At 65.8% G+C, this 44,304-nt stretch carries 40 protein-coding genes; 27 read left to right on the top strand and 13 right to left on the bottom strand.

What is annotated here, in order from left to right; translation table 11 throughout:
• From ybgF to BRAO375_RS14750, 4 genes are all read left to right on the top strand, one after another.
• Positions 1–416, top strand: a 416-nt coding sequence (gene ybgF / locus BRAO375_RS14765) for a tol-pal system protein YbgF (protein WP_035640361.1), incomplete at its 5' end; no start/stop codon positions are given.
• A 74-nt stretch (positions 417–490) separates the two neighbouring features.
• The gene (tilS, locus tag BRAO375_RS14760) at positions 491–1,582 is read left to right on the top strand and encodes a tRNA lysidine(34) synthetase TilS (RefSeq protein ID WP_009028272.1); all 1,092 of its coding nucleotides are present in this window, start codon (positions 491–493) and stop codon (positions 1,580–1,582) included.
• A gap of 235 nt (positions 1,583–1,817) precedes the next feature.
• Positions 1,818–3,740 (top strand): ATP-dependent zinc metalloprotease FtsH, encoded by a 1,923-nt coding sequence (ftsH, locus tag BRAO375_RS14755; RefSeq protein ID WP_009028271.1) that lies wholly within the window; start codon positions 1,818–1,820, stop codon positions 3,738–3,740.
• 139 nt (positions 3,741–3,879) lie between these two features.
• Positions 3,880–6,408 carry an autotransporter outer membrane beta-barrel domain-containing protein gene (locus tag BRAO375_RS14750; protein ID WP_009028270.1) on the top strand — a complete coding sequence of 843 codons (2,529 nt, stop codon included), beginning with the start codon at positions 3,880–3,882 and terminating at the stop codon, positions 6,406–6,408.
• 30 nt (positions 6,409–6,438) lie between these two features.
• Here the strand turns inward: BRAO375_RS14750 and BRAO375_RS14745 are convergent, their stop codons facing one another.
• On the bottom strand, positions 6,439–7,638 hold the full coding sequence (locus BRAO375_RS14745) for an acetylxylan esterase (RefSeq protein WP_009028269.1): 1,200 nt from the start codon (positions 7,636–7,638) through the stop codon (positions 6,439–6,441).
• A gap of 176 nt (positions 7,639–7,814) precedes the next feature.
• Between BRAO375_RS14745 and BRAO375_RS14740 the strand changes: the two genes are divergently transcribed.
• From BRAO375_RS14740 to BRAO375_RS14730, 3 genes are all read left to right on the top strand, one after another.
• Complete coding sequence (locus BRAO375_RS14740; protein ID WP_009028268.1) at positions 7,815–9,065, top strand: glycosyltransferase family 87 protein; 1,251 nt, start codon at positions 7,815–7,817, stop codon at positions 9,063–9,065.
• A gap of 155 nt (positions 9,066–9,220) precedes the next feature.
• Positions 9,221–9,895 carry a TetR/AcrR family transcriptional regulator gene (locus tag BRAO375_RS14735; RefSeq protein WP_009028267.1) on the top strand — a complete coding sequence of 225 codons (675 nt, stop codon included), beginning with the start codon at positions 9,221–9,223 and terminating at the stop codon, positions 9,893–9,895.
• 112 nt (positions 9,896–10,007) lie between these two features.
• Complete coding sequence (locus BRAO375_RS14730) at positions 10,008–11,624, top strand: glycosyltransferase family 87 protein (RefSeq protein WP_052536092.1); 1,617 nt, start codon at positions 10,008–10,010, stop codon at positions 11,622–11,624.
• Between the two features lie 5 nt (positions 11,625–11,629).
• Here the strand turns inward: BRAO375_RS14730 and pyk are convergent, their stop codons facing one another.
• Positions 11,630–13,066: a pyruvate kinase gene (pyk, locus tag BRAO375_RS14725; RefSeq protein WP_009028265.1), complete on the bottom strand. Its 1,437-nt coding sequence runs from the start codon at positions 13,064–13,066 to the stop codon at positions 11,630–11,632.
• Entirely contained in the window at positions 13,063–13,653 is a 591-nt protein-coding gene (locus tag BRAO375_RS14720; protein ID WP_035640358.1) for a DUF1036 domain-containing protein, read from the bottom strand. Before BRAO375_RS14720 ends, pyk begins: the two co-directional genes overlap by 4 nt.
• 195 nt (positions 13,654–13,848) lie before the next feature.
• On the opposite strand from BRAO375_RS14720, the gene BRAO375_RS14715 reads away from it, so the two are divergent.
• Both BRAO375_RS14715 and BRAO375_RS14710 read left to right on the top strand, forming a co-directional pair.
• Positions 13,849–14,151 (top strand): DUF1244 domain-containing protein, encoded by a 303-nt coding sequence (locus tag BRAO375_RS14715; protein WP_035640355.1) that lies wholly within the window; start codon positions 13,849–13,851, stop codon positions 14,149–14,151.
• A 245-nt stretch (positions 14,152–14,396) separates the two neighbouring features.
• The gene (locus BRAO375_RS14710) at positions 14,397–14,672 is read left to right on the top strand and encodes a DUF2312 domain-containing protein (protein ID WP_008961835.1); all 276 of its coding nucleotides are present in this window, start codon (positions 14,397–14,399) and stop codon (positions 14,670–14,672) included.
• Between the two features lie 102 nt (positions 14,673–14,774).
• On the opposite strand, the gene BRAO375_RS14705 is transcribed toward BRAO375_RS14710, so the two are convergent.
• The 3 genes from BRAO375_RS14705 to BRAO375_RS14695 form a co-directional block, all read right to left on the bottom strand.
• Positions 14,775–16,391, bottom strand: a complete 1,617-nt coding sequence (locus BRAO375_RS14705) for a peptidoglycan L,D-endopeptidase MepK (protein ID WP_035640369.1) — start codon at positions 16,389–16,391, stop codon at positions 14,775–14,777.
• Between the two features lie 271 nt (positions 16,392–16,662).
• Positions 16,663–18,801 (bottom strand): L,D-transpeptidase scaffold domain-containing protein, encoded by a 2,139-nt coding sequence (locus BRAO375_RS14700; protein ID WP_035640352.1) that lies wholly within the window; start codon positions 18,799–18,801, stop codon positions 16,663–16,665.
• A 352-nt stretch (positions 18,802–19,153) separates the two neighbouring features.
• Positions 19,154–20,650, bottom strand: a complete 1,497-nt coding sequence (locus tag BRAO375_RS14695) for a sigma-54-dependent transcriptional regulator (RefSeq protein WP_009028260.1) — start codon at positions 20,648–20,650, stop codon at positions 19,154–19,156.
• 120 nt (positions 20,651–20,770) lie between these two features.
• On the opposite strand from BRAO375_RS14695, the gene BRAO375_RS14690 reads away from it, so the two are divergent.
• The 12 genes from BRAO375_RS14690 to BRAO375_RS14635 all read left to right on the top strand — a co-directional run bounded on the left by BRAO375_RS14690 (position 20,771) and on the right by BRAO375_RS14635 (position 31,698).
• Positions 20,771–22,759, top strand: a complete 1,989-nt coding sequence (locus BRAO375_RS14690) for a M3 family oligoendopeptidase (RefSeq protein WP_009028259.1) — start codon at positions 20,771–20,773, stop codon at positions 22,757–22,759.
• A 69-nt stretch (positions 22,760–22,828) separates the two neighbouring features.
• Positions 22,829–23,092: an AbrB/MazE/SpoVT family DNA-binding domain-containing protein gene (locus BRAO375_RS14685; RefSeq protein ID WP_009028258.1), complete on the top strand. Its 264-nt coding sequence runs from the start codon at positions 22,829–22,831 to the stop codon at positions 23,090–23,092.
• A complete protein-coding gene (locus BRAO375_RS14680) occupies positions 23,089–23,475 on the top strand; it encodes a type II toxin-antitoxin system death-on-curing family toxin (protein WP_064742412.1) in 387 nt (128 codons plus the stop codon). Before BRAO375_RS14685 ends, BRAO375_RS14680 begins: the two co-directional genes overlap by 4 nt.
• A gap of 106 nt (positions 23,476–23,581) precedes the next feature.
• A complete protein-coding gene (locus tag BRAO375_RS14675; protein WP_009028256.1) occupies positions 23,582–23,734 on the top strand; it encodes an aa3-type cytochrome c oxidase subunit IV in 153 nt (50 codons plus the stop codon).
• Between the two features lie 138 nt (positions 23,735–23,872).
• Positions 23,873–25,000, top strand: a complete 1,128-nt coding sequence (locus tag BRAO375_RS14670) for a Re/Si-specific NAD(P)(+) transhydrogenase subunit alpha (protein ID WP_009028255.1) — start codon at positions 23,873–23,875, stop codon at positions 24,998–25,000.
• A 24-nt stretch (positions 25,001–25,024) separates the two neighbouring features.
• Positions 25,025–25,342 carry a proton-translocating transhydrogenase family protein gene (locus BRAO375_RS14665; RefSeq protein WP_006612207.1) on the top strand — a complete coding sequence of 106 codons (318 nt, stop codon included), beginning with the start codon at positions 25,025–25,027 and terminating at the stop codon, positions 25,340–25,342.
• A 58-nt stretch (positions 25,343–25,400) separates the two neighbouring features.
• Positions 25,401–26,798, top strand: a complete 1,398-nt coding sequence (locus tag BRAO375_RS14660; RefSeq protein WP_009028254.1) for an NAD(P)(+) transhydrogenase (Re/Si-specific) subunit beta — start codon at positions 25,401–25,403, stop codon at positions 26,796–26,798.
• A gap of 32 nt (positions 26,799–26,830) precedes the next feature.
• The gene (locus BRAO375_RS14655) at positions 26,831–27,631 is read left to right on the top strand and encodes an alpha/beta hydrolase (protein ID WP_009028253.1); all 801 of its coding nucleotides are present in this window, start codon (positions 26,831–26,833) and stop codon (positions 27,629–27,631) included.
• A 94-nt stretch (positions 27,632–27,725) separates the two neighbouring features.
• Positions 27,726–29,063 carry a sodium:proton antiporter gene (locus BRAO375_RS14650; RefSeq protein ID WP_035640364.1) on the top strand — a complete coding sequence of 446 codons (1,338 nt, stop codon included), beginning with the start codon at positions 27,726–27,728 and terminating at the stop codon, positions 29,061–29,063.
• A 115-nt stretch (positions 29,064–29,178) separates the two neighbouring features.
• Entirely contained in the window at positions 29,179–30,276 is a 1,098-nt protein-coding gene (locus BRAO375_RS14645; RefSeq protein WP_009028251.1) for a calcium:cation antiporter, read from the top strand.
• Between the two features lie 15 nt (positions 30,277–30,291).
• Entirely contained in the window at positions 30,292–30,576 is a 285-nt protein-coding gene (locus BRAO375_RS14640; protein ID WP_009028250.1) for a cupin domain-containing protein, read from the top strand.
• Positions 30,577–30,816: 240 nt separating this feature from the next.
• Positions 30,817–31,698, top strand: coding sequence for a hypothetical protein (locus BRAO375_RS14635; RefSeq protein WP_009028249.1), 882 nt, complete (start codon positions 30,817–30,819; stop codon positions 31,696–31,698).
• A gap of 211 nt (positions 31,699–31,909) precedes the next feature.
• On the opposite strand, the gene rpsU is transcribed toward BRAO375_RS14635, so the two are convergent.
• The 3 genes from rpsU to purE form a co-directional block, all read right to left on the bottom strand.
• Complete coding sequence (gene rpsU / locus BRAO375_RS14630; RefSeq protein ID WP_009028248.1) at positions 31,910–32,212, bottom strand: 30S ribosomal protein S21; 303 nt, start codon at positions 32,210–32,212, stop codon at positions 31,910–31,912.
• A gap of 167 nt (positions 32,213–32,379) precedes the next feature.
• Positions 32,380–33,489 (bottom strand): 5-(carboxyamino)imidazole ribonucleotide synthase, encoded by a 1,110-nt coding sequence (locus BRAO375_RS14625; protein ID WP_009028247.1) that lies wholly within the window; start codon positions 33,487–33,489, stop codon positions 32,380–32,382.
• Positions 33,486–33,974, bottom strand: a complete 489-nt coding sequence (gene purE / locus BRAO375_RS14620; protein WP_009028246.1) for a 5-(carboxyamino)imidazole ribonucleotide mutase — start codon at positions 33,972–33,974, stop codon at positions 33,486–33,488. The genes BRAO375_RS14625 and purE overlap by 4 nt, the downstream gene beginning before the upstream one ends.
• Before the next feature lie 148 nt (positions 33,975–34,122).
• Between purE and BRAO375_RS14615 the strand changes: the two genes are divergently transcribed.
• The gene (locus BRAO375_RS14615; protein ID WP_052536091.1) at positions 34,123–34,794 is read left to right on the top strand and encodes a GGDEF domain-containing protein; all 672 of its coding nucleotides are present in this window, start codon (positions 34,123–34,125) and stop codon (positions 34,792–34,794) included.
• An 81-nt stretch (positions 34,795–34,875) separates the two neighbouring features.
• Here the strand turns inward: BRAO375_RS14615 and BRAO375_RS14610 are convergent, their stop codons facing one another.
• The 3 genes from BRAO375_RS14610 to BRAO375_RS14600 form a co-directional block, all read right to left on the bottom strand.
• A complete protein-coding gene (locus BRAO375_RS14610; protein WP_009028244.1) occupies positions 34,876–35,127 on the bottom strand; it encodes a hypothetical protein in 252 nt (83 codons plus the stop codon).
• 80 nt (positions 35,128–35,207) lie between these two features.
• Positions 35,208–35,420 (bottom strand): hypothetical protein, encoded by a 213-nt coding sequence (locus BRAO375_RS14605; RefSeq protein WP_009028243.1) that lies wholly within the window; start codon positions 35,418–35,420, stop codon positions 35,208–35,210.
• 140 nt (positions 35,421–35,560) lie between these two features.
• Complete coding sequence (locus tag BRAO375_RS14600; protein ID WP_009028242.1) at positions 35,561–35,767, bottom strand: YdcH family protein; 207 nt, start codon at positions 35,765–35,767, stop codon at positions 35,561–35,563.
• A 292-nt stretch (positions 35,768–36,059) separates the two neighbouring features.
• On the opposite strand from BRAO375_RS14600, the gene BRAO375_RS14595 reads away from it, so the two are divergent.
• Positions 36,060–36,245 carry a YdcH family protein gene (locus tag BRAO375_RS14595; RefSeq protein ID WP_035640344.1) on the top strand — a complete coding sequence of 62 codons (186 nt, stop codon included), beginning with the start codon at positions 36,060–36,062 and terminating at the stop codon, positions 36,243–36,245.
• Between the two features lie 181 nt (positions 36,246–36,426).
• On the opposite strand, the gene BRAO375_RS14590 is transcribed toward BRAO375_RS14595, so the two are convergent.
• Positions 36,427–37,530, bottom strand: coding sequence for an NAD(P)/FAD-dependent oxidoreductase (locus tag BRAO375_RS14590; RefSeq protein ID WP_009028240.1), 1,104 nt, complete (start codon positions 37,528–37,530; stop codon positions 36,427–36,429).
• Between the two features lie 212 nt (positions 37,531–37,742).
• Here BRAO375_RS14590 and BRAO375_RS14585 point away from each other — a divergent pair, with 212 nt between their 5' ends.
• From BRAO375_RS14585 to BRAO375_RS14570, 4 genes are all read left to right on the top strand, one after another.
• Positions 37,743–40,448: a sensor domain-containing protein gene (locus BRAO375_RS14585; RefSeq protein ID WP_009028239.1), complete on the top strand. Its 2,706-nt coding sequence runs from the start codon at positions 37,743–37,745 to the stop codon at positions 40,446–40,448.
• A gap of 132 nt (positions 40,449–40,580) precedes the next feature.
• The gene (locus tag BRAO375_RS14580) at positions 40,581–42,131 is read left to right on the top strand and encodes a glycerol-3-phosphate dehydrogenase (RefSeq protein WP_009028238.1); all 1,551 of its coding nucleotides are present in this window, start codon (positions 40,581–40,583) and stop codon (positions 42,129–42,131) included.
• A gap of 48 nt (positions 42,132–42,179) precedes the next feature.
• Entirely contained in the window at positions 42,180–43,352 is a 1,173-nt protein-coding gene (locus tag BRAO375_RS14575; RefSeq protein WP_009028237.1) for an ABC transporter ATP-binding protein, read from the top strand.
• Positions 43,349–44,263, top strand: coding sequence for an ABC transporter permease (locus tag BRAO375_RS14570; RefSeq protein ID WP_009028236.1), 915 nt, complete (start codon positions 43,349–43,351; stop codon positions 44,261–44,263). Before BRAO375_RS14575 ends, BRAO375_RS14570 begins: the two co-directional genes overlap by 4 nt.
• The last annotated feature ends 41 nt before the right edge of the window (positions 44,264–44,304 follow it).

The raw sequence follows: 44,304 nt of genomic DNA, 5'->3' as shown, positions 1-44,304 counted from the left end.
GCGCCGGCGGACTCGACACCGCGCCGCCGCGGCAGACGCCGCGCGACGAATACGATCTCGGCATCGGCTACATGCAGCGCCGCGACTATGCGCTGGCCGAGCAGACGATGCGCAACTTCACCCAGAAATATCCGAACGACCCGATGATCGGCGACGCGCGATACTGGCTCGGAGAGAGCCTGTATCAGCGGCAGCAATATCGCGACGCCGCCGAGATCTTCCTGACGGTCACGACCAAGCACGACAAATCGTCGAAGGCGGCTGACGCGCTGCTGCGCCTCGGCCAGTCGCTGGCTGCCTTGAAGGAGAAGGAGGCGGCGTGCGCCGCGTTCGGTGAGGTGACGCGCAAATATCCGCGCGCCTCGGCCGGCGTGAAGGCCACCGTCGACAAGGAGCAGAAGCGCGTGAAGTGCTGATGCGGGGCGACGTCGGCCGCGGGCGAAAGGCTCGCGTTTGGTGTTGCGGCGTCTGACGATTAATCTGCGCCGTCATGGCAGCCAACAAGACCGCGCAGGATAACGCACCAGACGACGGCCGTCCGATCACCGCCGTCGAAGCGGAACAGCTGTTCGCGCCGTTCGCCGCGGCGCCCGCGCTGGTGCTTGCCGTGTCCGGCGGCCCCGATTCGATGGCGCTGCTCTGGCTGGCGGCACGCTGGCGCCGCGGGCGGTCGAATGGGCCGCGGCTCGTTGCGATCACGCTCGATCATGGGCTGCGATCCGAGGCCCGCCGCGAAGCGCAGATGGTCAAGCACATCGCGCGCCAGCTCGATGTCCCGCACCGGACTGTGCGCTGGACCGATGCGAAGCCGGCAACCGGGATTCCCGAAGCGGCGCGTCTGGCCAGATACCGCCTGCTGGCGCGTGCCGCGCGGCAGGCCGGCGCCAGCCACGTTCTCACCGCTCACACCCGCGACGACCAGGCCGAGACCGTGCTGATGCGGCTGCTGCGCGGCAGCGGCATCGTCGGGCTGGCGGCGATGGCTCCGGTCAGCGCGCGCGAAGGGCTGCTGCTGGCGCGCCCGCTGCTCGAGCTATCAAAGGCCCGCCTCGTCGCCACGCTGCGTTCTGCCGACATTCCCTTTGCCGACGATCCCACCAATCGCGATCCGGCATATACGCGGCCGCGGCTGCGCGCGCTGATGCCGGCACTGGCCGCCGAAGGCGGCGATGCGCGGACGCTGGCGATGCTCGCCCGCCGCCTGGCGCGGGCCAATGCGGCCATCGAGCTGATGGCGGATGGCGCCGAAAACTATCTCGCGCTGTGCGCCGGCGGGGAAGGCCCGGCGCGGTCGGATCACGAGGTGACCTTCAAGGCGCGCGCCTTTGTCGCACTCCCCGGGGAAATCAGGCTCCGGCTGTTGATGCGCGCCATCAACCAGGTCGGAACCGAAGGACCGGTGGAACTCGGCAAGGCCGAAGCGCTGCTCGATCGCCTGGACCGGACTCTTGCGGGGATCGTAGATGGTGGTACGTCTGCTCCCGGCAGGCTAAAACAAACCCTGGCTGGTGCGCTGGTAAGCATGACGCGCGAGGCCATCCGCATCACCCCGGCGCCGCCACGGCGGCCGCGTCGGAGTTGAGGCGGAGGCATCCTTCGCGGACCCTTAACCACCTGCGTCGGCGGCGCTTTTCCCGCGCCTTTTTTTAAGCGGGAATCGGGCTAGGATGCGTTAAATAGTCCTGTCTGGTTCCCTTGGCATTGCGGCGAGTGGTACCTAGATTACGAGACGGTCGACCGGGGGATTCCCTCGTGGCTACCCAGGGATGAGTCCGAGGACAGACGGCCGCGATCCGCGCGACCACGAAGGAAAATCGATGAACGCCAATCTGCGCAATTTCGCCCTTTGGGTCATTATTGTCCTATTGCTGTTGGCACTGTTCACGCTCTTCCAAAATCCCGGGCAACGCGCGTCGTCCCAAGACATCACGTTCTCGCAGCTGCTGACCGAGGTCGATCAGGGCAATGTCCGCGACGTCGTGATCCAGGGCCCCGAGATCCACGGCACATTCAAGAACGGCTCCTCCTTCCAGACCTACGCGCCGAGCGATCCGAACCTCGTGAAGCGCCTGTACGACGCCAAGGTCTCGATCACGGCCAAGCCGCCCGGCGACAACGTGCCGTGGTTCGTGTCGCTGCTCGTCTCCTGGCTGCCCTTCATCGCGCTGATCGGCGTGTGGATCTTCCTGTCGCGGCAGATGCAGGGCGGCGCCGGCAAGGCGATGGGCTTCGGCAAGTCGCGCGCCAAGATGCTGACCGAGGCGCATGGCCGCGTCACCTTCGAGGACGTTGCCGGCGTCGACGAGGCCAAGCAGGACCTGCAGGAGATCGTCGAATTCCTGCGCGACCCCGGCAAATTCCAGCGCCTCGGCGGCCGCATTCCGCGCGGCGTGCTGCTGGTCGGCCCTCCCGGCACCGGCAAGACGCTGATCGCGCGTGCCGTCGCCGGCGAAGCCAACGTGCCGTTCTTCACGATCTCGGGTTCTGACTTCGTCGAGATGTTCGTCGGCGTCGGCGCCAGCCGTGTCCGTGACATGTTCGAGCAGGCCAAGAAGAACGCGCCCTGCATCATCTTCATCGACGAAATCGACGCCGTCGGTCGCCATCGTGGCGCCGGTCTCGGCGGCGGCAATGACGAGCGCGAGCAGACCCTCAACCAGCTGCTGGTCGAGATGGACGGCTTCGAGGCCAATGAGGGCGTGATCCTGATCGCCGCCACCAACCGTCCCGACGTGCTCGATCCGGCCCTGATGCGTCCCGGCCGCTTCGACCGCCAGGTCGTTGTGTCCAACCCCGACATCATTGGCCGCGAGCAGATCCTGAAGGTTCACGTCCGCAAGGTGCCGCTGGCGCCGGACGTCAACCTCAAGACCATCGCCCGCGGCACCCCCGGATTTTCCGGCGCCGACCTGATGAACCTGGTCAACGAGGCCGCCCTGACCGCTGCCCGCCGCAACAAGCGGATGGTCACCCAGGCCGAGTTCGAGGAGGCCAAGGACAAGGTGCTGATGGGCGCCGAGCGCCGCTCGATGGTCATGACCGAGGAAGAGAAGATGCTGACCGCCTATCACGAGGCGGGCCATGCGATCGTCGGCCTCAACGTCCCGAGCCACGACCCGATCCATAAGGCGACGATCATTCCGCGCGGCCGCGCGCTCGGCATGGTGCAGTCGCTTCCCGAAGCCGACCGTCACTCGCACACCCGCGAATGGTGCGTCTCCAAGCTGGCGATGATGTTCGGCGGCCGCGAGGCCGAGGTGCAGAAGTTCGGTGCCGAGAAGGTCACCAACGGCGCCACCGGCGACATCCAGCAGGCCACCAACCTCGCCCGTGCGATGGTGATGGAATGGGGCATGTCCGACAAGCTCGGCCGCGTCCGCTACCAGAGCAATGAGCAGGAGGTGTTCCTGGGTCATTCGGTGGCGCGCTCGACCAACATCTCGGACGACACCGCCCGCCTGATCGACTCGGAAATCCGCGGCCTCATCGAGGCCGGCGAGCAGGAGGCGCGCCGCATCATCACCGAGAAGCGCGAGGACTGGGAAACCATCGCCCAGGCACTGCTCGAATACGAGACGCTGACCGGCGAGGAGATCCTCGACCTGCTCAAGGGCAAGAAGCCGAACCGGGAGTCGGCGATCGAGCCGTCGACGCCGCGCGCCTCGGCCGTGCCGCCGGCCGGCAAGCCGCGGCCGCGGCCCGATCCGGATCCCGGCCTGGAGCCGCAGCCGCAGGCGTGATGAGCGCCTGAGGTCGGGACAGCGGGTCCCGACATGGAACATCAAGAGATTGAGACGACAGGCCCGGTTCGCAGCCGGGCTTTTCGTTGTCTGCAACCCATTGTCGTTGTTAACGAATGCTCAAGGGTTGGGTATTCGGATGATGATGATTTTGCGTGGCGCGCGCTCGTATGGGGGCGTGTTTTCTGGTGTGTCGCTCGTTGTTTTGACCGCGTTTGGCGCTGGTGAGGCGGCGGCGCAGGGTGTGTTCGATACGGCCGCGCCAGGGCCATTCACCTCGAGCTATTTCGGCGAGGCAACCTATTCGACTGGCGGCAGCGCCTGTGGTGGCCGTTACGTCCATGGCGCTGCCATGAGCGGGACGGGCCTCGGCGTCGGCAGCGCCGGCAAGATTTGCGAGACGCCCTACATCACAGTCAACGCGGTCGAGGTGCCGATCGTGTGGGCTCCCAACACCACCGTTGGCGGGCTCGACTCCGGTGGAGTGACCGAGCTCGCTTTGCCGACCGCGCGGCTCAGCAATTTCGTCAGCGGCGCAGCGACATCGGTGGATGCCGCCGGCAAGACCGTCGTCGGCGTCGTGCTTGGCGCCGACGCCACCCAGCCCTATTACGACATCTACCCCTACATCTGGCAGGCCACGACGGCCGGCGCCTTCGCCGGCGTCACGCCGACGCAGTTGCCGCTGCACGGCGCCGACACCGATGGCGCGGCCTATGGCATCAGTCCGAATGCCGGCTACGCCACGGGCTGGAGCGGCACATTGCAATTCGCTACGGCCTGGCCGCATCGCATCGTGACCGGCACGAGCACGATGCAGGCGGCGATCTGGAATCTCACGAGCAATTCGGTGCAACTGCTCGGCGCCACCCCGGATCCGGTCAACTCGCCCGCAAGCTCGGGCAAGGCGGTGGCCGACAACGGCACCGTCGTCGGCTGGTACGGCCTGTTCCCGCCCGATGCCTTCACCAATGACGTCAACCTCGCGCGCGGCTCGGGCCTGCTGCTGTCGGACACCAGCGCCTTCGGCGACTACGCTACGATCTGGCAGCCGAAGCCGTTCGTCTGGACGCTCGCCTCCGGCAGCATGACCCAGCTCGGCATGACGCCGCTGAACAACAGTTCGACCACCTACGCTTATGGCGAGGCGCGGGCGCTGAACGCGGGGACAAGCGGCGTCGCCACTGCGAGCGTCGCGGTGGGCTGGCTCGGCAATTCCGCGTCGAGTTTCGAGGCGGCGCGCTGGAGCTCGACCGACAATTGGGCCACGCATTCCACCCTGCAGCTCGCGACCGTGGTGCCGACGGATCCAGACAATCTCGGCCGCATCGGCGCGGTCGCCAATGCCGTCGATGAGTCCGGCAACAATGTGGTCGGCCGCGTCGAATATGCCTGCACGGCGAGCAGCAGCGGCTCGTGCTCGCAGGCCGTCTACTGGTCCGTCTCCGCCGACGGCCAGTCGTCCTCGGGCGCGACGCTGGCTTCGATCCTGGCGAGCCTCGGCGTTGCGACCAGCAACGTCACGCTGACCGATGCGACCGGCATCGCGGTCTCCACGACCAGCTCGTCGTCGCACGTCCTGATCCTAGGCACCGGCACGCGCAACGATCCCGGCAGCACGCAGGACCTGTTCCTGATCAAGCTCGACCGGGTCGCCTCGACCGCGGCGCCGACCTCCGGCAGCATCACCAGCGTGCTGGAGCAGCAGGGCTCGCTCGGGAGCCTGGGCATCATCGCCAACCAGGGCGTGACCGCCACGGACGGCGCGATGGGCGCGCTCGCGATGGCTGCGGACTACTATCGCTGTGCCAGGACGGGGGGCGGCGAGGTGTCGCAATGGTGCGGCTTCGCCTATGGGCTCGTCGCCGGCAACTCCAGCTACGGCACCAGCGGCACCGAGCTGTCGGGCACGTTCGGCCTCGCCCGCACGCTTGCGCCAGCGACGTCGATCGGCTTCAGCGTGGGCGTCTCCGGGCTGCGCAATGGCCTCGCCTATGGCGGCCGCTTCGACGCGCCGGGCGCGACGTTCGGCGCCTATGTCGCGCATCGCCCGGACACCGGCTTGCAGTTCCTGGCGATGGCGGTGGCGTCGCTCTATCCCGAGCTGACGCTGACCCGCGGCTATCTCAACGGGACGACCTTGATCGGCTCGCAAGGCGCCACCCATGCCAGCTCAGCCGGCGCGATGGCGCGGATCGGCTGGGCTTTTGCGGTCCCCGCCGTCAAGGCCACGGTCACGCCGTACGCGCAACTGTCCTACGCCAATGCCCGCGTCGGCGGCTTCGTCGAGAGCGGCGGCCCGTTCCCGGCCTCCATCTCCGCGTTCAACGCCGCGGCGACCACCTTGCGCGTCGGCACCCAGTTGCGCGGCGCGATGACCGAGCGGATCACGGCGTTCGGCAGCCTCGCCTGGGCCAGCAACCTGCGCAGCGATACGCCTGTCGTGCGGGGTTCGCTGCTGGCGGCCGACTGCAACGGCGCGTCGCCGCTCACGGCGTTCTGCGGAATGTCCGGGCTCGGCCCGCGCCTCAGCCGGAGCTGGGTCGAGGGCAGCGCCGGTCTGCGCTACGAGCTCGCGCCGGGATCGGCGGCGATGATCAGCGCCAATGCCGCAAGCCAGAACAAACTGACCTACGGCCTTCAGGTCGGCTACAGCCGCGCCTTCTGAGCGCGGCTGTCTCGCCGATAGGGCAGCGCCTCACGGCTTGTCGAACCACGTCTTCCACTGCGGGACGGCGGTGGCGAAGGTGCCGCGATGGCTGGTCGGCCCGGTCGAGACCGCCTTGACCTTGGTGTTGCCGGCGCCGATCGCCTGCTGATAGGTCATCGCCAATCGGCCGAGCCCCGTCGAGATCGCCTCGTCGCTCTCGCCGTAATAGTTGCGCACCGGGCTCTTGATGATCCAGCGATACGCCTGCGTCTGCGCGACCAGGCGGCCGTAGATCGATGTCGCGAAAAACTGCGCGTCGAAATAATCCGGCTTGAGCAGCTTGTGCAGGTCGGTCGGAACGTCGGCGACGTTGAACGGCTCGCGCGTATAGGCCTTGCGCGCGACCTCATAATAGCTGTCGCTGATGACCGAGCGGGCGAGGCCCGGCACGCCGTAATAGTTCTCGAAGGCGAACGCCGAGAGGATGAACAGCGAATTGACCCAGGCGGCGTCGTTCTTGCGCGGGAAGCTCAGGAAGCCATTGAGCGCCACGAACACGTCGACGGGCGCGCTGGCCGTCGCAGCCGCCGCGACCGTCTCGCCGGCGCTTTCGAGCTTCTCGAGAAACGCCATGGTGACGAAGCCGCCCTGCGACCAGCCGGCGATCGACAGTCTGGTCGCGGTGAGATGCATGTCGTTGAGCACGGCGCGGCTCGCGAGCAGCATGTCGTAGGTCGCCTGCTGATGGCTGGCCTTGACCATGTAGCCTTCCGGCTCGGTCGAGAGACCCATGCCGAAATAGTCGGCGCCGATCAGCAGCTGGCCCTGTCCGGCGAACTGCGCGATCATCAGCTGCGTCTCCGGCGACTGCTCCGGGAATGACGGCACCTCCTGTTTTCCGTACACGGTGCCATGCTGATAGGACACCAGCGGCAGGCTGGTCTCGCCGATTTCGGGCACCGCGAGCAGGCCGGTGGCGCGGATCGGCTTGTTGCCGCGCTCGGGGACCACGGACGCGTAGCTGACGCGATACAGCCGCACGGCGTTGACGGCCGGCGAATAGGTGACTGTGACGCCGGCGAATTTCGGCGTGTCGACGGTCAGGATCTTGTTCAGCCGCTCGACGTCCCAGCGCGCCAGATACTCATAGGAGACGTCGGAGGTGACGCGCACGACGCCCTTGTCCTGCGCGCCGCTCGCTGCGGGCAGAATCAGAAGGAGAGCGAGAAGAATGAGACGAAGAGGCATGAGGACTCCTGCGGACCGGTCGCCAGTTGCATCGAAGCCCAGTGCTACAGATTGCGTGTAAACATTCGGTGCGGTTCGCCGCGCGCGGCCAGCACGGTTGCGCTTAAGCCTTCTTCAAGTCTCCCGGCCTATGCCTTCACTGGAGTTGCGCCCGTGCCGGCGCGGGCGAGGTTCAGATGGCCGACAATCCTGTTGCCGCCGCGATCCCATCGCAGCGCCTTTCGCATCGCCTCTTGGAGCGCCCTGGCGTTCCGGCGAGCCTGTTCGCGGTGTGCTTCGCGCTCGCCTGCATCAACGCGGCGTTCTTTCCCGCAGGGTTGTTGTCGGGCATCTGGATCTGGGGCGCCGACGGCCTCGGCATTCCCACCGACTTCGTCAATGTCTGGGCCGCGGGCAAGCTCGCGCTGCAGGGCCATCCGGCGCTGGCCTGGGACTGGGACGTGCAGCGGCAGGTCGAGCTCGAGCTGCTGAAGCAGGACTTCCCGGGCTATTTCGCCTGGCACTATCCGCCGCCTTTCCTGTTCGTCGCGGCGTTCCTCGCCCAGTTCCCCTATATGGCCGCCTTCGCCGGCTGGGCCTATGCGAGCTTCATCCCGTTCGCGCTGGCGATGCGCGCGATCGTCGGCCGCGGCTTCGGCCTGGTGCTCGCCGCCGGCTTCCCGGCGCTGTTCTCGAATACGCTGGTCGGGCAGAACGGCTGTCTGACGGCCGCGCTCGTCGGCGGTACGCTGTACTGGCTGCCGGTGCGGCCCGTGCTGGCCGGCATCTGCCTGGGGTTTCTGACCTACAAGCCGCAATATGGGCTGCTGTTTCCGATCCTCCTGATCGCCACCCAGCGCTGGACGGCATTCGCTGCGGCCAGCATCACCGCGGTCGTGCTGGCGCTCGCGTCGTGGATCGCCTTCGGCCTGGAAAGCTGGCAGGCCTTCCTGCATTGGCTGCCGATGTTCTCGCAGGCCTTCCTCACCGAGGGCAAGGCGACCTGGTGGAAGCTCCAGAGCCTGTTCTCGCTGGTCCGTTATTTCGGTGGCTCCGAGGCGCTCGGCTGGACCTTCCAATGGGTGCTCACTGCGGCGGTCGCGGTGGTCCTCGTGACGCTGTGGCGCAGTCCGGTGCGCTATTCCCTGAAGGCGGCGGCGCTCGCGGTCGGGCTGCTGCTGACCACGCCCTATCTTTTCATGTACGACATGATGGTGCAGGCGATTGCGGTGGCCTGGCTCGTCCGGCTCGGCCTCCATGATGGGTTCCGCCGCTACGAGCTGCCTGCGCTCGGCCTGGCCGCAGCGCTTCAGATCACCTTCATGCTGACGGGCATTCCCCTCGGCCTCGCGGCCAATCTGACGGTTGGCGGATTGGTGCTGGCCCGTGCTGGATCGTGGTGGCGGCGGCAGCCGGTGCGCCTGGAGACGGGGCTCGCCACAGCCTGACGCGCCAAGTGCCAGCCAAGCCACATGATTGCGCTTGTCTTTTTTCCTGAACAGGTGTTCAGTTCTTTCAGCTATTTGCGAGGTTGATCCTCCAAAAACACTGAACTAGCGTTCGCCGGGCTTCCTGGACGGGCGCGTCCGGGACGAGAAGCGCCATGGTCTATCGGCGAACCCATCAGGTCGTGAAACGGCTGGCGGCCCGCCGCAGCGCGATTCTGGCTGCCGCGCGCGAAGCCGCCGCGGAAGGCGGCATGTCAGCCGTCCAGATCGCTCCGGTCGCGGTCCGGGCCAAAGTCGCCGCCGGAACTGTTTACCGCTATTTTCCCTCCAAGGCCGACCTGATCTCCGAGCTGATCGCCGAGGTGTCGCGCGATGAGCTGGCCGCGGTTCGCCGCGCCGCCGATGCGGCGCCCGGTCCGTCCTCGGCGCTCGCCGCCGCCGTCTCGACGGTCGCCGTCCACGTCCTGTCCCAGCGCAAGCTCGCCTGGGGTATCCTGGCCGAGCCCGTCGACGTCGATGTGACCGCCTCGCGCATCGCCAGCCGCCGCGAGATCGTCGGCGAGATCGCCTCCCGGATCGACGCCGCCGTGCGGGCCGGCCATCTGCCGGCGCAGGACACCCAGCTCGCCGCGACCGCGCTGCTCGGCGCGCTGCACGAGGCTCTGGTCGGGCCGCTGGCGACCGACACGCTCGATGATCCCGCCAAGCTGCGCGACACGGTTCAGGCCGTCACCCTGCTGGCACTGCGCGCGGTCGGCGTGATGGATGCCCGCGCGCGCGGCCTGGTCGTGCAGGCGGTGCTGCCGGTGAAGAGCCTGGTCGGGGCCTAGGCCGGGCCGGCGCGAGCTTCCGCTTAAGCAAGGATTCATGCCTCGCCGCCATGGTCGGGCGTGGCGCCGGGACGGCCGCCGCGGTTCTCAGATCCAGGCCTTTGCGCATCTGATGTCCAGTGCACGCCCACATCCGGCGACGCCGCTCGTGATCGCCGGATCGGCCATCGCGGGCGCTGTCTACGCCTATGTCGCTGGCGAGGACATCAACTGGGATTGGCAGAACTATCACGACTATGCCGGCTTCGCGCTGGTGCATGGCCGCTTCGATGTCGACGTCGCGCCGGGCGGCTTTCAGAGCTTCCTCAATCCGCTGATCTATCTGCTGCCCTATGCGGTCCGGCACGGGTTAGGCGCGCCGTGGTGGGGCATGGCGCTCGGCGCGCTGCATGGGCTGAACCTCGCCGTGGTGTTCTGGCTGACGCGCGTGCTGCTCGGGCGCGCGGCCGATGCGGCCGCGCTGATAGCAGCGCTGCTCATCGCCGCTCTCAGTCCGATGGCGTTGTCCGAGGTCGGCACCAGCTTCGCGGACATTCTCACGACGCTGCCGATCCTCGCCGGCCTCGCGCTGCTGTTCAGCAGCGAGGACAACGACGCTCGGCCGACGCATCTGCTGACCGCGGGCCTGATGTTCGGGGCCGCGACCGGATTGAAGCTGACCAACGCCACCTTCCTGATCGCCGCCGCCGTGTCGCTGCTGCTGATGGCGAGACCATTGCGCGCCGTGTTCACGTTCGGCGCCGCCAGTGCCGTCGGCGGCATCGTGACGGCCGGGCCGTGGGCGCTGAAGATGCTGCGCGACTTCGGCAGCCCGCTCTATCCGTTCTACAACACGATCTTCCGCTCGCCGGAGGCGCCGCTGGTGTCGATCGTCGACACCCGCTTCATGCCGCACAGCCTCGCCGACGCGCTCGCTTATCCGTTCTATTGGGTGGTCGGCAAACATCCGTCGTCGGAATGGCCGTTCCGCGATCCGCGCTTTGCTGTCGTCATCGTGCTGCTGATCGCGTTGATCCTCACCGGCCTGTGGCAGCGCCGCGAGGTGCTGCCGCTGCGGGACCGGCGCCTGATCATGTTCTTCTGGATCAGCTATATCATGTGGATGCTGGCGTTCTCGATCCAGCGCTACCTGATGCCGCTCGAGCTGTTAGCGGCACCGCTGATCGTGCTGCTGCTCCTGCGTCTGATCGGCGCCTGGCGCGAGCCTACGGCGATGCAGAGTTCTTTGCGCAGCAAGCCGGCGGTGATCGTTGGTGTCGCGCTCGCGATTGCGCTTGCCTCTCAGCCCACCGACTGGATGCGGCGTCCGTGGTCGGATCCGTACCGGCCGCAGCTCGCCGAAGCCTTGCGGCAGCCGGCGACGTTCCTGCTGCTGCAGAAGCCGCTCGGCTATGTCACATCGTTCCTGCCGCAAGGCTCGCGCGTCTATCAGCTGTCAGAGCTGGTCGTCCCGCTGGTGCCGGGCGGCGTGCTCGATCGCCGGGTGCGGAGCGGTCTCGCATCTCCGCTGCCGGGCGGCGTGTGGGCGCTGTATTATGCGGAGAGCCCGGCCGACAACCCGCCGCGCCTGGACGTGCTCGCCGACTACGACCTGAAGATCGACGGCTCGCGGCGCTGCGCGCGCATTCCGGGCGCCGACGGCACCGACATCATGGCCTGTCCGGTCATCTCGGCCGTGCCGCCCGCGGCTTCGACGGCAGGCCTGAAGCCGGCGAGCAGCGCCGACTGATCAGCTCAGAGATGGGCCTCGTTGGACGGCCCGACATAGGCGATGCGCACCATGTTCGTCGTGCCGGGGGTGCCGAGCGGGACGCCGGCGACGACGATGACGCGCTGGCCGGCGCGGACGAAGCCGTCGCGGAACGCAATCGAGCCGGCGCGCTCGACCATGTCGTCCTGGTCGCGGGCGTCCTCGGCCACCACGCAATGCACGCCCCACACCACAGCCAGGCGGCGGCCGGTCGCGAGGTTCGGCGTGATCGCAACCACCGGCGGCTTCGGCCGCTCGCGCGCGACGCGGACCGCGGTCGAGCCGGATGAGGTCCAGCAGATGATCGCCGGCAGATCGAGATTCTCGGCGATGCGGCGGGCGGCTTCGGCGATGGCGTCGCCGGCGGTCGATTCCGGCTCGGGCCGCTGGGCCGCGATCACCGAGCGATAGACGATGTCGCGCTCGACCTCCTCGCCGATGCGGTTCATGGTCGACACCGCCTCGACCGGAAACTTGCCGGCCGCCGATTCCGCCGACAGCATGATCGCGTCCGCGCCCTCATAGACCGCGGTGGCGACGTCGGAGACCTCGGCGCGCGTCGGCACCGGCGACTGGATCATCGATTCCAGCATCTGGGTAGCGACCACCACCGGCTTGCCGGCGCGACGCGCCAGCCGCGTCATCTGCTTCTGCAGGCCCGGCACGCGCTCCAGCGGCAGCTCGACGCCGAGATCGCCGCGCGCCACCATCAGCGCGTCGGAGACGTCGACAATGTCGTTGAGACGGTCGATCGCCTGCGGCTTCTCGATCTTGGACATGACAGCGGCGCGGCCGCGGATAATCTTCTTGGCCTCCAGCACGTCGTCGGCGCGCTGCACGAAGGACAGCGCGATCCAGTCGACGCCGGTGTTCAGCGCCGCCTCGAGATCGGAACGGTCCTTCGGCGTCATCGCCGAGACCGGCAGGTCGGTGTCGGGCAGGCTGACGCCCTTGCGGTCGGACATCTTGCCGCCGATCACCACCCGGGTCACGGCGCGCGTCGGCGAGGTTTCCTCGGCGATCAGCCGCACCTTGCCGTCGTCCAGCAGCAGCGCGTGGCCGGGCTGCAGCGCCGCCAGGATCTCCGGATGCGGCAGGTACACGCGGGTTGCGTCCCCAGGTGTCTTGTCCGAATCGAGCACGAAGCTCTGGCCGTTGTTGAGCTGGACCGGGCCGTCGGCAAAGGTGCCGAGCCGCAGCTTCGGTCCCTGCAGGTCGACGAGGATGCCGATCGGCCGGCCATAGCTGGCTTCGACGCTGCGGATCGTCGCCACCATCTCCCGCAGCTTGTCGTGCGGGGTGTGGCTCATGTTGATCCGGAAGATGTCGGCGCCGGCCTCGAACAGCTTGCGAATCATCGCGCTGTCCGAGGAGGCGGGACCGAGCGTGGCGAGGATCTTGATGCGGCGCAGCCGTCTCATGGCTTGGGTGCTTGCCCGGACGGCAGGCCTGACCCCGCAGGCGGCGCCGCCTGAGGGCCATTGGGCAGACCAGGCACATTGCCGGGCCCAAGGGTGCCGGGAATGCCGGGTACGCGCTGCTGCGCCGGCTGCTCGTTGGCCTCGGTCAGTTGCACCGTCCAGGCGCGCTGGTCGCCGGTGTCGACCTCGAAGAAGCCGGTGCGATCGAAGCCGCGGGCCAGGCAGTTGTCCGTGCCCTTGATGGTGAACTCCTTGTCGCGGGAGCACATGAAGGCCTGTCCGGACCATTCGCCGCCGCGGTCGTAGTCGAGCGCGTAGATGTAGTAATAGCGCGCGACCAGCGTGCCCTTGAGCAGGGTTTCGCAGCTGCGAGATGAGACGTTCCACCAGCCCTCGGTGGTCCAGCCCTCCGCGTCCTTGTAGCCGAGGGCGATCCCGACTCGGCTTGACGTGTTGTTGCAGAGGCGGAAGTCGGCGGCCGCCGGGCTGGAGGAGAGACAGAGCGCGGCCAGCCCCAGGAGCGAAAGCAGTCCGAAACCGGGGCGGCGGGGAATGCGATGCATGATGCAGGAGGTTTTGGGGATCATTGCGCGACGCTATATCAATCGATGCACGATGTCGCGCGACTTGGCTGCGGCTGTCAACGGCAGGGCGAATTCGTGGCGAAGCGGAATGCGATCGCGCGTCTTGCCGCGTGACGGTGTTGCGATATGGCCAAACCTGCGACGAAGGCGCATTCTATAGCAGACATCCGCGACCGCGCGGAACAGGGAACGAAAGCGATGACGATGGACAGCACCACCCGGACCGAGCTCGAAGCGGCTGCATTTCGCAGACTTGTCGAGCATCTGCGCACGCGAACCGACGTTCAGAACATCGATCTGATGAATCTCGCGGGGTTCTGCCGCAACTGCCTCTCCAACTGGCTCAAGGACGCCGCCGACGCCAAGGGAGCGCCGCTGACCAGGGACGAGAGCCGCGAGGCGGTCTACGGCATGCCCTATGAGGAGTGGAAGGCGAAGTACCAGCGCGAGGCCAGCGCCGAGCAGATCGAGGCCATGAAGAAGGTTCATCCGGGCCATTGAGCCCGGCCGGCCGCGAGCTCGCGTGATGCGCGAATCGCGGGGCTGTCCGGAGGGCGCGCAAAACGCAAGCGGTGTGGCCGATGTTGTTGCCCGGCGGCCGTCGGGCCCAACAAGATGTGGGCGCCTCTGTGGATGAGGGCGATGTCGCCTTGACGCAGGGCACGCCAGATTTGAGGGTCGCGGCGAACACGCGGCGCCCTGACGGCGCCTTCCTTGGACACACGAGTTCCATTCAGGAGTAACAGATGGCCACCTCCGCCGCCGCGAAGGACGACGACTCGCCCGCGACCCGCTTCGCCGTAGATCAGCTCAAGTCGATCATCGAGCGCATCGAGCGGCTGGAGGAGGAGAAGAAGGCGATCTCCGAGGACATCAAGGACGTCTATGCCGAGAGCAAGGGCAATGGCTTCGACGTCAAGGCGCTGCGCACCATCATCCGGCTCCGCAAGCAGGACCCGAACGAGCGCCAGGAAGAAGAGAGCATCCTCGAGACCTATATGCAGGCGCTCGGCATGATCTGAGCGCGCCGCGCGCCACGATTCTCAAACATCAGCCAACGTCGTTCGATGTCCCCGCGAGCCGATCGCCGGGCATTGACGTTTCGGCAGCCAAGCGTGGTGTCGTCAGCGCAGGGCTGCGGCGCGCATCGTGAAGGATTTGGTCTCGAGCTTGATGATCGCGGGCCCGCTGAACTGGTCATAGCTCAGCCCCGGCGTTGGATCGGCCGCGAAGGTCATCGCCAGGGTGATCTGCGGCTTGACGAAATAGCTGCGCATGACCGTCAGATCGGGGTCGCCCAGCTTGGTGACGGACATCGAGGACGACGCGCTCGGCGTCAAAATGATCGCCCGCATCCAGGTCGAGTCGGGGCCCTTGGCGGCCGACATCCGCGTCGCGATGGTGATCAGGCCGTCCTGGCTCTGATTGCCCTTGCTGGCCTCCGCTGGTGTCGTGACGGAGCGCGTCGCCGCCGAACGCGAGTTGCGGACCGGGATCGCCGTGGTGGCGGCAGTGGCGCGATCGGGCGACGGTGCCGGCGCGAAGGCCATGGCCTGCATCAGGCTCGCATTCTGCGGCTGATCGATCGCCGACAGCGCCCGGCGCGCCGTGATCGCGGCGACCTGCTCGGGCGTGGCCTGCTTCGGCGTCGCGGGATTGTCACCCCAGAAGCCGCGCGAATTGATGATGTCTGCCACGCTCTGCGGTGCGCCATCCCGAGAGGCGCCGCTGATGGCGCTGGTGGTCTCGGGCTTAGCCTCCGGCTTCGCCGCCGGCTGCGCGGCCTGCGCGTCGGCCGAGGCGAGCTGCAGGGCATTAGCGATCTTGCCACGGGCGGTCGACGGCTTGTTGTCGGCGGAGCGATCCTTGTCGGACGATTTGTCGGCCATCTTGGCGGTGAGCGCGGCGGCCTGGACCGGCTTGGCATCGGCCTTGACCTCGCTCTCGCCCGACTCCTCATCATCCTCGCTGGGACGGCCACGGAACAGGCGTGCCAACAGATTTGGCTTGCCCGAGGAGGCGTCGTCGCCGGAGCCGCGCTTCTCGATCTCGGCCTTGGCGAGCTCGTAGCCCTTGAGCGGAACGCCGTTGGTCGGAACGTGGACGGTCTTGCCGTCCGGGAAGACGCGCGCGAGCTGGTCGGCCGTCATGCGCGGCCAGTGACGGATGTTACCCGTGTCAAGGTGCACGAAGGGCGACCCGGAGGTCGGGTAGAAGCCGACGCCGCCGCGCTGCAGGCGCAGGCCGGCGTAGCGGATCTGCTCCAGCGGCACGCCAGGGATGTAGAAATCCATCGCATGGCCGAGCATGTGCTGGCTGTGGCGGGCCACGCCCGAATGTGCCGAGCGGCGGCGCAGCATCGAGTTGGTGGCGGGAGAGCGGTACGACGAGATGATCTGGATCGGCTGCTTGCCGTCGACGTCGCGATAGACTTCCCAGAGGATGTCGAACAGGCGGCGGTCCATGACCGTCTCGTCCTGGGTGCGCCAGTCGCGCAGGAAGTGGTTCAGCTTCTTCAGCGCGTCCTCGTCATAGCGGCCTTCGCGCTTGAAGGTGACCGTCAGGTCCTCGCCGGAATGCGTGTGGTGGAAGGTCAGCGTACGGGTGTCGTTAAGGGCTTCGGCGTCACGGACCGTCCCAGCTCCCATCACCAGGAGCAGCGATGCAAGGCCGGTGCGGCAGACGGCGTTCCAAGCCTTTTTGGGCAGCGAACGCGATTGGCGCGCGAAAACAGACAGCAAGATGCAGCCCACCCCGTCGACGAGCGTTTACTCGAATACCCTCTTGCGGCCCGTCCGGCGGAAGAGAGAGGAAACGCTTACCTAAGGCGGGATGGTTAAGGGATACTGACCGACCCGCCCCCCAATTACCCTTAACATATACTCTTGAGTGTGGCGAAAAAGAGCCATCGAATCGTGGTTGATCGTTGTGGTTAACCTAAAGCAAAGGCCCCGCCGAACGGCGAGGCCTTTGATCTCAAATCTGAATTTTGTGCGGCCGACGTGGGGTCGATCAGCGCGTGAACACCCGGCGCGGCGGGCGGCCGACCGGAGCCGGCGGGGTCGGCTGACCGCCACCGAACAGACGTTCGAAGAAGTTCGGACCCGAGGAGCCCGACGAGAAGCTGTTGTCGCTGACATTCACCGAGTTCGGCAGCGGTCCCTTTGGACGCGAATAGTTCGGCTGCGCGTGGGCGACAATGTTCTCCAGATCCTTGCCGCGGCTGTTCTTGAGGATCGAGATCATGGTCGCGTCGCGGCCATAGACGTCCTTGCGGAATTGCAGCTTGCCGGCATCGTCGACGAAGGCGGTCTGGTAGGTGATGTTGACCGGAATCGGCGTCGGGAATTTCAGATCGATCTCGCTCGAGCCGTACATGCTGCGGATGCGCTCAGGGGTATAGCGCTCGCCCGGCATGGCGATGTTGAGCAGCACCGACGCGTACTGATCGGGATACTGCACGCGCATGCAGCCGTGGCTGAAGGCGCGCTCCTCGCGTGCGAACAGGTTCTTGTCCGGCGTGTCGTGCTGATAGACCAGGAACTTGTTCGGGAAGTTGAAGCGGATGCGGCCGAGCGCGTTGGCTTCGCCCGGGGGCTGCGAGATGTGGATCGAGCCGTCGCGGGCGCGCTCCAGCCGCAGGCCCATGCGGTCGAGCACGGTCGGGTCCTGCTGCAGCGCCGGCAGATATTCATTGTAGATGATCGACGGCGGCACGTTCCAGGTCGGATTGACCGTGATGAACTTCATCGTCTCGCTGAGCAGCGGGGTCGCATGCTGGCCGGGCTTGCCGGTCACGACGCGGGTGGTCCACACCTGCGCGCCATGCTGCATCACCTTGAGCGTATAGTCAGGAATGTTCAGGATCACATAGGCGTTGCCGATCGCCGGGGCGCCGAGCTCGCGCGGCAGCCAGCGCCAGCGCTCCATGTTGACGATGATGGTGTCGATCTGCTTGTCGCGCTTCGGCGTGTTGAGCGCCTTGACGGTGCGCTCGTCGAGCACGCCGGTCGGCTTGAGGTCGACGCTCTCCTGGAATTTGCGCACGGCGGCCGCGACCTTGGCGTCGTAGCGGATGTCGTCGGCATTCTCGGTGAGGCCGAGCTTGGCGCGCAGCTTCGGCACGCGCGGGTCCGACATCTGCGCTTCGGCCTCGGGAGCGTTCTTGCCGCGGGCCGGGGTGTATTTCAGCGGCTCGCCGTCCTCGATGATGATGGGTGCGCCATCATGGCCGCCGCGCAGCTCTGCGAGCTTGGCCTTCAGCAGCTTGTACAGCTTGTGCGGCGGGTTGTAGCCCTCCAGCGCCGCGGAGGCATCCTTGGCGCCGGTGACGTTCGCCAGCACCTCGTTCGGATCGACCGGATGCTCGGGATACTGGATGTCGGCCGACACCTGCGACCAGTGCATGCGGCCGCTCTGCGCCTGCCGGGCATAGTCGAGCATGCTCTCGGTGAGCTTGAGATCGGCCTCGGCAAGTGCGTCCGGCGCGGAGCCCGCGGCGGCGAAGTCAGGCACCGGATAATCGGCGGGGTTGAGACCGTCGGCTGCTGCGTCCCTGAGGCGCGCGATCACGCCCTTGGCGGCGGCGGTGAGGCTGCCGCTCTGGGTCCAGATCGGCGCATAGTCGCGGCCGGTGTAGAACTTTTCGACGGCGGCGCGCTCGGCCTTGCGGTCAAAATACTTGGTCGCCTTGGTGGCCATCAGGTCGCGCAAACGATCGGCGACCGGCTGGTCGGCGGCGGGAACGCTGCTCGCGGCCTTGACCGGCTCGCTCGCCGGCACGGGAGCCGTCGCCGTGGCGGGGGCCGTCGTCGTTGCGGGGGCCGCTGCCGGTGGCGGAGTTGCGGCAGTCTTGGCGGGATCAACTGCGGGCGCTGTGGCGGTCTCGGCCGGCTTCACCGGCTCGGGCGCCTTGGCCTGGCTGGGCGGAACGGTGGCCGTCGTGTCGAGCTTGAAGTCGCTGGCGGTCGGCGGCGGCACGTTGGCCGGCTCCGGGAACGGGATCGCGGCGTCGATCGCAAGCTCTGCAGCGCTGTTGCGGGGCGGATCGTTCTGGGCGAGAGCGGAGGTCGTGGACACCGCGAGGAAGGTCGCCGCGACAGCCATCAGCACGCGGTCATATCCGCCACGGGTCGTCACACAATCTCGCATCGTCAATCCCTCGGATGATCTGTCCCGTCAGAGACAGGGTCGGTAACAAGGTCGATCTCTGCCCGCCGGTTCCGGCTCGAGCACCGCTGGTGAGAATGGGGCACGCCTGCACGCCATGGATATGCACGCCATAAATCTGCACGCCATGAATCACGCCCAAACGATACTCACGCCCCACTTCTGCGGCCAGCGCCACACGGGACAACTCACGACAAACTGACTCTTGGGAAACCCCGGCCAAACCGATCGTGCGTTTGTGCCACGCGTTTTTTCCTTTGTCTGTCACCGCAAGGCAACGGTTCAGATGTTCCGTTGTTGCGCAGGGTTGCGGCGATTTTCGGACATGGACGGATCATCCGAGCGGCGGGGATTCCGTCGACGGCGTCTCGCCATTGGCCTCGTCGAGCTTGCGGTAAAGCGTCGAGCGTCCGATTTTGAGACGCCGCGCCACCTCCGACATCTGGCCGCGATAATGGGCGATCGCGAAGCGGATGATCTCGTGCTCCATCTCCTCCAGCGGTCGCACCTCGCCGCCGGCAGTCAGCATGGCCAGGCTGCCATGCGAGGGCAGGGGTGCGATGGGTACTTCACTACCCGGCACCATCGCCGGCAGCGCGGTGTGGGCGGGGCGCTCCACCATCAAGGGCGGCGCCGGCTCGACCGGCGGCGCATGCGTTGGGATCAGCGGGAAGTCGTTGACGCCGAGCTGGTCGGTCTCGCTCATAACGACGGCGCGATACACCGCGTTTTCAAGCTGGCGGATGTTGCCGGGCCAATCGAGCTTGGTGAGATAGGCGACCGCGTCGCCGCCGATGCTCGAGACCGGGCGATTCTCCTCGGCGGCGAAGCGCGCGAGGAAATGCCGCAGCAGATGCGGGATGTCCTCCCGGCGGGAGCGCAAGGGAGGGATCGTCAGCGGCAGCACGTGCAGCCGATAGAACAGGTCCTCGCGGAAATGGCCTTCCTTGACGCGGTCGAGCAGGCGGCGATTGGTCGCCGAGATGATGCGAACGTCGACCTTGACCGGCTTGCGGCCGCCGACCGCCTCGACGGCGCCTTCCTGCAGCGCGCGCAGGAGCTTCACCTGTGCGGTGAGCGGCAGCTCGGAGACCTCGTCGAGGAACAGCGTGCCGCCATGGGCTTCGACGAACTTGCCGGTGTGACGGTCGGTCGCGCCGGTGAATGCGCCCTTCTCGTGGCCAAACAGGATCGACTCCACGAGATTATCCGGGATTGCGCCGCAATTGACGGCGACGAACGGCTTGGTCTTGCGCTCGCTGGTGCCGTGGATGGCGCGGGCGAACAGCTCCTTGCCGACGCCTGATTCGCCTTCGATCAGCACGGGAATGGACGACGCCGCGGCCTTCTCGGCGATACGCAGGATCGGCGCCATCGCTTCGGCGCGGGTGATGATGTCGGTGAAGGTCAGCCGGCCCTCGCGGCTGTGCCGGATGCGCTGCAATTCGCCCTTCAGCGCCGAGGTATTGAGCGCATTGCGCAGCGACACCTGCAGCCGCTCGATGCCGACCGGCTTGACGACGAAATCCTGCGCGCCGGCGCGCATGGCGGAGACGACGTTGTCGATGCCGCCGTGTGCGGTCTGCACGATCACGGGAATCGAGATTCCCGCCTCGCGCATCTTGGAGAGCACGCCCATGCCGTCGAGGCCGGGCATCACCAAATCGAGCACGATGGCGTCGACCGGGCTGGCGTCGGGATTGGTCAGCTTCTCGATCACGGCGTCGCCGGTTTCGACCACGACCGCCTCGTAGCCGCATTTCTGCACCATGTTCTCCACCAGCCGGCGCTGGACCGGATCATCATCGGCAATCAAAATGCTGGCAGCCATGGCTTTCCTTGCACGCTACGACTATCTGTCTCGAATCGGGGCACTCTCGCCGACGCCGATTAACGCAACCTTAAACCTCGCTGATCGGGATAAACGTTCGAACAACAGGTTACCCATCCGATGACCTCGCGCGCCTCTTCCGCCCTTCGCAAGCCGACCAAAGCTGCTCCTCCCTCCAAAGCCGTCAAGGCCAAGCCAGCCAAGAAGGCGACGGCCAAGACGTCGAAGCCCGCCGCCGCCAAGTCGATGCGTGGCGCTGCGGCCAAATCGTCTGACAAGCCGGCGAAGAAGTCTGACAAGCCGGCGAAGAAGACAGTCGCGGCCAAGACGGCAATCGGGGCGCTGCCCGAATGGAATCTCGGCGATCTCTATATGGGCATCAACGCGCCGGAGATCGCTCACGATCTCGCGAAGATGGATGCCGAATGCGTCGCGTTTGAGACCGACTACAAGGGCAAGATCGCCGAGCATGTGGCGCGCGAAGATGGCGGCGAATGGCTCGCAGAAGCGGTGCGCCGTTACGAGGCGATCGACGATCTCGCCGGCCGGCTCGGCTCGTTCGCCGGGCTCGCGCACGCCGGCGACAGCGTCGATCCGGCGATCTCCAAATTCTACGGCGACATCTCCGAGCGGCTGACGGCCGCCTCAACGCATCTCCTGTTCTTTCCGCTCGAGCTCAACCGCATCGACGATGCGGTGATCGAGCGTGCGATGGAAACGCCGGCGCTCGGCCATTACCGGCCGTGGATCGAGGATCTGCGCAAGGACAAGCCGTATCAGCTCGAGGATCGGGTCGAGCAGCTGTTCCACGAGAAGTCGCAGACCGGCTATTCCGCCTGGAACCGGCTGTTCGACCAGACCATCGCAGGCCTGCGCTTCCAGGTGGGGGCTAAGGAGCTCGCGATCGAGCCGACCTTGAACTTCCTGCAGGACCGCGACGGCGCCAAGCGCAAGGCCGCGGCCGAGGCGCTGGCCAAGACTTTCAAAGCCAATGAGCGCACCTTCGCGCTGATCACCAACACGCTCGCCAAGGACAAGGACATTTCAGACCGCTGGCGCGGCTTCCAGGACGTCGCGGACTCGCGCCACCTCAACAACCGCGTCGAGCGCGAGGTCGTCGATGCGCTGGTCGCTTCGGTGCGAGCGGCCTATCCCAAATTGTCGCATCGCTACTACCAGCTCAAGGCGCGCTGGTTCAAAAAGAAGAAGCTCGCGCATTGGGACCGCAACGCGCCGCTGCCGTTTGCCGCCAACGCCACCATCGCCTGGCCGGAGGCCAAGAGCATGGTCTTGACGGCCTATCGCGGCTTCTCGCCCGAGATGGCCGACATCGCCCAGCGCTTCTTCGACCAGAGCTGGATCGATGCACCGGTGCGACCTGGCAAGGCGCCGGGCGCGTTCTCGCATCCGACCACGCCGTCGGCGCATCCCTATGTGCTGATGAACTATCAGGGCAAGCCGCGCGACGTGATGACGCTTGCCCATGAGCTCGGCCATGGCGTGCACCAGGTGCTGGCGGCCAAGAACGGCGCGCTGATGGCGCCGACGCCGCTGACGCTCGCCGAGACCGCGAGCGTGTTCGGCGAGATGCTCACCTTCAAGCGGCTGTTGTCTGAGACCCGCGATGCCAAGCAGCGCCAGGCGCTGCTCGCCGGCAAGGTCGAGGACATGATCAACACCGTGGTCCGGCAGATCGCGTTCTATTCCTTCGAGCGCGCGGTTCATACCGAGCGCAAGAACGGCGAGCTGACGGCCGAGCGCCTCGGCCAGCTCTGGCTGTCGGTGCAGACGGAAAGCCTCGGCGAGGCGATCGAGATCAAGCCGGGCTACGAGAACTTCTGGATGTACATCCCGCACTTCATCCATTCGCCGTTCTACGTCTACGCTTATGCCTTCGGCGACTGTCTGGTGAACTCGCTCTATGCCGTCTACGAGCACGCCGCCGACGGCTTCGCCGAGCGTTATCTCGCGATGCTCGCGGCCGGCGGCACCAAGCATTATTCCGAGCTCCTCAAGCCGTTCGGCCTGGATGCCAAGGATCCCAAGTTCTGGGACGGCGGCTTGTCGGTCATCGCTGGCATGATCGACGAGCTGGAGGCGATGGGGTAGGGGTGTAAAACATTTGTTGAACGGAACTGGTTCCTCTGTTATACTTTCTGTATAACGTAGGATACGGTCATGAACGAGAACCCGAAGGACATGAAGGCCGATGCCAGTGTCGTGCTGCAGGTTCGCAAGATCGGCAATTCCATCGGGCTGATTCTGCCGAAGGAGATCGTCGCTCGTTTGAATCTCAAAGAGGGCGACAAACTCTTCCCCGTTGAGCAGCCCGGGGGCGGTCTGATGCTGACGCCTCACGATCCGAATTTCGAAAAAGCGATGACGGTCGCCCGGCGCGGCATGAAGCGGTACCATAACGCGCTCGCCGAGCTGGCGAAGTGAGCGAGCCGTTCTGGCTCACCCGTCAGATGATCGTCGCGATCCATGATGAGCAGCTTGCAATTCATGGCGGAGCAAGTGGCCTGCGCGACGAAGGAATGCTTGAGTCCGCGCTGGACAGGCCGAGAAACAAATGGGCTTACGAAGGTGCGGAGCTTCCGGAGCTTGCAGCCGCCTACGCGTATGAAATCGCGCGTAATCATCCGTTCGTGGATGGCAACAAGCGCACCTCGCTGCTGGCGCTCTACACGTTTCTTGGCGTCAACGGTTTCGACTTCGATGTTCCGGAAGCGGAAGCTGCGGCAATGATCCTCGCCCTCGCCGCCGGCGAGGTCAGCGAGGCCAGCCTGACGCGCTGGATCCGCGATTATTGGCCGAGCCAATAAGGCGATCGGAAAAACCGATAAAACCGCCTTGCATGCCAGCCGTTGCCCTTGCATTGGCTTTGAGGTATGCGACCTTAACAAAGCATACTTACTCTGGGGGACCCCGATGGCAAACCATGGCGAGATCGCCTACTCGACGGCGGCCGGCAACGACTATCCGGCGCATGAGGCCACCTACGAAGGCTTCATCAAGCTGGTGAAGTACGGCACGATCGGCGTCGCGCTGATCGTCATCTTGATGGCTATTTTCCTCGTTTAATGTCGCACCGGGCCCGCCGGCATCCCGCCGGCGGGCCTTCAGCTGACTGCCGCAGCCGACCGCTGGACCGGCGTCATGCTGGAGCCCATGGACGTCCCGCCCTTTTAAGCTCGCGCGCGCATCCGCGCCGGAGGCCTCATGAAGATTGCCGTCGCCAAGGAAATCGACCCGTTGGAGCCGCGGGTCGCCGCCTCTCCCGACACGGTGAAGAAGTTCAAGGCGTTGGGTGCCGAGATCGCGGTCGAGCCCGGCGCCGGCATCAAGTCTGGCCTGCCGGATTCGGAGTTCACGGCGGCGGGCGCGACCGTGAGCGCCGACGCGCTCAAGGACGCCGACATCATCATCAAGGTGAAGCGGCCGGAGGCCTCGGAGCTCGCCAATTACCGTCGCGGCGCGCTGGTGTTCGCGATCATGGACCCCTATGGCAACGACGCCGCGCTGAAGGCGATGGCCGATGCCGGCATCGCGTCCTTTGCGATGGAGCTGATGCCGCGCATCACGCGCGCCCAGGTCATGGACGTGCTGTCGAGCCAAGCCAACCTCGCCGGCTACCGCGCCGTCATCGAGGGCGCCGAGGCGTTCGGCCGCGCCTTCCCGATGATGATGACCGCAGCCGGCACCGTGCCGGCGACCAAGGTCTTCGTGATGGGCGTCGGCGTCGCCGGCCTGCAGGCGATCGCGACCGCGCGCCGCCTCGGCGCCATCGTCTCGGCAACCGACGTGCGTCCCGCCACCAAGGAGCAGGTGGAAAGTCTCGGCGCCAAGTTCCTGGCCGTCGAGGACGAGGAGTTCAAGAACGCCCAGACTGCCGGCGGCTACGCCAAGGAAATGTCCAAGGAGTATCAGGCGAAGCAGGCGGCGCTCACCGCGGAACACATCAAGAAGCAGGACGTCATCATCACGACGGCGCTGATCCCCGGCCGTCCGGCGCCGCGTCTCGTCACCATGGAGATGGTGAAGTCGATGCGCCCCGGCTCGGTGCTGGTCGACCTCGCGGTCGAGCGCGGCGGCAATGTCGAAGGCGTCAAGCTGGGCGAGACCGTCGAGATCGACGGCGTCAAGATCATCGGTTTCCCGAATCTCGCCGGCCGCGTCGCCGCGTCGGCGTCGGGACTGTACGCCCGCAACCTGTTCTCCTTCATCGAGACGATGATCGATAAGAAGGAGAAGAAGCTCGCGGTGAACTGGGACGACGAGCTGGTCAAGGCCACGGCTTTGACAAAGGACGGCGCCATCGTCCACCCGAACTTTCAGCCGAAGGCCTAGTCGGAAGACACAAGGAGCAAAGCCATGGAACACGTCGTCCAAGCCGTCGACCCGTTCGTCTTCCGGCTCTCGATCTTCGTCCTCGCCGTCTTCGTCGGCTATTTCGTCGTGTGGTCGGTGACTCCCGCGCTGCATACGCCGCTGATGTCGGTGACCAACGCGATCTCCTCGGTGATCGTGGTCGGCGCGCTGCTCGCGGTCGGCGTGTCCATGGTGTCGAGCGGCAGCGGTCTGGCGCGGGCCTTCGGCTTCATCGCGCTGATCTTCGCCTGCGTGAACATCTTCGGCGGCTTCCTCGTCACCCAGCGCATGCTGGCGATGTACAAGAAGAAGTCCAAGTAACAACGCCGCATAACAACGCCGCGCGACGCGGGATGACAGGCACAACGGGGCATCTGCAATGAACGCCAATCTGTCGGCACTCCTTTATCTCGTGGCAGGTGTGCTGTTCATCCTGTCGCTCCGCGGGCTGTCGAGCCCCGCCACCAGCCGCCAGGGTAATTTCCTCGGCATGGCCGGCATGGCCATCGCGGTCCTGACGACGCTCGCCAGCCATCCGCCGGCGGATGCGGTCGCCTGGATCCTGGTGATCCTCGGCGTCGCGATCGGCGGCGGCATCGGCGCGGTCATCGCGCGCCGGGTGCCGATGACGGCGATGCCCGAACTCGTCGCCGCTTTCCACTCGCTGGTCGGCATGGCCGCGGTGCTGGTCGCCGCCGGCGCGTTCTTCGCGCCGGAAGCCTTCGACATCGGCACGCCCGGCAACATCCATCCGCAGAGCCTGGTCGAAATGTCGCTCGGCGTCGCCATCGGCGCGCTGACCTTCACCGGCTCGGTGATCGCCTTCCTCAAGCTGTCCGCGCGCATGAGCGGCGCGCCGATCATCCTGCCGGCGCGCCACCTCATCAACATCGGCCTCGCGGTCGCGCTGGTGTTCTTCGTCGTGCGCCTGGTGCTGACCGGCGGCGGCTTCGACTTCCTGATGGTCACGTTGCTGGCGCTCGCGCTCGGCGTGCTCATGATCATCCCGATCGGCGGCGCCGACATGCCGGTCGTGATCTCGATGCTGAACTCCTATTCGGGCTGGGCGGCGGCGGGCATCGGCTTCACGCTCGGCAACTCGGCGCTGATCATCACCGGCGCGCTGGTCGGCTCGTCAGGCGCGATCCTGTCCTACATCATGTGCCACGCGATGAACCGGTCCTTCATCTCGGTCATCCTCGGCGGCTTCGGCGGCGAGACCGCTGCTGCCGGCGGTGGCACGGGCGAGCAGAAGCCGGCCAAGCTCGGCTCGGCCGATGACGCCGCCTTCATCATGAAGAACGCCTCCAAGGTCATCATCGTCCCCGGCTACGGCATGGCGGTGGCCCAGGCCCAGCATGCGCTGCGCGAGTTGGCCGACACGTTGAAGAAGGAAGGCGTCGAGGTGAAGTACGCCATTCATCCGGTCGCCGGCCGCATGCCCGGCCACATGAACGTGCTGCTCGCCGAGGCCAACGTGCCCTATGACGAGGTGTTCGAGCTCGAGGACATCAACTCCGAGTTCGCGCAGACCGACGTCGCCTTCGTCATCGGTGCCAACGACGTCACCAACCCGGCGGCCGAAGAGGACAAGTCCTCGCCGATCTACGGCATGCCGGTGCTGCAGGTCTGGAAGGCCGGCACCGTGATGTTCATCAAGCGCTCGCTCGCCTCGGGCTATGCCGGCATCGACAATCCGCTGTTCTACCGCGACAACACGATGATGCTGCTCGGCGACGCCAAGAAGATGACCGAGAACATCGTCAAGGGCATGTAGCTGAGATCATCAGGAGCCATGGTGATCGGCACATGGCGGTCCTGAAATGGCTCCTGATCGTCCTGGTGGCAGTCTATGCCACCGTTCTTGCGGTTCTGTTCGTGCGGCAGCGCGCGATGCTGTTTCCGATCCCGCCGGTCGGCCGCACGGCGCCCGCTGCCGCCGGTTTTCCGCAAGCTGAAGAGCATGTGCTGACGTCGGCCGATGGCGAGAAGGTCATCGTCTGGCACGTGCCGGCGCAGCCCGGCCGCAAGGTGGTGCTGTATTTCCCTGGAAATGGCGATTTTCTTGCCGGCGTCGTCTCGCGCTTCGAGGCGTTGACGGCTGACGGCACGGGCCTCGTCGCTCTGTCCTACCGCGGCTATGCGGGCTCCACCGGCAGTCCGAGCGAGCAGGGTCTGCTTCAGGATGCCGCAGCCGCTTACGCATTCACGCGACAACGCTATGATGCAGAGCGCATCGTGGCGTGGGGCTTTTCACTGGGCAGCGGCGTGGCAACCGCGATTGCGGCGGAGCATCCGCTGGCGAAGCTGATCCTGGAAGCGCCGTACACGTCGACGGTCGACGTCGCTTCCGACATGCTCAAGGTGGTTCCTGCAAGTCTTCTGATGCTCGATCGCTTTCATTCCGATCAGCGTATTGCAAGAGTGCACGTGCCGCTCCTGATCATGCATGGCGCCAGGGATCCTGGGATTCCGATCCGCTTTGGGGAACGATTGTTCGCGCTTGCGCATGACCCTAAGCGCTTCGTGCGGTTTCCCGACGGCGGACATAATGACCTGGATCTTTTTGGTGCGACTGAGACAGCCAAGGAATTTATCGACGGCCGCTAGCGTCCGTGCGGCGCGATGGCCGGCGATGTGCGCCGCTCTGCTTGCTGCGTGTCTGCCGATGCAGGCGAATGCTGCCGAGCTCAATGGGGCGGCGCTGACTTGGCCCTTTGCGCTGCCATTCGCCGGACTGCTCCTGTCGATCGCCCTCGGGCCGCTGCTGTTCGCCAGCTTCTGGCATCATCACTACGGCAAGATCGCTGCAGGATGGACGCTGGTCACGCTGGCGGCGTTGACCTGGCAGGCCGGCCTCGGCACCGCGTTCGCTGCCGTCATCCACGCGCTGCTCGCCGAATATCTCAGCTTCATCGTGCTGCTGTTCGCGCTCTATACGGTGGCCGGCGGCATCCTGGTGACCGGTTCAATCAGAGGCACACCCGCGACCAACACCGCCATTCTGGCCCTCGGCACGATCATCGCGAGCGTCGTCGGAACCACCGGAGCGGCGATGATTCTCGTGCGGCCGCTCATCCGCGCCAATCTCGGCCGGCCGCACAATGTGCACGTGCTCGTCTTCTTCATAATCCTCGCCGCCAACGTCGGTGGTGCGCTGAGCCCGCTGGGCGATCCACCGCTGTTCGTTGGTTTTCTGCGCGGCGTCGACTTCTTCTGGACCACGCGCAATATCTGGCTGCAGACCGCGCTCGTCGCCGGATTGCTGCTCGTGCTGTTCGCCGCCATCGACTGGTGGCGCTTCCATCAGGAAAAGCCGGCGCCGCAGACGTCCGGAACGACCGAGCCGGTGCGGGTTCGTGGCCTGATCAATGTCGTGCTGATCACGGCGATCGTCACCAACACGCTGATCTCGGCAAACTGGAAGCCGGGCATGTCCTTCGACGTCGCGGGCACGCATCTCGAACTGCAGAACCTGGTCCGCGACGCGGTGCTGCTCGTCATCGCGGGCTTGTCGCTGTGGCTCACCCCGGACGAGCACCGCGAAGCCAACGGCTTCAATTGGGAGCCGATCCGCGAGGTCGCCAAACTGTTCGCCGCGATCTTCACGGCGATCGTCCCGGTCATCGCCATGTTGAATGCGGGTCATGACGGCTCGTTCGCCTGGCTCCTGAATGCCGTGACGGCGCCGTCGGGTGCGCCGCGCGAGGTGGCCTATTTCTGGTTCACCGGCCTGATGTCCGCCTTCCTCGACAATGCGCCGACCTATCTGCTGTTCTTCGAGCTCGCTGGCGGCGACCCAAAGGTGTTGATGAGCGAGCTCTCGGGCACGCTGGCCGCCATCTCGATGGGCGCGGTCTACATGGGCGCACTGACCTATATCGGCAACGCGCCGAACTTCATGGTCGCGGCGATCGCCAACGAGCGCGGCATCCAGATGCCGAGCTTCTTCGGCTACATGCTGCGGGCAGCCGCCGTCCTGATCCCGCTCTTCCTGCTGCTGACGGTGCTGCCGATCCACCCGCTGCTCAGCGCGCATTGATCCGGTCGAGGGCACGATTGTTGGTGGCGCCGGTTGAGAGCCGTCACGTCCGGACTGCGTGACGCGCGCTTTGCCATCGCGCATAGTCGGTTGGAATGGGTCAGGATCGCGAATCATGAGCGTCAAGGGCGCTACACCAGCATCGTCGGTGATTTTTCCCGGCCTTGCCGTCGCGCTGGTGGTTGGCGTCACGGCGTTGAATTACGATTTCACGCCGTCGGCCGGTGGACTGATCTTTGCCGCAGTGCTGCTGGTGGTTCTGTTCGGCACGGTGTTCGCGGCCGTTCATCACGCCGAGGTGATCGCGCATGAAATCGGCGAGCCGTTCGGCACGCTGCTCCTCACCCTGGCAGTGACGGTCATCGAGGTGGCGCTGATCGCCACCATCATGCTCGGCGACACTGCGGCGCCAGCTCTGGCCCGGGATACCGTGTTTGCGGTCGTGATGATCGTCTGCAACGGCCTGGTCGGCGTCTGCGTGTTCATCGGCAGCCTGCGCTACCGCGAGCAGGACGTTCTGGTCTCCGGCGCCAACCTGTATCTCAGCGTGCTGTTCACGATGGCGACGATTACGCTGGTGCTGCCGAACTATACGCTGACCGCGCCTGGACCGGTCTTTTCGGCGGCACAGCTGGCCTTCGTCAGCGTGGTCACGATCCTGCTTTATGCCATGTTTCTCTACGCCCAGACCACGCGGCACCGGGACTATTTCGTCGGCAGTGCGACAGGGTTCAGCGATGACGATGCCCGGCTGCCGCGCGCGAAGCTCGTTCTCAGCGTGGGGCTGCTGCTGGTGGCGCTGCTCGCGGTCGTGCTCCTTGCCAAGAAGTTCTCGCTGGTGGTCGATGCCGGCGTTGCGGCCACCGGTTCGCCTCCTGCCGTCGCCGGCGTGCTCGTGGCGCTGCTGATCCTTCTGCCGGAGAGCGTTGCCGCCATTTCGGCCGCCCGGGCCAACGATTTGCAGAAGAGCATCAACCTGGCGCTTGGCTCCTCACTCGCCACCATCGGGCTGACGATCCCTGCCGTGGCGGTCGCCGCCTATGCGCTCGACAAGCAGCTCGTGCTCGGGCTGGACGTCCAAGGCATGGTGCTGCTGGTCCTGACCTTCGTTCTGAGCATGCTGACCTTCGGCACCGGCAGGACGAACATCCTGTTCGGGCTGGTGCACATCGTCGTATTCGCGATATTCCTCTTCCTGCTCTTCGTGCCCTGATTGAGAGAGATCCGCATGCTCAACGCCCAGTCCGACGTCCAGGTCGATACGCCCGAGGTTCGCGTCACCGAATGGCGGCTGGCGCCGGGCAGCTCGACGGGGCGGCACGTCCACGGGATGGATTATGTGATCGTGCCCGTGACCGCCGGGGAGATGACGATCGTGGCGCCGTCGGGCGAGCGCTCCAAGGCGCAGCTCGCGGTCGGCAAATCCTATTTCCGGAAGGCCGGGGTCGAACACGATGTGCTGAACGAGACCGGTTCCGAGATCGTTTTCCTGGAAGTTGAGCTCAAGCCCTAACCATTTGTTTACCGGCATGCCGCTGATTGTGGTATCTTGAGCCGGTGATCCGGAAAGCTGCGGCGGCCTCCGAGCGGTCTCGGATTGCAGCACGGCTCCGGTTTCAAAGGCTTTCAGGAAAACAACTATTCGCCGCTCGCCTTGCGCGCATTTTGCACGGGATAAGAGCTGCGGAGAGTGGGGAATGGTCCCTTAATTGTGCCTCAAAGTTCCCGCAAATACCGCGCGGGAGTGGTCAGCATGCTGAAATATCTCACGAAGTTTGCTCTGGAGATCATCCCCTCGGTGCTCGCCACCATCATCGGGGCTTACATCGTCAACCACTACATCAATACCAAGCCAGACTCGCCCCCTTCGACGGTGGCGGCGGTGGCATCGGCTGCCTATGCCAAGCTGACTGGCGCCAAATCCGACCCCAAGGCTGAGACTCCCAAGGCCCTCGACAACGGCGGTAAGGCAGACGCCAAGGCTGAGGCGAAGCCGGCTGAGACGTCTGCCGAAATCACGAACATGCCCGCCCCCGGGATCAAGGCGAAGGGCGTTTCAGAGAAGTCGCTCTCCGAAAAGGCTGCCGAGAAGGCGGTCGAGGTGAAGCCAGCCGAGACGGCGAGCCTCCCGGCCGAGACTCCGCGCCATCCGGTGTCACCGCGAGAGAAGCTGATCGCGCGCGGCTCGCCTGCCGAGGCGCCGGAGGAGCGCCGTGACGCGGCCGATCTCGCCCGCGCTGCGATCGAGCGCCTGCGCGCGAGCGAGAGCAAGAGCGCCAGTGAGAGGACGACGGCCGAGAAGCCTGCCGACGTTGCGCGCGAAACGCCGCGCATCGTGACAGCGCCGCCGCAGGTGTCACCTGTGCGGCCGTTGCCGCCGCCGATCACGGTGTCGACGCCGGCTGACCCGAGCGTCGCTGCGGCTGGCGCACCCGGTGCCGCTCCATCCTACACCGGATCGCTGCAGCCCGATGGCCGCCCCACGCCGCCGGCTGAGATTCCGGCGCGTCAGTTGCGCCCGCTCGATCTGCGCGCCGAGAAGTCCGATTCGTCGATCAAGGACCAGATGTCCAGCGTGGCGCAGGATATGGTGTCGGCGGCCAAGTCGATGTTCCACTCGGTACTGCCGAAGTAGCCCGTTCCATCCCAAGTGATCACAATCGTTCAAGCGGCGGCCTCGGGCCGCCGCTTTTCTTTGCTGTTCGGGATCGGATCTGGGAGGAGTCCGGCTTGGGGCGGGCGGCGATCTCGGCGGCAGCTGGATGTGTCCAGAGCGGTCCTTCAAACGCCAAAAAGCGCGAGCCATTGGCCCGCGCCTTCAAATGTCTTCAGTGAATCGGATCAGATCAGCGCGGCGCGCCAGGGCGGGGGCCTGCGCCCGGACCACGGCCTGCGCCACGGTCACCACCGGCACCAGCGCCGAACACCGGCTTCGGCTTCATCGGCAGCAGACCTTCACGCTGCAGCTTCTTGCGGGCCAGCTTGCGCGCGCGGCGCACCGCTTCGGCCTTCTCGCGGGCTTTCTTCTCGGAGGGCTTCTCGTAATGGCCGCGGAGCTTCATCTCGCGGAAAATACCCTCGCGCTGCATCTTCTTCTTGAGCGCCTTGAGGGCTTGATCGACATTGTTATCGCGAACGAGAACCTGCACGCGGCATCCTCTTTCTCAGTCTATCGGTTTGAAATCGGCTGAAAGTCAGGGCCGGCAAATGGCCTCGCCCTTAACCTTGAGGGCGCCCGTGTATCAGACAAGCGCAACCCTGTCCACCCGCTGATGGGCTCTTGGCGGCAAGTTTAACGTCTTGGACGTGGTATATTTCAACGCATCCGGGGCGGGAGCGGCGACACCTGCGTTACGTGTCCCATCTTGCGGCCGGGGCGCGGCGCGCCCTTGCCGTAGAGATGCACGGTCGCTCCGGGAACCGTCAGCCACTCCTCGTAGCTGTTGATCTCGTCGCCGATCAGGTTGGTCATCGTGACGTGCCCGTGGCGCAGCGGCTTGCCGAGCGGCCAGCCGGCGATCGCCCGAATGTGCTGCTCGAATTGCGAGATCGACGCGCCGTCGAGGGTCCAATGGCCAGAATTGTGCACCCGGGGCGCAATCTCGTTGACCAGCACGCCGGGGTTGGGGCCAGCGGTGACGACGAACATCTCCACCGCGAGCACCCCGACATAGTCGAGTGCCGTCGCAATCCGGCTCGCAATATCGCGGGCCTCGTCAGCGAGCGCGTCCGGAATGGCCGCGGGCGCCCGCGACACCTTCAGAATGTGATCGCGATGCTCGTTCTCGGTGACGTCGAAGCACTCGACCTGGCCGTCGGCGGCACGGGCCGCAACCACCGAGATCTCGCGCTCGAACGGGACGAATGCCTCGAGGATCGCCGATTTGGTGCCGAGCTCGGCCCAGATCCGTTCGAGGTCGTCGCCTGGGCGGATCTTCACCTGGCCCTTGCCGTCATAGCCGAAGCGGCGGGTTTTCAGCACGGCCGGCAGGCCGATGCGCAGGATGGCCTCCCGCAGCGTTCCGACCGACGAGACGTCGGCGTAGTTGGCGGTGCGGATGCCGAGCGAGGTGACGAAGTCCTTCTCGGTCAGCCGATCCTGGGTGGTCTCCAGCGCCGAGCGGCTCGGCAACACCGGACGCCGCGCAGCCAGCACCATGGCCGCGGCCGATGGGACGTTCTCGAACTCGTAGGTGACGACATCAACGTCGTTGGCGAACAGCTCCAGGGCCTCGACGTCGGCGTATTCGGCGCAGGTGGCGTTCAGGACCACGTCGAAGGCCGGCGAGTCGGGATCGGGCGAGAACACCTGGCAGCGCAGTCCGAGGCGCGCCGCTGCGAGCGCCAGCATGCGGCCGAGCTGGCCACCGCCCAGAATGCCGATGGTGTCGCCGGGCTTGAGCTTCACCCGATGGGAGCCGGTCACGCCGCGCCCTCCGGACGTTCGGCAATCGCGTTGGTCTGCGACTGCCGCCACGCCGAGAGGCGCTCGGCCAGCGCCGGGTCCGACAGCGCCAGGACGCTTGCCGCCAGCAGCGCCGCATTGATGGCGCCGGATTTGCCGATTGCGAGCGTGCCGACGGGAATACCGGCCGGCATCTGAACGATCGAATACAGCGAGTCGATCCCTGACAAGGCCTTGGACTCGACGGGCACGCCGAACACGGGCAGCTCGGTCAGAGACGCCGTCATGCCCGGAAGATGGGCTGCGCCGCCCGCGCCAGCGATCACGACCCTGAAGCCGGCGGCCTTGGCGCCCTTGGCGAAGGCATACAGCCGATCCGGGGTGCGGTGGGCCGAGACGATGCGAGCGTCATAGCTGACGCCGAGCGCAGTGAGTGTCTCGGCGGCGTGACGCATGGTATCCCAGTCCGACTGGCTTCCCATGATGATGGCGATCGGGGCGGTCATGACCTCAATTCTTCTCGGGAATCCATCAGCATGGGCCGGAGTATAGGATCGGTCCCGACAGCGGCAAGCCATGGCATGGAGGTCCGAATGGACTATCCTGTCTTGGTTAAACCCGGCAAGTCCAAACCTCTGCGCGGCAGGAAATCGGATGAAAAAGAGGCGGATGAAGACGGCGGGACCAGCGGCGAAACGCGGAACCCGCTACCGTCCGAGGGCGCTCCGCGCTGGAAGGGCCCCGCGGCCGGGTTCCGCGCCGGCCGGTGCCCGGCAGACGATCCGGCGCCTCAAGGCCGAGCTGGCGGCAGCCCAGTTGCGCATCGAGGAGCTGACGGCCACGGCCGAGCGCGATTTCCTGCTCGACATCTTCAACCGGCGCGGTTTCGCGCGCGAACTGCACCGCTCGATCGCGTTCATCAAACGCTACGATGCCACCGGCGCCCTGGTCGTGCTCGACGTGGACCGGCTGAAGCCGATCAACGACACGTTCGGCCATGCCGCCGGCGATGAGGTCCTCAAGGCCGTCGCGCGCGTCCTCAGCGAGGAGGTTCGCTCCTCCGATGTCATCGGGCGGCTCGGCGGCGACGAGTTCGGCGTGTTGCTGTGGCACCTCAGCGAGACCGATGCACGCGTCAAGGCGGCCGCGCTGGAGGAGGCCATCGACAGGCTGAGCTTCACCTTCGGCGATCAGACCGTGCGCGCAGGCGCATCCGCGGGAGTTGCGCTGCTGGACAAGCGCGTCAATCCGGTGCGTGCGCTCGAGGAGGCCGATCGTGCGATGTACATCCGAAAGGCGCAGCGCCGTCACGAGAGCCGTCATTGATGGACGACGGCTCGCCGTAACCATTCAGGGGGGCAGCGACCAGTCTCTTCTCCGCCCATCACGTCTCGCAGCCGAGGCAGATCACAATTCGCCGAGATCGTCGGGCAACGCTCCGAATTTGTGGAGGAGCTGCGCGTCGCTGAACTCGCCGACGAGCGGATCGCCGCTGCGGCTGAAGGCGATGGCGCCGATATTGTCCGGCAGGCGCGACATCGCCTCAGCGCGACGCAACGCAGCGGCCGAGCTCTGGCACTCCTCGGCGGCTCCCGCGATCAGCGTGCCCAGCTCGTCTCGCCGGAAAGGCATGGCAACGTAGTAGGTGACGTCGGGCATTGCACGCTCCTCCTTGCGATGGTCGAGGCTGTCAGCAAGTGCTGGTCGCGATCTTCGACGTGTCCCAAAGCTCGTCCTGCCTATGCGGCGTTGCTCTGAGCGTCATCTGAGGCCGTGTTCGGCATGCATCCGCAGGAGATCGCGGCGCGCAGCTCTTGCAGCTCCAGCTCGAGATACTCGTTGGCCATGATCAGGGCCTTGATGGTGGACCGCAGATTGCCGTCGCACATGGCAATGGCCTGATCGCAAGCCTGTTCGTAAAGGCGGTCGTGCGGAGAAAAGGTGGTGGGCATCAGAACCATCCTTGGAGCGTTTGCGGGCGCAAATGAATGGTTCGGATTGTTCTTGTTTTGTTCCGTTTTGTCAATATCACTTCTGGCGCAGGTCGCTTCCAGTCCGCACGAATGAACGACAGGGTCGCTGACCCGCCGGGTCAGGCGATGATGTCGGGCGTAATCTGGTCTTCGATGAAGGCGATCCGATCGCGTAGCAGAAGCTTCCGCTTCTTCAGCCGTTGCAGCCGCAACAAATCGGGGGCGGGCGATTGATGCAAAGCGTCAATCGCCGCGTCGAGGTCGCGGTGCTCCTGCTGCAGGCGCGCGAGTTCGGCCTGCAGTTCGCGCTCGTCTTGGTCAGCCATGATCTATGATAGCAAAAAAGCGGAAGGAAGTGGAAAGCCCAGCGAAAGGCAGGCGCAAGTATTGCGCTTGCGAAGCTGCCGACGCAAGTCGGCAACGTTCCGATCTCTGCGGCTGTCCCGTGAATTTCAGGTTTGCGCCGGTTTTAGATTCCTCCGCATCCGCTCACGCTTCGTTACGTAAGGCGCTCAAATTTGCATGTGCGGTCTTTTGGCCCCATCGACAGGTCAAGCGACTTGTGTACACTCCATGGCCCTGGTCGAATCTCAGGTTCACCTACCAAGGAGGTTTCGAATGGCCATTCAGGCGCATCTCGTTGAACTGGAGCGTAAGCATAAAGTTCTTGAAAACGAATTGCATGAAGCTCTCCTACACCCATCCACCGACGATCTGCGCATTGCCGAACTGAAACGACGGAAGTTGATGGTGAAGGATGAGATCGAGCGCTTGAGACAGGCCACCACTGAAACGCTTCACTGACATGTGACTACAACAGACGTCACAACGGAACATCAGATTGCGCGCTGGGATGTGGATCACTCCATCCCAGGCGCAACTCTCCCGGAGCGTCGCGAGTGAAACCCCGCGTGCTCCATTGCGACTTGCAGGTGCGGGGGTATCGAGACCGCGCTCGCATTCGAACTCGTTAGTTGCCGCCGCATCAGGTGCCGCTGAGCTCACCGACATGGGCGGCGATCGCCAGCGATGATGTCAGGCCCGGCGATTCGATTCCGAACAGATTGATGAGGCCATCCACGCCGTGATCACGCGGGCTCTGGATGACGAAGTCCTGCGATGCCACCGCGGGAGGGACGATCTTGGGGCGAATGCCCGAGTAGCTCGGCATCAACGCACCGTCGGGCAGCGTCGGCCAGTATTTGCGAATGGCAGGGTAGAAGCGTTCGGCGCGGGTGGGATCGACGGCGTAGTCGATCGCATCGATCCACTCGACGTCGGGGCCAAAGCGGGCCTGGCCCGCCATGTCGAGTGTCAGGTGAACACCGAGCCCGCCGGGTTCCGGCACGGGATAGATCAGCCGGCTGAACGGCGCCTTGGCGCTGCAGCTGAAGTAATTGCCCTTGGCAAGATAGGCGGTCGGCACCAGCTGCGGTGGCATGCCGTCGATCAGGCTTGCCACCGCCGGAGCGTTCAGGCCGGCGGCGTTGACCAGAAGCCGGCAGGACAGCGTCATCGGCTGCTCGCCGCCGGCATCGAGTTCGATGATACCGTCTGCAGCCTTGGCGCGCAGCAGCGGGGTATGGAAAGCGAAGGCTCCGCCCGCATCCTCGATCTCGCCGCGCAGCGACAGCATGAAGGCGTGGCTGTCGAGGATCCCGGTGGACGGCGACAGCAGCGCTGCCTCGCAGGCAAGGGCAGGCTCCATCGTCCGGGCCTCGGAACCGGTCAGGAGCCGCATGCCTTCGACGCCGTTCGCCTCGGCATGGGCGCGGATGCCCTGCAGCTTTTCGGTTTCGGCCGGGCTGGTCGCCACGATCAGCTTGCCGCAATTGCGGTAGGGCACGCCATGCTCGTCGCAATAGCGGTACAGCATGCGCTTGCCGGTCACACAGAACCGGGCCATCAGGCTGCCGGCCTTGTAATAGATCCCGGCGTGGATCACTTCGCTGTTGCGAGATGACGTCACCGTGCCGATGTCCTCGGCGGCCTCGAGCACGATGACCTCCCGGCCCGCTGTGGCCAGCTGGCGGGCGATCGCCAGCCCCACGACGCCGGCGCCGACGACGACGCAATCCACTCTATCCATTCGCGTTTCCGAGATGATTCCGAGAAGTCATGGGTTGTTGCAATCCCCGGTGGGCGGGGTCCCGATCCAAAGCATGTCCTTGCTTAGCAAACCATTCATCATAGAACGGCATCGCCGGGATTTGCTTCGTGTTTTTCGAAGTTTGTGGAAACCGTTTACCCGATCCCAACCCCTCGAGCCAGAAGATGCCATCCGAATACCGCGGGTGATTGATGGCTGGCAACTTTTGGCAGGCGAGCGACCGGAACGCGTTTCGTGCGCGCGGCGTTGCGGCCTCGATGGCCGCCATGGCCCTGCTGACGGCTGCGTTGTCGACGCCGGCCTGGGCTGCGCCTGATCTATCGCCGTCCAGCTTCTTCGGCTCGGTGGAGCCGGACGTGCTGTGGAAGGTCGTGATCGGCGGCATCGTCGTCTGCGCCTTCCTGGCTTCGGTTCTGATTTGGATCCATCAAGCACTGCGTCGCACCAAGCGCGCCCAATTGCGACGCAACGCCTTCATCAGCTCCGCCCTCAACAATCTGAGCCAGGGCCTGATGATGACCGACGCCAGCCATCGCGTCGTCTTCTACAACCGTCGATTTCTCGAGATCTATGGCATGAGCCGGACGGACATTCCGCCCGGCTGCACGGGGCGCGAGCTGGTCGAGCTCCGCCGCCAGCGCGGCCTGCTCAAGCTCACCGTCGAGGACTATGCCCGCCAGGCCCGCGAGCCCGACGGGTGCCTGACCGAGCACCCGGACGGCCGTGCGATACGCGCCAAGATCTTCCGGCTTCCGACCGGCGGATCGATCGGCATCCACGAGGATTGCACGGTCGAGCGCCGGCTGGAGCGTGAGCTCGCCGCCACCAAGCAGTTCCTGGAATCGGTGGTCGACCAGGTTCCGGTCTGCGTCGCGGCCAAGAATATCGACGACGGCCGCTACATCTTCGCCAACCGGGCGTTCGAGCAGTTCGCGCAGATGCCGCGCGAGCGGATCATCGGCAAGCGCCCGAGCGACCTGTTCGGCGACGAGACCGCCGCCAATATCACGGCCGCCGATCGCGCGGCGATGCAAGCGCCCGGCACCACCTTTCGCAGCGAACTCGTGGTCCAGCGCGGCGACGACAAGCGAATCCTGGAAGCCCACCGGGTGGTCGCGCGCAATGAGAAGAACGAACCTCAGTTTCTCATCGCACTGTTCGACGATGCAACCGAGCGGCGCTCGCTCGGGCTCGAGCTCGAGAACACCAAGAAGTTCCTGGAACTCGTGGTCGACAACATCCCGGTGTCGTTGATCGTCGAAAGCGCCAAGGACGGCCGCTATCTGCTCGCCAACCGCAGCGCAGAGGTCATTCTCAACCGCAAGCGCGAGGATGCGACGGGCCTGACGGCCGCCGACATCTTCAACCCGCGTGAAGCCAGGCTGATCATTGCGCGCGACGAGGCCGCTATCAAGAAGCGCAGCCTCATGACGGAGGAGCATCCGATCTCGACGAAGGACGGGCTGCGCTTGTTCCTGACCCGGCGGGTGACGGTGCTCGGCGACGGCAGCGAGCCGCAATATCTGATCAAGACCTATGAGGACGTGACCGACCGCCGCCAGACCGAATCGCGGATGGCGCATATGGCCTATCATGACGGCCTCACCGACCTGCCGAACCGCGCCGCGTTCCTGCAGGCGCTGAGCCAGATGATCGAGGCGTGTCGGGACTCCGACGAGGAATTCGCTGTCCTGAACGTCGACCTCAAGGCCCTGAAGGATGTCAACGACGTCTTCGGCCATGCCATCGGTGACAAGCTCTTGATCGAGGTCGCCCGCCGTATTCACGCCGTGGCCCGCGGCGGCGTCGTGGCGCGTCTGTCCGGAGACGAGTTCGGGCTGATCATCGACGGCAAGCAGCCCGAGGCGGGCAGGGCGCTGGCTGAACAGCTGGCGGAGGCGATCGCCGTCGAGTTCCAGATCGAAGGCAAGTCGATCCGCACCGCGCTCACCACCGGCATCTCGGTGTTTCCCCACAACGGCTCGGACCCGGCTTCGCTGCTCGCCAATGCCGGTGCCGCTTTGTTCCGCGCCAAGGCCAAGGCGCGCGGCAGCATCACCTTCTACGAGCCCGAGATGGACCAGCAGATCCGCGATCGCCGGGTGCTGCACCAGGAGCTCTCGGTTGCGATCAAGCATGGCGAGCTGTCGCTGTACTTCCAGCCGCAGGCGAGCTCCGGCCGCACCGTCGATGCCAGCGAGATCATCGGCTTCGAGGCGCTGGCGCGATGGCAGCATCCGGTCCGCGGCTTCGTGCCGCCGAGCGACTTCATTCCGCTCGCCGAGGAGAGCGGCCTGATCGTCGAGATGGGCGAGTGGATCCTGCGCGAGGCCTGCCGCGAGGCGGCGTCATGGCCGAAGCCGCTGCAGGTCGCCGTCAACCTCTCGCCTGCCCAGTTCGTGCACGGTGATCTCGTCGGCCTGGTTCATTCGATCCTGCTCGAGACCGGGCTGTCGCCGGGTCGGCTCGAGCTCGAGATCACCGAGGGCGTGCTGATCGAGGATTTCGATCGCGGCGTCTCGCTGCTGCGTCGGCTGAAGGCGCTCGGCGTCCGCGTCTCGATGGATGATTTCGGCAGCGGCTACTCGTCGCTCAGCTATCTGCAGGCGTTCCCGTTCGACAAGATCAAGATCGACCGCGCCTTTGTCATGAATCTCGGCCGCAACCCGCAGTCGGCAGCGATCATTCGTGCGGTCATCGGTCTCGGCCACGGCATGAACATGTCGATTGTGGCCGAAGGCGTCGAGACGCCCGAGCAGCTCGGCTTCCTGGCCGAGCAGGGCTGCGACTCGGTCCAGGGTTATCTGCTCGGCAAGCCGCTGCCGATCGACAAATATGACGGCGTCGTCGGCCGTGCTCACGACGATGTCGTGGAGACTGTGCGCAAGACGGGTTGACCGTAGGATTGCGGTCAGAGGCTGGCGCGCAACAGCGCGGAATTATCCGCCGACCATCCGACTCGCCGGCTACGAGAATCATCAGCAGAGGTCTACGATCGAACGTCCTGACACGCTCGAAGACTTTTGCGCATGGCGGACTACGATCTCGCGATCATCGGTGGAGGTCTGAACGGCGCGAGCCTGGCGCGCGATGCGGCTGGTCGCGGCCTGCGCGTGATCCTGCTCGAGCAGGGCGATCTCGGCCATGCCGCCTCCTCGGCGACATCCCGGCTGGTGCATGGCGATCTCGCCGCGCTTGAGCGACGGAGCTTGTTGCGCGTGCGCAGATCGCTCGCCGAGCGCGACACCTGGCTCATGATTGCGCCGCATCTGGTGCGTCCGGTCCGCTTCGCGATTCCCGCCCACGCCAACGAGCGTCCGCACTGGCAATTGCGGACGGGACTCTGGTTCTACGACAAGCTTGCGGCACGCAAGCGGTTGCCGGCTGCGACGACGCTCGACGTGACGCATCATCCGATCGGCGACGCGCTGAAGCGTCCGATCGGCACGGCGTTCGAATATTCCGACTGCGTTGTCGACGATTCCCGCCTGGTGGTGCTGACAGCGCTCGATGCCGCCGAGCATGGCGCAGCCATCAAGACCGGCGCCCGCTGCATCCGTGCGGACCGCGACCGCATCTGGCGCCTGGCGATCATTGATCGTGGCCACCGTCGCATCGTCACCGCCGGCGCGCTCGCCAACGCCACGGGGGCGTGGAGCGTCTCGACCGCGGAGACGGTGCTGCGCCAACCGCCCTTGCGCGTTACCGCAAGACAGGTCAACCAGATCGTGGTGCCCCGGCTGTTCGAGGTCGACGCTGTCTACGTATTTCAGAATTCGGACGGTCGGCTGATCTTCGCCCAACCTTATGCCAATGATTTTACCCTGATCGGCACCGTCGCTCACGGCTTCAAGGGCGATCCGGCCGTGGTCACCATGCCGGCGGCTGACGTGACCTATCTGTGCAAGGCGGCCAACCGTTACTTCCGCTCGGACATCCAGCCGGCGGATGTCGTCAGAACCGTCTCCGGCGCCAACATGATGGTGCTGCGCGGCGATGAGGGCGGGCGGCTCGAGACCGTGGTCCATCTTGATGCCAGCCGCACCAAGGCGCCGCTTCTGACCATGTGCGGCGGCGATGTGACCACCGTTCGAAGCCGCGCCGAGCAGGCCATCTCGAGGCTCGCCCGATTCCTTCCGATGTCGCCGCGCTGGACCGCGGGAGCGCCTTTGCCGGGCGGCGATTTCGATTGGGAGCGTTTCGAGGACCTCGTCGACGACGCCGGGGATCGCTGGCGTTTCCTTGGCGAGGCCGAGGCACGCCGCCTGGTCGCCGCCTACGGCACCCGGCTGAGCGAGATTCTCGGTGAGGCCAGGAGCCGGTCGGATCTCGGCCAGGCCTTCGGCGCGCAGCTGACGGAGGCCGAGCTTCGCTATCTGATGACCAAGGAATGGGCGCGGTTCCCCGAGGACGTGCTGTGGCGGCGAACCAAGCTCGGCCTGACCCTGTCGGCCGCGGAGCGCGACGCGCTGGCTGCGTTCATGGCGCGGGTGACCAACGCGGGGACCACTGTCGTCCCGCGCGACGAGGACGGGGATAGTCCACCGCGTGCGGTTGAGCTGCAGTCGATCGGCGGCTAGCTTGCCCTCGCCGTGCCGTTCGGGCCGGCGGGGTGAACTGACCGGATCATGGCTGACGACATCGCGACTTCAGAGCCTGCCTCCGAGCCGGCGCCACCTTCCTCACCGGAGCCGCGCCCCGATCCCCAGCCGCCGATCCTGCGGATCGAAAACGTCGTCAAGACCTTCGGCAGCTTCCGCGCCGTCGATGGCGTCTCGCTCGACATCCGCGCCGGCGAGTTCTTCGCGCTGCTTGGGCCGAGCGGCTGCGGCAAGACCACGCTGTTGCGCATGCTGGCCGGCTTTGAGACACCGGACGACGGGCGCATCCTGCTGTCCGGCGAGGACATCGCGCAGATGCTGCCGCATCAGCGCCCGGTCAACATGATGTTCCAGAACTACGCGCTGTTCCCGCATCTCAACGTGCGCGACAACATCGCGTTCGGCCTGAAGCGCGCCGGCATGCCGCGCGCCGAGATCGCCACGCGCGTGGCCGAGATGGTGGCGCTGGTCCGGCTCGAGGGGCTTGAGAAGCGCAAGCCCGATCAGCTCTCGGGCGGCCAGAAGCAGCGCGTCGCGCTGGCGCGCTCGCTGGCGCGGCGGCCGAAGGTGCTGCTGCTCGACGAGCCGATGGCCGCGCTCGACAAGAAGCTGCGCGAAAGCACGCAGTTCGAGCTGATGGAGCTGCAGCGCAGGCTCGGCATGACCTTCATCATCGTCACCCACGACCAGGAAGAGGCGATGACGGTGGCCACCCGGATCGGCGTGATGAACGCTGGCAGGCTCGAACAGGTCGCCGTGCCGCGGCGTCTCTATGAGGAGCCGGCCTCGCGCTGGGTCGCGGAGTTCGTCGGCGACATCAATCTGTTTGAGGGCGAGGTGACGGCGCGGGAGCCCCTTCGGCTCCGGGTGACCACCGCACACACCGGCGAGCTGATTGCGGCTCAGCCGGTCACGCCGGTCAGCGCGAGCAAGGTGGCGGTCGCGATCCGGCCCGAGAAGGTCCGGCTTGCGCTCCGCCGCCCGGCTGCCGACGCCGCCGGCATCAATTGCGTGCAAGGGGCGATCTCCGATGCCAGCTATCTCGGCGGCAAGACCGTCTACAAGATCAGGCTCGATGGCGGCGCGGTTCTTCACGCCTCGCAAGCCAACACCGCGCGGCTCGATGCCGATGGCTACGGGCTGAATCAGCGCGTCGTCGCCTGGTTCACGCCTGACGATTGCGTGGTGCTGGAGCGATGAGCGCGCGCCGCATCTTCTCGCGCCCGGCGCGCTTCGCCGCGATCGCGCCTTATATCTGGATGGTGCTGTTCTTCCTGGTGCCGTTCGCCTTCGTCCTCAAGATCAGCCTCTCTCAGACGGCGATCGCGCAGCCGCCTTACACGCCGGTGTTCTCGCTGGCGGATGGATTGTCGTCGCTCCGCGAGGCGTTGGCCGCACTGTCGCTCGACAATTTCCGCCTGCTGCTGTCGGACGACCTCTATCTCGCCTCCTATCTGCGCAGCGTCGTCGTCGCGCTGACGTCGACGGCGATCCTGCTGCTGATCGGCTATCCAATCGCCTATGGCATGGCGCGGCTGCCCAAGCGTTGGCAAGGCATCGCGATGATGCTGGTCATCGTGCCGTTCTGGACCTCGTTCCTGATCCGCATCTATGCCTGGGTAAACATCCTTCAGCATGACGGCCTCTTGAACAAGATCCTGCTCGCGCTGCACATCGTGTCTGCGCCGGTCGTGTGGCTGTCGACCGACAGCGCGATGTATGTCGGCATCGTCTACTCCTATCTGCCGTTCATGATCCTGCCGCTGTTCGCGACGCTCACCAAGCTGGAGCCGGCGCTGGAGGAGGCCGCCGCCGATCTCGGCGCGACGCCGCGCGAGACGTTCTGGCTGGTGATGTTTCCGCTGTCGCTGCCCGGCGTCGGCGCCGGCGCGCTGTTATGCTTCATCCCGATCGTCGGCGAGTTCGTCATCCCCGATCTCCTCGCCGGCTCGAAGTCGCTGATGATCGGCCAGACCCTCTGGCTGGAGTTCTTCACCAACAAGGACTGGCCGGTCGCCTCCAGCATCGCCGTGGTCCTCCTCGCCGTTCTGCTGCTGCCGCTCCTGCTCTACGACCGCCTGCAACGCCGCCAGTTGGAGGAGGGCAGGTGATGGCTGGCTCGCTCTTGACGCTTGCTCCGCTGCCCACCCTC

The organism is Bradyrhizobium sp. ORS 375 (genome assembly GCF_000239775.1).
Taxonomy (GTDB): Bacteria; Pseudomonadota; Alphaproteobacteria; order Rhizobiales; family Xanthobacteraceae; genus Bradyrhizobium.
The sequence above is the reverse complement of the archived record's forward strand: the minus strand, read 5'-3'. Positions and strand labels throughout refer to the sequence as shown.

Bases quoted from the DNA above. Each gene is read 5' to 3' on its own strand.
- BRAO375_RS14715 (WP_035640355.1), top strand. From the start codon at position 13,849: ATGACGATGGACAGCACCACCCGGACCGAGCTCGAAGCGGCTGCATTT.
- BRAO375_RS14735 (WP_009028267.1), top strand. From the start codon at position 9,221: ATGGTCTATCGGCGAACCCATCAGGTCGTGAAACGGCTGGCGGCCCGC.
- BRAO375_RS14595 (WP_035640344.1), top strand. From the start codon at position 36,060: ATGGCCATTCAGGCGCATCTCGTTGAACTGGAGCGTAAGCATAAAGTT.
- BRAO375_RS14675 (WP_009028256.1), top strand. From the start codon at position 23,582: ATGGCAAACCATGGCGAGATCGCCTACTCGACGGCGGCCGGCAACGAC.
- BRAO375_RS14730 (WP_052536092.1), top strand. From the start codon at position 10,008: ATGTCCAGTGCACGCCCACATCCGGCGACGCCGCTCGTGATCGCCGGA.
- BRAO375_RS14575 (WP_009028237.1), top strand. From the start codon at position 42,180: ATGGCTGACGACATCGCGACTTCAGAGCCTGCCTCCGAGCCGGCGCCA.
- BRAO375_RS14570 (WP_009028236.1), top strand. From the start codon at position 43,349: ATGAGCGCGCGCCGCATCTTCTCGCGCCCGGCGCGCTTCGCCGCGATC.
- BRAO375_RS14635 (WP_009028249.1), top strand. From the start codon at position 30,817: ATGCTGAAATATCTCACGAAGTTTGCTCTGGAGATCATCCCCTCGGTG.
- BRAO375_RS14665 (WP_006612207.1), top strand. From the start codon at position 25,025: ATGGAACACGTCGTCCAAGCCGTCGACCCGTTCGTCTTCCGGCTCTCG.
- BRAO375_RS14660 (WP_009028254.1), top strand. From the start codon at position 25,401: ATGAACGCCAATCTGTCGGCACTCCTTTATCTCGTGGCAGGTGTGCTG.
- BRAO375_RS14740 (WP_009028268.1), top strand. From the start codon at position 7,815: ATGGCCGACAATCCTGTTGCCGCCGCGATCCCATCGCAGCGCCTTTCG.
- tilS (WP_009028272.1), top strand. From the start codon at position 491: ATGGCAGCCAACAAGACCGCGCAGGATAACGCACCAGACGACGGCCGT.
- BRAO375_RS14590 (WP_009028240.1), bottom strand. From the start codon at position 37,530: ATGGATAGAGTGGATTGCGTCGTCGTCGGCGCCGGCGTCGTGGGGCTG.
- BRAO375_RS14745 (WP_009028269.1), bottom strand. From the start codon at position 7,638: ATGCCTCTTCGTCTCATTCTTCTCGCTCTCCTTCTGATTCTGCCCGCA.
- BRAO375_RS14610 (WP_009028244.1), bottom strand. From the start codon at position 35,127: ATGCCCGACGTCACCTACTACGTTGCCATGCCTTTCCGGCGAGACGAG.
- ftsH (WP_009028271.1), top strand. From the start codon at position 1,818: ATGAACGCCAATCTGCGCAATTTCGCCCTTTGGGTCATTATTGTCCTA.
- BRAO375_RS14720 (WP_035640358.1), bottom strand. From the start codon at position 13,653: ATGATCCCCAAAACCTCCTGCATCATGCATCGCATTCCCCGCCGCCCC.
- pyk (WP_009028265.1), bottom strand. From the start codon at position 13,066: ATGAGACGGCTGCGCCGCATCAAGATCCTCGCCACGCTCGGTCCCGCC.
- BRAO375_RS14750 (WP_009028270.1), top strand. From the start codon at position 3,880: ATGATGATGATTTTGCGTGGCGCGCGCTCGTATGGGGGCGTGTTTTCT.
- BRAO375_RS14655 (WP_009028253.1), top strand. From the start codon at position 26,831: ATGGCGGTCCTGAAATGGCTCCTGATCGTCCTGGTGGCAGTCTATGCC.
- purE (WP_009028246.1), bottom strand. From the start codon at position 33,974: ATGACCGCCCCGATCGCCATCATCATGGGAAGCCAGTCGGACTGGGAT.
- BRAO375_RS14690 (WP_009028259.1), top strand. From the start codon at position 20,771: ATGACCTCGCGCGCCTCTTCCGCCCTTCGCAAGCCGACCAAAGCTGCT.
- BRAO375_RS14605 (WP_009028243.1), bottom strand. From the start codon at position 35,420: ATGCCCACCACCTTTTCTCCGCACGACCGCCTTTACGAACAGGCTTGC.
- BRAO375_RS14700 (WP_035640352.1), bottom strand. From the start codon at position 18,801: ATGCGAGATTGTGTGACGACCCGTGGCGGATATGACCGCGTGCTGATG.
- BRAO375_RS14580 (WP_009028238.1), top strand. From the start codon at position 40,581: ATGGCGGACTACGATCTCGCGATCATCGGTGGAGGTCTGAACGGCGCG.
- BRAO375_RS14640 (WP_009028250.1), top strand. From the start codon at position 30,292: ATGCTCAACGCCCAGTCCGACGTCCAGGTCGATACGCCCGAGGTTCGC.
- BRAO375_RS14710 (WP_008961835.1), top strand. From the start codon at position 14,397: ATGGCCACCTCCGCCGCCGCGAAGGACGACGACTCGCCCGCGACCCGC.
- BRAO375_RS14615 (WP_052536091.1), top strand. From the start codon at position 34,123: ATGAAAAAGAGGCGGATGAAGACGGCGGGACCAGCGGCGAAACGCGGA.
- BRAO375_RS14585 (WP_009028239.1), top strand. From the start codon at position 37,743: ATGGCTGGCAACTTTTGGCAGGCGAGCGACCGGAACGCGTTTCGTGCG.
- BRAO375_RS14695 (WP_009028260.1), bottom strand. From the start codon at position 20,650: ATGGCTGCCAGCATTTTGATTGCCGATGATGATCCGGTCCAGCGCCGG.
- BRAO375_RS14670 (WP_009028255.1), top strand. From the start codon at position 23,873: ATGAAGATTGCCGTCGCCAAGGAAATCGACCCGTTGGAGCCGCGGGTC.
- BRAO375_RS14645 (WP_009028251.1), top strand. From the start codon at position 29,179: ATGAGCGTCAAGGGCGCTACACCAGCATCGTCGGTGATTTTTCCCGGC.
- BRAO375_RS14685 (WP_009028258.1), top strand. From the start codon at position 22,829: ATGAACGAGAACCCGAAGGACATGAAGGCCGATGCCAGTGTCGTGCTG.
- BRAO375_RS14600 (WP_009028242.1), bottom strand. From the start codon at position 35,767: ATGGCTGACCAAGACGAGCGCGAACTGCAGGCCGAACTCGCGCGCCTG.